Origin of the sequence: Pseudomonas sp. A-1 (assembly GCF_004801855.1) — a bacterium.
Taxonomy (GTDB): Bacteria; Pseudomonadota; Gammaproteobacteria; order Pseudomonadales; family Pseudomonadaceae; genus Geopseudomonas.
Genome location: NZ_SSTC01000013.1, coordinates 1 through 56,699, shown reverse-complemented (window position 1 = coordinate 56,699; position 56,699 = coordinate 1). Strand labels below are relative to the sequence as shown.

Annotated in this window: 50 protein-coding genes and 1 tRNA gene (1 of these 51 running past the window's edge); 25 read left to right on the top strand and 26 right to left on the bottom strand. The window is 69.5% G+C overall.

From position 1 onward, the window contains the following. From E5198_RS04495 to E5198_RS04480, 4 genes are all read right to left on the bottom strand, one after another. On the bottom strand, positions 1 to 850 hold the 5' portion of the coding sequence (locus E5198_RS04495; RefSeq protein WP_168772474.1) for an alpha/beta fold hydrolase. It extends 14 nt beyond the left edge of the window; 850 of the gene's 864 nt are visible here — the first part of the coding sequence; it begins with the start codon at positions 848 to 850; its stop codon lies off the left edge, out of view. A gap of 17 nt (positions 851 to 867) precedes the next feature. Beyond that, the gene (locus E5198_RS04490; protein ID WP_136488818.1) at positions 868 to 1,425 is read right to left on the bottom strand and encodes a flavin reductase family protein; all 558 of its coding nucleotides are present in this window, start codon (positions 1,423 to 1,425) and stop codon (positions 868 to 870) included. Between the two features lie 63 nt (positions 1,426 to 1,488). Continuing rightward, the gene (locus E5198_RS04485; protein ID WP_136488817.1) at positions 1,489 to 2,685 is read right to left on the bottom strand and encodes an acyl-CoA dehydrogenase family protein; all 1,197 of its coding nucleotides are present in this window, start codon (positions 2,683 to 2,685) and stop codon (positions 1,489 to 1,491) included. A gap of 77 nt (positions 2,686 to 2,762) precedes the next feature. Next, positions 2,763 to 3,701 (bottom strand): 3-carboxyethylcatechol 2,3-dioxygenase, encoded by a 939-nt coding sequence (locus tag E5198_RS04480; RefSeq protein ID WP_136488816.1) that lies wholly within the window; start codon positions 3,699 to 3,701, stop codon positions 2,763 to 2,765. 428 nt (positions 3,702 to 4,129) lie between these two features. Between E5198_RS04480 and E5198_RS04475 the strand changes: the two genes are divergently transcribed. Beyond that, complete coding sequence (locus E5198_RS04475; protein ID WP_136488815.1) at positions 4,130 to 4,945, top strand: DNA-binding transcriptional regulator; 816 nt, start codon at positions 4,130 to 4,132, stop codon at positions 4,943 to 4,945. 194 nt (positions 4,946 to 5,139) lie between these two features. On the opposite strand, the gene metE is transcribed toward E5198_RS04475, so the two are convergent. After that, entirely contained in the window at positions 5,140 to 7,443 is a 2,304-nt protein-coding gene (metE, locus tag E5198_RS04470) for a 5-methyltetrahydropteroyltriglutamate--homocysteine S-methyltransferase (protein ID WP_136488814.1), read from the bottom strand. Between the two features lie 197 nt (positions 7,444 to 7,640). On the opposite strand from metE, the gene metR reads away from it, so the two are divergent. Beyond that, complete coding sequence (gene metR, locus E5198_RS04465) at positions 7,641 to 8,561, top strand: transcriptional regulator MetR (RefSeq protein ID WP_136488836.1); 921 nt, start codon at positions 7,641 to 7,643, stop codon at positions 8,559 to 8,561. Positions 8,562 to 8,567: 6 nt separating this feature from the next. On the opposite strand, the gene E5198_RS04460 is transcribed toward metR, so the two are convergent. After that, the gene (locus tag E5198_RS04460) at positions 8,568 to 9,476 is read right to left on the bottom strand and encodes a prenyltransferase (protein WP_136488813.1); all 909 of its coding nucleotides are present in this window, start codon (positions 9,474 to 9,476) and stop codon (positions 8,568 to 8,570) included. A 165-nt stretch (positions 9,477 to 9,641) separates the two neighbouring features. Here E5198_RS04460 and E5198_RS04455 point away from each other — a divergent pair, with 165 nt between their 5' ends. Then, positions 9,642 to 12,779, top strand: a complete 3,138-nt coding sequence (locus E5198_RS04455; protein ID WP_136488812.1) for a transglycosylase domain-containing protein — start codon at positions 9,642 to 9,644, stop codon at positions 12,777 to 12,779. Positions 12,780 to 12,789: 10 nt separating this feature from the next. Next, positions 12,790 to 14,601 carry a gamma-glutamyltransferase family protein gene (locus E5198_RS04450; RefSeq protein WP_168772472.1) on the top strand — a complete coding sequence of 604 codons (1,812 nt, stop codon included), beginning with the start codon at positions 12,790 to 12,792 and terminating at the stop codon, positions 14,599 to 14,601. On the opposite strand, the gene E5198_RS04445 is transcribed toward E5198_RS04450, so the two are convergent. Both E5198_RS04445 and putP read right to left on the bottom strand, forming a co-directional pair. Next, positions 14,602 to 14,826 carry a VF530 family DNA-binding protein gene (locus E5198_RS04445; protein WP_136488810.1) on the bottom strand — a complete coding sequence of 75 codons (225 nt, stop codon included), beginning with the start codon at positions 14,824 to 14,826 and terminating at the stop codon, positions 14,602 to 14,604. 166 nt (positions 14,827 to 14,992) lie between these two features. Continuing rightward, positions 14,993 to 16,486, bottom strand: a complete 1,494-nt coding sequence (gene putP / locus E5198_RS04440; RefSeq protein WP_136488809.1) for a sodium/proline symporter PutP — start codon at positions 16,484 to 16,486, stop codon at positions 14,993 to 14,995. 361 nt (positions 16,487 to 16,847) lie between these two features. Between putP and putA the strand changes: the two genes are divergently transcribed. The 6 genes from putA to cmoB all read left to right on the top strand — a co-directional run bounded on the left by putA (position 16,848) and on the right by cmoB (position 26,309). Then, positions 16,848 to 20,783 carry a trifunctional transcriptional regulator/proline dehydrogenase/L-glutamate gamma-semialdehyde dehydrogenase gene (gene putA / locus E5198_RS04435; protein ID WP_136488808.1) on the top strand — a complete coding sequence of 1,312 codons (3,936 nt, stop codon included), beginning with the start codon at positions 16,848 to 16,850 and terminating at the stop codon, positions 20,781 to 20,783. 170 nt (positions 20,784 to 20,953) lie between these two features. Next, a complete protein-coding gene (gene lon, locus E5198_RS04430) occupies positions 20,954 to 23,356 on the top strand; it encodes an endopeptidase La (protein ID WP_136488807.1) in 2,403 nt (800 codons plus the stop codon). A gap of 107 nt (positions 23,357 to 23,463) precedes the next feature. Continuing rightward, a complete protein-coding gene (locus E5198_RS04425) occupies positions 23,464 to 23,871 on the top strand; it encodes a protease inhibitor I42 family protein (RefSeq protein WP_136488806.1) in 408 nt (135 codons plus the stop codon). Positions 23,872 to 23,957: 86 nt separating this feature from the next. Beyond that, on the top strand, positions 23,958 to 24,527 hold the full coding sequence (locus E5198_RS04420) for a hypothetical protein (RefSeq protein ID WP_136488805.1): 570 nt from the start codon (positions 23,958 to 23,960) through the stop codon (positions 24,525 to 24,527). 64 nt (positions 24,528 to 24,591) lie between these two features. Continuing rightward, on the top strand, positions 24,592 to 25,335 hold the full coding sequence (cmoA, locus tag E5198_RS04415) for a carboxy-S-adenosyl-L-methionine synthase CmoA (protein ID WP_136488804.1): 744 nt from the start codon (positions 24,592 to 24,594) through the stop codon (positions 25,333 to 25,335). Continuing rightward, complete coding sequence (gene cmoB / locus E5198_RS04410) at positions 25,332 to 26,309, top strand: tRNA 5-methoxyuridine(34)/uridine 5-oxyacetic acid(34) synthase CmoB (RefSeq protein ID WP_136488803.1); 978 nt, start codon at positions 25,332 to 25,334, stop codon at positions 26,307 to 26,309. The genes cmoA and cmoB overlap by 4 nt, the downstream gene beginning before the upstream one ends. 123 nt (positions 26,310 to 26,432) lie before the next feature. On the opposite strand, the gene pdxJ is transcribed toward cmoB, so the two are convergent. From pdxJ to rpoE, 11 genes are all read right to left on the bottom strand, one after another. Further along, a complete protein-coding gene (pdxJ, locus tag E5198_RS04405) occupies positions 26,433 to 27,179 on the bottom strand; it encodes a pyridoxine 5'-phosphate synthase (protein ID WP_136488802.1) in 747 nt (248 codons plus the stop codon). Then, a complete protein-coding gene (recO, locus tag E5198_RS04400; RefSeq protein WP_136488835.1) occupies positions 27,172 to 27,870 on the bottom strand; it encodes a DNA repair protein RecO in 699 nt (232 codons plus the stop codon). Before recO ends, pdxJ begins: the two co-directional genes overlap by 8 nt. Positions 27,871 to 27,964: 94 nt before the next feature. Then, positions 27,965 to 28,867: a GTPase Era gene (gene era, locus E5198_RS04395; protein WP_136488801.1), complete on the bottom strand. Its 903-nt coding sequence runs from the start codon at positions 28,865 to 28,867 to the stop codon at positions 27,965 to 27,967. Continuing rightward, on the bottom strand, positions 28,860 to 29,549 hold the full coding sequence (rnc, locus tag E5198_RS04390) for a ribonuclease III (RefSeq protein WP_136488800.1): 690 nt from the start codon (positions 29,547 to 29,549) through the stop codon (positions 28,860 to 28,862). The genes era and rnc overlap by 8 nt, the downstream gene beginning before the upstream one ends. Continuing rightward, positions 29,546 to 29,923: a DUF4845 domain-containing protein gene (locus tag E5198_RS04385; RefSeq protein WP_136488799.1), complete on the bottom strand. Its 378-nt coding sequence runs from the start codon at positions 29,921 to 29,923 to the stop codon at positions 29,546 to 29,548. The genes rnc and E5198_RS04385 overlap by 4 nt, the downstream gene beginning before the upstream one ends. A gap of 33 nt (positions 29,924 to 29,956) precedes the next feature. After that, positions 29,957 to 30,811 (bottom strand): signal peptidase I, encoded by an 855-nt coding sequence (lepB, locus tag E5198_RS04380; protein ID WP_136488798.1) that lies wholly within the window; start codon positions 30,809 to 30,811, stop codon positions 29,957 to 29,959. 4 nt (positions 30,812 to 30,815) lie between these two features. Then, positions 30,816 to 32,615 carry a translation elongation factor 4 gene (lepA, locus tag E5198_RS04375; RefSeq protein ID WP_136488797.1) on the bottom strand — a complete coding sequence of 600 codons (1,800 nt, stop codon included), beginning with the start codon at positions 32,613 to 32,615 and terminating at the stop codon, positions 30,816 to 30,818. 156 nt (positions 32,616 to 32,771) lie between these two features. Further along, on the bottom strand, positions 32,772 to 34,196 hold the full coding sequence (locus E5198_RS04370) for a DegQ family serine endoprotease (protein WP_136488796.1): 1,425 nt from the start codon (positions 34,194 to 34,196) through the stop codon (positions 32,772 to 32,774). 45 nt (positions 34,197 to 34,241) lie between these two features. Continuing rightward, positions 34,242 to 34,709, bottom strand: coding sequence for a SoxR reducing system RseC family protein (locus tag E5198_RS04365; RefSeq protein ID WP_136488795.1), 468 nt, complete (start codon positions 34,707 to 34,709; stop codon positions 34,242 to 34,244). 7 nt (positions 34,710 to 34,716) lie between these two features. Continuing rightward, positions 34,717 to 35,271, bottom strand: a complete 555-nt coding sequence (locus E5198_RS04360; protein WP_136488794.1) for a sigma-E factor negative regulatory protein — start codon at positions 35,269 to 35,271, stop codon at positions 34,717 to 34,719. Between the two features lie 29 nt (positions 35,272 to 35,300). Next, a complete protein-coding gene (rpoE, locus tag E5198_RS04355) occupies positions 35,301 to 35,882 on the bottom strand; it encodes an RNA polymerase sigma factor RpoE (protein WP_136488793.1) in 582 nt (193 codons plus the stop codon). 330 nt (positions 35,883 to 36,212) lie between these two features. Here rpoE and nadB point away from each other — a divergent pair, with 330 nt between their 5' ends. Beyond that, complete coding sequence (gene nadB, locus E5198_RS04350; RefSeq protein WP_136488792.1) at positions 36,213 to 37,832, top strand: L-aspartate oxidase; 1,620 nt, start codon at positions 36,213 to 36,215, stop codon at positions 37,830 to 37,832. Here nadB and E5198_RS04345 read toward each other — a convergent pair. Beyond that, complete coding sequence (locus tag E5198_RS04345; protein ID WP_136488791.1) at positions 37,817 to 38,287, bottom strand: protein YgfX; 471 nt, start codon at positions 38,285 to 38,287, stop codon at positions 37,817 to 37,819. The two genes, nadB and E5198_RS04345, sit on opposite strands and share 16 nt — an antisense overlap. Continuing rightward, positions 38,271 to 38,528, bottom strand: a complete 258-nt coding sequence (locus E5198_RS04340) for a succinate dehydrogenase assembly factor 2 (RefSeq protein ID WP_136488790.1) — start codon at positions 38,526 to 38,528, stop codon at positions 38,271 to 38,273. Before E5198_RS04340 ends, E5198_RS04345 begins: the two co-directional genes overlap by 17 nt. A 121-nt stretch (positions 38,529 to 38,649) precedes the next feature. Between E5198_RS04340 and E5198_RS04335 the strand changes: the two genes are divergently transcribed. Next, the gene (locus tag E5198_RS04335; RefSeq protein ID WP_136488789.1) at positions 38,650 to 39,585 is read left to right on the top strand and encodes a folate-binding protein YgfZ; all 936 of its coding nucleotides are present in this window, start codon (positions 38,650 to 38,652) and stop codon (positions 39,583 to 39,585) included. 6 nt (positions 39,586 to 39,591) lie between these two features. On the opposite strand, the gene E5198_RS04330 is transcribed toward E5198_RS04335, so the two are convergent. After that, positions 39,592 to 40,986: a sensor histidine kinase gene (locus E5198_RS04330; protein WP_136488788.1), complete on the bottom strand. Its 1,395-nt coding sequence runs from the start codon at positions 40,984 to 40,986 to the stop codon at positions 39,592 to 39,594. Then, entirely contained in the window at positions 40,979 to 41,650 is a 672-nt protein-coding gene (locus tag E5198_RS04325; RefSeq protein WP_136488787.1) for a response regulator, read from the bottom strand. Before E5198_RS04325 ends, E5198_RS04330 begins: the two co-directional genes overlap by 8 nt. Before the next feature lie 191 nt (positions 41,651 to 41,841). On the opposite strand from E5198_RS04325, the gene E5198_RS04320 reads away from it, so the two are divergent. The 6 genes from E5198_RS04320 (at position 41,842) to E5198_RS04295 (ending at position 48,100) form a co-directional block, all read left to right on the top strand. Then, on the top strand, positions 41,842 to 43,107 hold the full coding sequence (locus E5198_RS04320; protein WP_136488786.1) for an OprD family porin: 1,266 nt from the start codon (positions 41,842 to 41,844) through the stop codon (positions 43,105 to 43,107). A gap of 39 nt (positions 43,108 to 43,146) precedes the next feature. After that, the gene (locus E5198_RS04315; protein ID WP_136488785.1) at positions 43,147 to 44,124 is read left to right on the top strand and encodes a tripartite tricarboxylate transporter substrate binding protein; all 978 of its coding nucleotides are present in this window, start codon (positions 43,147 to 43,149) and stop codon (positions 44,122 to 44,124) included. 89 nt (positions 44,125 to 44,213) lie between these two features. Beyond that, positions 44,214 to 44,654, top strand: a complete 441-nt coding sequence (locus tag E5198_RS04310; protein ID WP_136488784.1) for a tripartite tricarboxylate transporter TctB family protein — start codon at positions 44,214 to 44,216, stop codon at positions 44,652 to 44,654. 4 nt (positions 44,655 to 44,658) lie between these two features. Further along, positions 44,659 to 46,176: a tripartite tricarboxylate transporter permease gene (locus tag E5198_RS04305; protein WP_136488783.1), complete on the top strand. Its 1,518-nt coding sequence runs from the start codon at positions 44,659 to 44,661 to the stop codon at positions 46,174 to 46,176. Then, a complete protein-coding gene (locus E5198_RS04300) occupies positions 46,160 to 47,203 on the top strand; it encodes an AbrB family transcriptional regulator (RefSeq protein WP_136488782.1) in 1,044 nt (347 codons plus the stop codon). The genes E5198_RS04305 and E5198_RS04300 overlap by 17 nt, the downstream gene beginning before the upstream one ends. A gap of 51 nt (positions 47,204 to 47,254) precedes the next feature. Next, the gene (locus E5198_RS04295) at positions 47,255 to 48,100 is read left to right on the top strand and encodes a DUF6279 family lipoprotein (RefSeq protein ID WP_136488781.1); all 846 of its coding nucleotides are present in this window, start codon (positions 47,255 to 47,257) and stop codon (positions 48,098 to 48,100) included. A gap of 2 nt (positions 48,101 to 48,102) precedes the next feature. On the opposite strand, the gene ung is transcribed toward E5198_RS04295, so the two are convergent. Continuing rightward, on the bottom strand, positions 48,103 to 48,798 hold the full coding sequence (gene ung / locus E5198_RS04290) for a uracil-DNA glycosylase (RefSeq protein ID WP_136488780.1): 696 nt from the start codon (positions 48,796 to 48,798) through the stop codon (positions 48,103 to 48,105). Between the two features lie 186 nt (positions 48,799 to 48,984). Here ung and E5198_RS04285 point away from each other — a divergent pair, with 186 nt between their 5' ends. The 4 genes from E5198_RS04285 (at position 48,985) to E5198_RS04270 (ending at position 53,825) form a co-directional block, all read left to right on the top strand. Beyond that, the gene (locus tag E5198_RS04285; RefSeq protein ID WP_136488779.1) at positions 48,985 to 50,223 is read left to right on the top strand and encodes an ABC transporter substrate-binding protein; all 1,239 of its coding nucleotides are present in this window, start codon (positions 48,985 to 48,987) and stop codon (positions 50,221 to 50,223) included. A gap of 200 nt (positions 50,224 to 50,423) precedes the next feature. Beyond that, entirely contained in the window at positions 50,424 to 51,671 is a 1,248-nt protein-coding gene (locus E5198_RS04280; protein ID WP_136488778.1) for an ABC transporter substrate-binding protein, read from the top strand. Between the two features lie 199 nt (positions 51,672 to 51,870). Further along, positions 51,871 to 52,689 carry an enoyl-CoA hydratase gene (locus E5198_RS04275; protein ID WP_136488777.1) on the top strand — a complete coding sequence of 273 codons (819 nt, stop codon included), beginning with the start codon at positions 51,871 to 51,873 and terminating at the stop codon, positions 52,687 to 52,689. A gap of 23 nt (positions 52,690 to 52,712) precedes the next feature. Beyond that, on the top strand, positions 52,713 to 53,825 hold the full coding sequence (locus E5198_RS04270; RefSeq protein WP_136488776.1) for an enoyl-CoA hydratase/isomerase family protein: 1,113 nt from the start codon (positions 52,713 to 52,715) through the stop codon (positions 53,823 to 53,825). A 39-nt stretch (positions 53,826 to 53,864) separates the two neighbouring features. Here E5198_RS04270 and E5198_RS04265 read toward each other — a convergent pair whose 3' ends face one another. Further along, positions 53,865 to 54,095 carry a hypothetical protein gene (locus E5198_RS04265; RefSeq protein ID WP_136488775.1) on the bottom strand — a complete coding sequence of 77 codons (231 nt, stop codon included), beginning with the start codon at positions 54,093 to 54,095 and terminating at the stop codon, positions 53,865 to 53,867. 188 nt (positions 54,096 to 54,283) lie between these two features. Here E5198_RS04265 and E5198_RS04260 point away from each other — a divergent pair, with 188 nt between their 5' ends. Both E5198_RS04260 and E5198_RS04255 read left to right on the top strand, forming a co-directional pair. After that, positions 54,284 to 55,009, top strand: coding sequence for a pseudouridine synthase (locus E5198_RS04260; RefSeq protein ID WP_136488774.1), 726 nt, complete (start codon positions 54,284 to 54,286; stop codon positions 55,007 to 55,009). Between the two features lie 49 nt (positions 55,010 to 55,058). After that, a tRNA-Gly gene (locus E5198_RS04255) sits at positions 55,059 to 55,132 on the top strand. A gap of 134 nt (positions 55,133 to 55,266) precedes the next feature. Here the strand turns inward: E5198_RS04255 and E5198_RS04250 are convergent. Beyond that, positions 55,267 to 56,004: an HPP family protein gene (locus E5198_RS04250; protein WP_136488773.1), complete on the bottom strand. Its 738-nt coding sequence runs from the start codon at positions 56,002 to 56,004 to the stop codon at positions 55,267 to 55,269. A 263-nt stretch (positions 56,005 to 56,267) separates the two neighbouring features. Here E5198_RS04250 and E5198_RS04245 point away from each other — a divergent pair. Then, positions 56,268 to 56,699, top strand: a 432-nt coding sequence (locus E5198_RS04245; protein ID WP_168772473.1) for a copper ion binding protein, incomplete at its 3' end; no start/stop codon positions are given.

Sequence of the window (56,699 nt, the reverse complement as noted above, 5' to 3'; positions counted from 1 at the left end):
AGTCCAGCACCATGCGGTTGAACTTGTCGGCGTGCTCCCACTGCGCCCAGTGGCCGCAGCCGTTGAACACGTGCAGCTGCGAGTTGGGGATGCCGGCGATCAGGCGCAGGCCGGTGTCCATCGGCACGAAGCGGTCATTGCGACCCCAGATGACCAGGGTCGGCGCCTTGATCTCGGCCAGGCGCGGACTGAAGTCGGGGAACTGCTTCGGGTTGGCGTCGAGGCTCTTGACGAAGTTTTCCAGGTGGTCGCGACGCGCCAGCATGTTGTCCAGGCGCGCCTGGAACAGCTCCTCGGTGAGGTCGCTGGGGTCGTAGACGAAGATGTTCATCATCTTCTTCAGGTTGTCGATGGTCGGCTCGCGGTACAGGCCCTGCAGCAGCTTGATGCCTTCGGTCGGCATCGGCACGAACGGGCTCATGCCGCCGGTACCACCACCCATCAGCACCAGCTTGCCGACGCGCTGCGGGTTGGCCAGGGCGAAGGCCACGGCGCTGTGACCGCCCATCGAGTTGCCGAGGATGTGCACGCGGTCCAGATCCAGCGCATCGACCAGGCCCTTGAGCACGCGGGCGTTGAGGTCGGAGCGCGAACCGGTGCAGACGATCGAGTCGCTCTTGCTCCAGCCCGGGCAGTCCATGAGGATCACCCGGTAGCCGGCGCTCACCAGCGGCTCGATGTTGCGGTTGAAGTTGGCCCAGCCGCTGGCGCCGGGACCGGAGCCGTGCAGCATGACCACGGTTTCGGCACCTGCGCCGCAGTCGTTGTAGTGGATGTTGAGGTCGAGCTCGCCGTCCTGGATACGCACGAACTTGCTGGTGGAGGCTTCGCTCAGGGTGGTGCTGGTCATCAACTGACTCCTCGAATTCAGGCTTGGGGGGCGAGACGGCGGAAGGCGCCGTTCAGGTACAGGAGCGGCTCGCCGCCCTGCTGGCCTCGGGTGGCCAGGACCTCGCAGAGGAAGGCGTGGTGGGTGCTCTCGTCGAACACCTTGACCACCCGGCAATCGAAGTTGGCCAGGGCGCCGTCGAGCACCGGCACGCCGCTGGCCAGGTCGCGCCACTGGCCGTGCTCGAAGCGCGCCTCGCCGTGGACGCCCTCGACCATGCCGGCGAACACCCTGGCCTCGTGCTCCTGCTCGGCGGACAGCACGTTCACGCACAGCGCGCCGCTGTTGAGGATGGCCTCGCTGGCGGCGACCTTCTTGTTGACGAACACCACCAGGCGCGGCGGTTCGGCGGTCACCGAACACACCGCGGTGGCGGTCAGGCCCAGCTGGGTGTCGCCGTCGCGGGCGGTGATGATGGTCACCGCGGCGGCCAGGTTGCGCATGCCGACGCGATGGTCGTCGGGGCTGACCACCGGCAGGCCGGCCAGCTCGGCGTTGGGCACCCAGTCGAGCAGTTGGTTGATCTGTTGGCTCATGATCGGTTTCTCACGCAGCAGGCAGAAGTGGGCGGGGTCGCTGCCCCGCCCTTCTTTGACAAATCAGACCTTGACGCCGAACGGGTTGGCCGCCGGCATCGGGTTGCCGAGCAGCTGGCCGCCGAGCAGGTCGCCGATGTTGTCCTGGTTCTGGGTGATGTGGTTGGCGCCGACCAGGATGTCGCGCATCTGGCGCTGCATCGGGCTGCTCAGCCACACGCCACGGGTGGCGGTCTTCTTGAAGATCATGTGGGCCGCATCGAAGCACTCGCCACCGGTGAACTGATTGGTGGCGAAGTGGCGCACGCGCACGTCCAGCGGCACCAGCTCGCCGCGCGAGGCATACTGCCAGGCCTCGTCGGTGTTCTGCAGCACGCGCGCCTGGCAGGCGACGATCTTGGCGTAGGCCTCGCCCAGGCGGTTCTTGATGAACGGGTCGTTGACCGCGGCGCCGACCGCCTGGTTGAGGTTCTGCCGCGGCATCATGTGTTCGATGTACAGGTCGACCATGCCGCGCGCCATGCCGATGATCACCGAGGACACCGCGGCGTAGAACACGAAGAAGAACGGCATCTTGAACAGGTTGTCGACGTGACCGTGCGACTCCTGGTCGTAGGCCGCGATCACGTGGCTGCGGTACTCGGGAACGAAGACTTCCTTGATGATCAGCTTCTTGCTGCCGGTGCCGGCCAGGCCGACCACGTGCCAGTCGTCGACGATCTCGAAGTCGCTGCGCTGCACCCAGAACGAGCGGAACTCCATTTCGCCCTGGTCGTTGGCCACCCGGCCGCCGAGGAAGGCACCGCCGGCGGCGTGGTCGCAGCCGCTGGAGGTCAGCCACTCGCCGTTGAGCACGTAGCCACCCTCGGCGCGCTTGACGGTGCCGAACGGCGCGTAGGAGGAGGACACCAGGCGGGTGTTGTCGTCACCCCACAGCTCGTCGCCGCAGCGCGGGTCGAGCAGGCCCACCTCGAAGGGATGCACGCCGAGCACCATCACGTTCCAGGCGCTGGACGGGCAGCCGCGGGCCAGTTCCATCAGCACCCTGTTCAGCACGTTGGGGCTCATCTCGTAGCCGCCCCAGCGCTTGGGCTGCAGGATCTTGAAGAAGCCGGCTTCCTGGAAATCGGCAATGGTTTCCTTGGGCACCATGCGCGCCTTCTCGCAGGCCTCGGCACGCTCGCGCAGGCGCGGGATCAGCGCTTCGGCGCGGGCGACGATTTCGGCTTCGCTGGGGATCTGGGTTTCGATGTGGCTCATGTCTCTGACCTCTTTCGCGCCGCGACACACGCAGCGGCTGACGCACTCTTGTTGTGGATGGCGTTGACCCGGCGGGGTCAGGCCTGCTCGGCGCTCACCACGCCATAACCGGCAATCCATTCGTTGATCGCCCGGTAGTAGTCCAGGCGGGCGGTGTAGGCACCGGTGGCGGCCAGGGCGCAGAAGGCGGCGACCCAGGTGCGCACCTCGTGGGCCGAGCGGCCGGCGGCCTTGGAGATCTCCTCGATCTTGAACTCGTCGATCGCCTCGAGGCGGCCGCTGAGCAGCAGGTCGACGAAGCCCAGGTCCCACTCGGCGTTCAGCGGGGTCTGCGCCGACAGTTCGGTGCCGTAGATCTTGCCGGCGGCGATGGTGCGCTCCTGACGGGCGGCGCGCGCCTCCGGAGTCGGGTTGCGCCCGGCGATGAGGAATTCGGCGATGGCCTCGGGAGCGTCGGCCAGCAGCGGGACCGGCGGCTCGTGGGACAGGCCGCCGGTGCCGAGGATCAGCACGCGCTTGTCCAGCCTGGCGATGAAGCGGCCGACCGCCTCGCCGAGCTTGCGGATGCGGCGGTAGGGGGCGAACGGCGGCGCCACCGAGTTGACGATGATCGGGATCACCGGGTAGCGGTCGATGCTGCCGGTCAGCTCTTCGAGGGTCTGGGTGCAGCCGTGGTCCACCTGCAGGCGGTGCGACAGGGCGATGTCGACGTCGCTGTCGAGCACGTGGCGGGTCAGCTCGAGGGCCAGCTCGCGGTCCACCGACAGCGGGCCGGGCTGGGTCAGGTAGTCGCCCACCGACTCGGCGGCGGTGGCGATCACGAACGGAGGCATCAGATCGTAGAACAGGCCGTTGTAGTGATCGGGGGCGAAGATCACGATCAGCTCGGGATCGAAGGCCTCGACCTCGGCGCGCGCCTTGGCCAGTGCGGCATCGACTTCGGCGACCACCTCTGCACCCGGGTCGTTGAGACCGCGCAGGGGGGTGTGCGACAGGCATTTGAGTTTTACAGTCATGAAACCTCCGTGATCGCGGGAGACCAGGGCGTCTCCGCAGACCAAAGCGCAACGAGTCAGGTGGGTTGCCGTGGCTGGCCGCGGTTGCCCGCCGGGCAGCGCCGCTGCCACTCGCCGGCTGGCAGGCAGCTCACCTGGTTGTTTTTTGTTCAGAACCTACGGTGGCCATTCTAGGGGCGTGCCCCGGGAAGGAAAAAAACTATCTGTCCTTGCGTGCACTATGTGCACGTGATTGTTTTGAAAGGATTTTTCATCGAAAGGCGGGGATCTTCGCGGCCTGCAGCCCCGGGCGCGGCACCTGCCGGCGGCGCAAAGCCCCTTTTCCGGCTGGGGAAATCCGCCGGCGCGGCGCGCCCGGACGCTGGGCCGGCACGCGGCCGGCGTGGTTGAATATCGGCAAACCGGACCGGCCTCCTGGTAACCGCAAGATGAGCAGCACGCGCGAAACCGAATACAAGACCGTCCGCGGCCTGACCCGCGGCCTGCAGATCCTCAATGCCCTCAACCGGGTGGACGGCGGCGCCAGCCCGGCCAGGCTGGCCGAGCTGACCGGCCTGCACCGCACCACCGTGCGCCGCCTGCTGGAGACCCTGCAGGACGAAGGCTACGTGCGGCGCAGCGAGTCGGACGACAGCTTCCGCCTCAACCTCAAGGTGCGCGAACTGAGCGAGGGCTTCCGCGACGAGCAGTGGATTTCCGAGCTGGGCGCGCCGCTCTTGGCCGAGCTGCTGCAGGAGGTGCACTGGCCGACCGACCTGTGCACCCTGGACGTCGACGCCATGGTGGTGCGCGAGACCACCCACCGTTTCAGCCGCCTGTCGTTCCACCGCTCGATGGTCGGCCGCCGCCTGCCGATGCTGATCACCGCCACCGGCCTGGCCTACCTGGCGTTCTGCCCGGAGGCCGAGCGCGAGCGCATCGTCGAACTGCTGGCCAGGCGCGACGACGAGGAGAGCCGCCTGGCGCGCAACCCGGTGGCGCTGGACAACCTGCTGCGCCGCACCCGCCACCGCGGCTACGGCGAGAACTACGGCAGCTGGAACACCGAGGAGCGCATCGCCTCCATCGCCGTGCCGATCTGCGGCGAACAGCGGGTCTACGGCTGCCTCAACCTGGTCTACGTGCTCAAGGCGATGACCATCGAGCAGGCCGCCCAGCGCTACCTGCCGGCGCTGCAGCGGGTCGCCGCCACCATCGAACAGGGCATCCGCGAACGCGAGCAGGCCGGGCCGGTGCTGTCCTGAGCCCAGCGCTGGAGACTGGTAGAAGATCGCTGCGCGAGTCTTCTACCCTACGAATCGGGGCCAGGCGCAGGCTGGACAACCGCGCAGCGTTGTCCACCTTCAGCCGGCGCGTGGGACTGTCGTGATCGACCGGGGCGCAGGAGCGCCCGGCATGTCGTTCCCACGCCGGAGCCTGGGAACGATCGAGCTGTGCTCTACGCCGCCGCCTGCGCCTTGCCGCGCAGCTGGCGCGCCGCACTGACCATGTGCTCCAGCGCTGCAAAGGTTTCCCCCCAGCCGCGGGTCTTCAGGCCGCAGTCGGGGTTGACCCACAGCCGCTCGGCGGGGATGCGCTCCGCCGCCTTCTCCAGCAGCGCGACCATCTCCGCCACCGTCGGCACTCGCGGCGAGTGGATGTCGTAGACGCCCGGGCCGATCTCGTTGGGATACTCGAACGCCTCGAAGGCCTCCAGCAGCTCCATCTGCGAGCGCGAGGTCTCGATGGTGATGACGTCGGCGTCCATCGCCGCGATGGCCTCGATCACGTCGTTGAACTCGCTGTAGCACATGTGGGTGTGGATCTGCGTGGCGTCATCCACCCCGCTGGCGCACAGGCGGAAGGCCTCCACCGCCCAGTCCAGGTAGTGCTGCCAGGCGCCGCGGCGCAGCGGCAGGCCCTCGCGGAACGCTGCCTCGTCGATCTGGATGATCCGGATGCCGGCCGCCTCCAGATCCTGCACCTCGTCGCGGATCGCCAGCGCCAGCTGGCGCGCCTGCACCTCGCGGCTGACGTCCTCGCGCGGGAACGACCACATCAGCATGGTCACCGGGCCGGTCAGCATGCCCTTCATCGGCTTGGCGGTCAGGCTCTGCGCGTAGCGGATCCACTCCACGGTCATCGGCCGCGGCCGGCTCAGGTCGCCATAGATGATCGCCGGCTTGACGCAGCGCGAGCCGTAGCTCTGCACCCAGCCGAAGCGGGTGAAGGCGTAGCCGTCGAGCTGCTCGGCGAAGTACTCGACCATGTCGTTGCGCTCGGCCTCGCCGTGCACCAGCACGTCCAGCCCCAGCTTCTCCTGCACGCTCACCGCATGGCGGATCTCGGCCTGCATGGCCTCGGTGTAGTCGGCCTCGCCGAGCTTGCCCAGCTTGTACGACTGCCGTGCCAGACGGATCGCCGCGGTCTGCGGGAAGGAGCCGATGGTGGTGGTCGGGAACGCCGGCAGATCGAGGCGCGCACGCTGCCGCACGATGCGTTCGGCGAACGGGCTGGCGCGGCGGCTGTCGGCCGGCACCACCTGCGCCAGACGGGCCTGCACCGCCGGATTGTGGATGCGTGGCGACTGGGCACGCGCCTGCTGCACCGCGCGGCTGTCGCCCAGCGCGGCCTGCACCAGGGCATCCTCGGGATGATTGAGGGCGCGGGCCAGCAGCGCCACCTCCTCGCACTTCTGTACGGCGAAGGCCAGCCAGCCTTTCAGCTCGGCGTCCAGGCGGTCCTCGCGGTTCAGATCCACCGGGCTGTGCAGCAGCGAGCAGGACGGCGCCACCCACAGGCGCTCGCCCACCCGCGCCTGCGCCTCGCGCAGCACCTCAAGAGCTTGCTCCAGGTCGCAGCGCCAGACGTTGCGGCCGTTGACCACGCCGAGCGACAGCACCTTGTAGGCCGGCAGGCGGTCGAGGATCGCCGGGAACTGCTCGGGCGCGCGCACCAGGTCGAGGTGCAGGCCGGCCACCGGCAGGTTGGCGGCCAGGCCGAGGTTGTCCTCCAGGCCGGCGAAGTAGGTGGTCAGCAGCTTCTGCGGAGTCGGCGCCTGCAGCAGGTTGTAGGCGCGCTCGAAGGCGCTCTTCCAGTCCTGCGGCAGGTCGAGGCCGAGGATCGGCTCGTCGATCTGCACCCACTCCACACCGAGGCCGGCCAGGCGGCCGAGCACCTCGCCGTACACCGGCAGCAGGCGCTCGAGCAGTTCCAGCTTGTCGAACTCGTCGCCGCGCACCTTGCCCAGCCACAGGTAGGTCAGCGGGCCGATCAGCACCGGCTTGACCGCATGGCCCAGTTCACGGGCCTCGGCGACCTCCTCGAACAGCTGCTCCCAGCTCAGGCGGAACTGCTGGTCGCGGCTGAACTCGGGGACCAGGTAGTGGTAGTTGGTGTCGAACCACTTGGTCATCTCCAGCGCCTGCGCACCGCCACCGCCGCAGCAGCCGCCGCTGGCGCCGCGGGCCATGGCGAACAGGGTGTCGAGGGTGACGCGGCCGTCGGCGCCACGGAAGCGCTCGGGCACCACGCCGAACATCAAGGAGTGGTTGAGCACCTGGTCGTACCAGGCGAAGTCGCCGACCGGCAGCAGCTCGATGCCGGCCTCCTGCTGCAGCTGCCAGTGCGCGGCGCGCAGCTGGCGGCCCACCGCGCGCAGCCCGGCCTCGTCCAGCTCGCCCTTCCAGTAGGCCTCGAGGGCCTTCTTCAGCTCGCGGTCGCGGCCGATACGCGGGAAGCCGAGGGTGTGCGCCAATGCCATTTGTCTGTCTCCGTGTTGGTGATGGCGGTCATTGTCGACAGTCGCCACCACATGAGACAAACTCAATATATTCGTGATGATCTACAATTTTACTCACGACACCAACAGGTCAGACTGGTGCGCATGGCGCACCCTACGCCCAACGCCGCCACTCTGTAGGGTGCGCCGTGCGCACCTCCCACCCCGCCGAGGCCGCCATGATCGAACTGCGCCACCTGAAGACCCTGCACGCCCTGCGCGAATCCGACAGCCTGGTGGAGGCCGCCGAGCGCCTGCACCTGACCCAGTCCGCCCTCTCCCACCAGTTCAAGGAGCTGGAGGAGCGCCTTGGCCTGCCGCTGTTCGTGCGCAAGACCAAGCCGGTGCGCTTCACCAGCGCCGGCCTGCGCCTGCTGCAACTGGCCGACGCGGTGCTGCCGCAGCTGCGCAGCGCCGAGCGCGACCTGGCGCGTCTCGCCGGCGGCACCGCCGGAAGGCTGCACATGGCCATCGAGTGCCACAGCTGCTTCCAGTGGCTGATGCCGACCATCGACCAGTTCCGCGACGCCTGGCCGGAGGTGGAGCTCGACCTCGCTTCGGGCTTCTCCTTCGCCCCGCTGCCGGCGCTGGCGCGCGGCGACCTCGACCTGGTGGTGACCTCCGACCCGGTGGAGCTGGCCGGCATCACCTACGTGCCGCTGTTCACCTACGAGGCGCAGCTGGCGGTGGCCAACCAGCACCCGCTGGCGGGCAAGCCGTATGTCACCGCGGAGGACCTGGCCGGCGAGACGCTGATCCACTACCCGGTGGAGCGCGACCGCCTGGACATCTTCACCCGCTTCCTCGACCCCGCCGACGTCGAGCCGGCCGGACTGCGCACCGCCGAGCTGACGGTGATGATGCTGCAGCTGGTGGCCAGCGGCCGCGGCGTGTGCTGCCTGCCCAACTGGGCGCTGCACGAGTACAGCTCGCGCGGCTACGTGACGGCGAAGAAGCTCGGCGAAAAGGGCCTGTACGCCACCCTCTACGCCGGCATCCGCGCCGACATGCTGGATGCGCCGTTCATGCGCGACTTCCTCCTCACCGCCAAGGACACCTCGTTCGCCACCCTCGAGGGGGTGAGTGCGGCGCGGGGCTGAGGCGGATCAGAAGGCCAGCATCCCCACCGCCATCAGCAGCGGCGTCGCCACGCTGACCGCCACGTTCTGCCCCATCGCCGGCAGCAGGCTGTCCGGGGACTCGCCATCGCGGCGCAACAGGCGCCAGGCGCGCAGCGCCGGCAGGGCGCCGAGCAGACCGAGGGCGGCGCCGGCCGGCACCCAGCCGGCCAGCACGCAACCCAGCAGGCCGGCGAAGGCCAGCAGCCACTGCGCGCCGAGCACCGTCACCGCGCGCTGGCGGCCGAGCAGCATCGGCAGGGTCAGGCGGCCGACGCTGCGGTCGGCGTCGATGTCGGGGAACTGGTTGAGCAGCAGCAGGTTGTTGCACAGGCAGAACGGCACCAGCGCGAGCAGCGCGGCGCTCGCGCCGAGCTGTCCGGCGAGGACGCTCTGGGTGCCGAGCACCATCAGCGGGCCGAAGCCCAGGCCCGGCGCCAGCAGGCACAGCCAGGGCCGGCGGGTCAGCCAGGGGGTGTAGGCGAGCACCAGCGCCAGGCCCACCGCGCCGAGCGGCGCCAGCTGCCAGAGCAGCGCCGGCTGGCGCAGCAGGAAGTACAGGCCGATGGCGGCGCTCAGCGCCACGCCGCCGAGGCCGAGGCCCAGCGCCCGGCCCAGATGCTGCGGAGCGGCAACCAGGGTGCCGCTGCCACCGCTGAACGGGGTGCGCTCAGTGCGCAGGTCGAGGCCGCTGCGGTAGTCGCCGTACTCGTTGAGCGCGTTGACCGCGGCATGGGCGGCCAGGGCGCCGAGCAGCACCAGCAGGGCGTCGACCACGAAGGCGCCATCCAGCATGCGCGACTGCAGCGCCACGGCAATGCCGAGGGCCACGCAGGTCAGCGCCAGGACTAGGAAGCGCCCGCGAATCACCCCCAGCCAGTCCCACCTGCCTGCCATCCCTGCCCTCCTCTCGGTCGATAGGCTCCCGGCCCGGCGAGGCAGCCCGGGATGCCCGAAGGCCGGCATCATAGCGTGCTGTGCCGCACCTCGCAGGCGCATGGTGGCGAATGCGACTAAGCTTTTGCTCGTACGCGATATAACCTCTTCACGGACAGTACCGCCATGGGTGCCCCCGAGCAGTCCTCATCCGCAGTTGCTGAAGTTGCAGACGCGGTGGCGTCGCCTCAGCGTTACCGGGCCCCGGCGGCGAGCAGACGCCGCATCTGGCGCGTACGCGCAGGCTTTTCCGTGCTGCTGCTGGCCGCGGCTGTGGGTATCGGCTGGCTGGCGGCGCGCGAGGCGCGCACATCCGAATGGCAGGCGCGCCTGCTCGGCGACTGGTCGGCGCGACTCAAGTATCAGGTCGAGCCCGGCCCCAGCGACGCCATCCGCTTTCCCTCGCAAGGCCCCTTCGACCAGCGCCTGGGCTACGTCGGCCTGCCCGAGTTCATCCGCCGCCTGAGCGCCCAGGGCTTCGTGGTGGAGCGCCAGGCACGCTTCTCGCCGGCGCTGCTGGACTACACCGACCGCGGCCTGTACCCGCCCTACCGCGAGAAGACCCACGCCGGGCTGGACATCACCGACTGCCGCGGCCAGCCGATGTTCGGCTTCCGCCACCCGCAGCGCCACTATGACCGCTTCCGCGACATCCCGCCGCTGGCGGTGGCCAGCCTGCTGTTCATCGAGAACCGCCACCTGCTCGATACCGACCAGCCACAGCAGAACCCGGCGGTGGACTGGCCGCGCTTCGCCATGGCGGCCTGGACCCAGCTGGCCAGCCGGCTGCACGCCGACACCGACAGCGCCGGCGGCAGCACCCTGGCCACGCAGATCGAGAAATTCCGCCACTCGCCGGAGGGGCGCACGCCCAATGCACCGGAGAAACTGCGCCAGATGCTCTCGGCGAGCATCCGCGCCTACCGCGACGGCAGCTCGACCCTGCCGCTGCGCCGGCAGATCGTCCACGACTACATCAACAGCGTGCCGCTGTCGGCCGCCGCCGGCTACGGCGAGGTGCACGGGCTGGGCGACGGGCTGTGGGTATGGTTCGGCGCCGACTTCGCCCAGGCCAACCGCGCGCTGGCCGGCGGCGAGGACGTCACCCTCGCCGAACAGGGCCTGGCCCTGCGCCAGGTGCTGGCCCTGATGATCGCCCAGCGCCGGCCGTCCTGGTACCTCACCGACGGCCGCGCCGAACTGGCCGAGCTGACCGACAGCCATCTGCGCGTGCTGGCCGGCGCCGGGGTGATCACCCCGGCGCTGCGCGATGCCGCGCTGGGCCAGCAGCTGAGCTTCCGCAATCCGGCCACCGACCCGGCGCTGCCGCCGGTGGCCTCCGACAAGGGCATCAACGCCATCCGCACCCGCCTGGTGCGCAGCCTCGGTCTGCCGCTGTACGACCTCGACCGCCTCGACCTGTCGGTCGACGCCACGCTGAATCAGCCGCTGCAGCAGGCGGTCAGCGACTACCTCGAGAAACTCGCCGACCCGGCCGTCGCCGAGCAGGTCGGACTGTTCGGCGAGCGCCTGCTCAGCCCCGAACTGACCGCCGACGTGCGCTACAGCTTCACCCTGTTCGAGCGCGGCGCCAACGGCAACCGCGTGCGCGTGCAGACCGACACCACCGGCCAGCCGTTCGACATCAACGAGGGCAGCAAGCTGGAGCTGGGCTCCACCGCCAAGCTGCGGGTGCTCGCCACCTACCTGGAGATGGTCTCCGAACTGCACCAGAAGCACTCCGGCAAGACGCCAGCCGAGCTGCGCCGGCTGTACCAGGAAGCCAACGAGCGCGACAACCTCAGCCGCTGGGCACTGGACTGGCTGCGGGCCAATCCGCAGGCCAGCCTGACGCAGATGCTCGACGCCGCGCTGGATCGCAAGTACTCGGCCAGCCCCGGCGAGACCTTCTTCACCGGCGGCGGCGCCCACGTGTTCAGCAACTTCCGCCGCGAGGACAATGGCCGCATGGCCACGGTGCGCGAATCGCTGCGCGAGTCGCTCAACCTGCCGTTCGTGCGCATCCTGCGCGACGTGGTGCGCTACAGCACTTACCAGATGCCCAACAGCGTGCAGATGCTCACCGACGACCAGTACCCGCCGCGCCAGGAATACCTGACCCGCTTCGCCGACAAGGAGGGCACGGTGTTCCTGCTGCGCTTCTGGCGCAAGTATCGCGACAAGGCGCCCCAGGAGATGTTCGACACCCTGATCGAGGGCCTCAGCCTGTACCCGTCGCGCCTGGCCGCGATCCACCGCTACCTCTATCCCGATGCCAGCCTGGAGGAGTTCCGCCAGGTGATGAAGACCCACCTCGGCAAGCAGATGCCGCCGCCGAAGAAGCTCGAGGAACAGTACTACCGCTACGGTCCGGACGCCTTCAACCTGCCGGACCAGGGCTACATCGCCCGGGTGCACCCGCTGGAGCTGTGGCTGATCAGCTATCGCATGCAGAACCCGCAGGCCAAGTTCGACGAGGTGGTCGCCGCCAGCCGCGACGAGCGCCAGGAGGTCTATGGCTGGCTGTTCAAGAGCCGCCACCGCAGCGCCCGCGACAGCCGCATGCGCACCATGATCGAGGTCGAGGCATTCACCGACCTGCACCAGCGCTGGGCCAGGCTCGGCTTCCCGTTCGACCACATGGTGCCGTCGCTGGCCAGCGCGCTGGGCAGCTCGGGCGACCGCCCGGCGGCGCTGGCCGAACTGATGGGCATCATCCAGAACGACGGCATGCGCCTGCCGACCGTGCGCATCGACAACCTCGACTTCGCCATCGCCACGCCCTACGAGACCCGCCTGGAGCGCCAGCAGACCAGCGGCGAACGGGTGATGCGTCCGGAAGTGGCCGCCGCCCTGCGCAGCGCACTCGCCGACGTGGTGGAGAACGGCACCGCTCGCCGGCTCAAGGGCGTGCTGCAACAGCAGGATGGCCAGCCGATGGTGGTCGGCGGCAAGACCGGCACCGGCGACAACCGCATCGAGACGGTGACGCGCAGCGGCTGGGTGACCAGTTCGACGGCACGCAACCGCACCGCCACCTTCGTGTTCTTCCTCGGCCCGCGCCACTTCGGTACCCTCACCGCCTATGTCGCCGGCGAGAAGTCCGCGCGCTTCCGCTTCACCTCGGCGCTGCCGGTGCAGGCCCTCAAGGGCATGCTGCCGCTGCTGCAGCCCTACCTGCTGGCCGAGGCCACCGCCTGCCACGCACCGGAGCGAGAGGCCAGCGTCGAACCGCGCCTGCACGCCCTGCAGAACCACCGATAAGGAAGCCTCCGTGATCCCCAGCCGTCCCGGGCTGCGCCGCGCGCTCGGCCTGAGCCTCGGCCTGCTCGTCGCAGCCTGCACCCACCAGCCGAGCCCCGAACCCTTGCCCCGCCCGTCCCAGCCGGAGGCGGCCAGCGGCTGGCAGGCCAAGCCGGGCTGGCAGCTGCAGCGCCAGGCGGTGGCCGCCGCCAACCCGCTGGCTGCCGAGGCCGGCCGGCAGATCCTCGCCGCCGGCGGCAGTGCGCTGGACGCCGCGATCGCCGTGCAGATGGTGCTCGGCCTGGTCGAGCCGCAGTCCAGTGGCCTGGGCGGCGGCGCCTTCCTGCTGCACTGGGACGGCCAGCGGCTGGACGCCTGGGACGGCCGCGAGACCGCGCCGCAGGCCGCCGACGAGGCGCTGTTCCTCACCGCCGAGGGCCGGCCGATGGCCTTCATGGAGGCGGTGGTCGGCGGCCGCGCGGTGGGCGTGCCCGGCGTACTGAGGATGCTCGAGACGGCGCACCGCGCCCATGGCCGCCTGCCCTGGGCAACCCTGTTCGCGCCGGCCATCGAGCTGGCCGAGCAGGGCTTCGCGGTCAGCCCGCGCCTGCACCAGTTGCTCGCCGCCGACGCGCACCTGCGCCGCGATCCGGCCGCGGCTGCCTTCTACTACCGGGCCGACGGCTCGCCGCTGCCGGTCGGTCACGTCCTGCGCAATCCGGCACTGGCCGCGGTGCTGCGCGACATCGCCCGCGACGGCAGCGCGGCCTTCTACCAGGGGGCGGTCGCCCGCGACATCGTCCGGCGGGTGCGCCAGCATCCCGGCAACCCCGGCCGCCTGCAACTGGCCGACCTGCAGGCCTACCGGCCGCTGCGCCGCGAGGCGCTGTGCCAGCTGTGGCTGGCGCAGTACCGGGTGTGCGGCTTTCCGCCGCCCTCCTCCGGGCTGATCACCCAGATGCAGATCCTCGGCCTGCTCGAACAGTTGCCGAAGCCTGTTCCGCCGCTGGAAGACGGCCGCCCCTCGGCCGAATTCCTGCACCGCTACAGCGAGGCGGCCAAGCTGGCCTTCGCCGACCGCGCCCAGTACCTCGCCGACCCCGCCTTCGTGCAGCCGCCGGCCGGCGACTGGCGCAGCCTGCTGGCCCCCGCCTACCTCAAGCAGCGCGCCAGCCTGATCGGCGAGCGCAGCATGGCCAGCGCCAGCCACGGCGTGCCCGGCGGCGCGCCGCTGGCCTGGGCGCCGCAGGCGGATCAGGAGGAGTACGGCACCAGCCACATCAGCATCGTCGACGCCCGCGGCAACGCGCTGGCGATGACCAGCAGCATCGAACAGGCCTTCGGCGCCCGCCTGCTCAGCGACGGCGGCAGCGGCCTGCCCGGCGGCTTCCTGCTCAACAACCAGCTCACCGACTTCGCCCTGGCCCCGCGCGACGGCGAAGGCCGGCCGGTGGCCAACCGGGTCGAGCCGGGCAAGCGCCCGCGCTCGAGCATGAGCCCGACCCTGGTGTTCGACGCGAAAGGCGGCCGACTGCTGGCCAGCCTGGGCGCACCTGGTGGCGCGGGGATCATCCACTTCAATGCCAAGACCCTGCTCGGCCTCTACCAGTGGCGGCTGGACGCCCAGCGCGCCATCGACCTGCCCAACTTCACCAACTTCAACGGCCCGACCGTGCTGGAGGCCGGGCGTTTCCCCCCGGCCACCCTCGACGCCCTGCGCGCCAGGGGCCACCAGGTCAGCGAAGGCGAGCTGCCCAGCGGCCTGCAGGCCATCCAGCGCAATGCCCGCGGCTGGTTCGGCGGCGCCGATCCACGCCGCGAGGGCGTGGTGCTGGGCGAGTGATCAGCCCTTCTGCCGGCGCAGGCGCACGTAGAGCGTCTCGACCTTCTCTCGCGCCCAGGGCGTGCGGCGCAGGAAGGTCAGGCTCGACTTGATGCTGGGATTGGCCTTGAAGCAGCGGATGTCGATGCGCTGGGCGAGACCGTCCCAGCCGTAGTGCGCCACCAGTTCGGTGAGCAGGGCTTCGAGGGTGACGCCGTGCAGCGGATTATTCGGGGTGTCGGTCATGGTCGGCCCGTGCAGAGGAGAGGAGCCGCGCAGCATAGCGCAGGGGCCTGGCGGCGAATAAAAAAAGCCCGCGTCTGCCATAACGCGGGCTGAAAACACGGACAGGGTCCGTGCCTGGTTGACGGTTCCGGCCGCACTGAGGGGAGCGACCGGGTCCGCTAGCTAATCAGATGTGGGCGTCGCGGTATTCCTTCTCGGCCTCGTCGAAGCGCTTGAGCATGGCGGCCGACGGCGCGCTGCCGATGCGGCTGAAGATCAGGATGCCCAGGGTGCAGAGGATGAAGCCCGGGATGATCTCGTACAGGCCGGTCCAGCCGAAGAAGTTCTTCCACAGCACCACGGTCACCGCGCCGAGCAGCATGCCGGCCAGCGCGCCGTTGCGGGTCATGCCCTTCCACAGCAGGGAGAAGATCACCACCGGACCGAAGGCGGCGCCGAAGCCGGCCCAGGCGTAGGACACCAGGCCGAGCACCTTGCTCTCCGGGTTGGAGGCGATGGCGATGGCGATCACCGCGACCAGCAGCACCATGGCGCGGCCGACCCAGACCAGCTCGGTCTGGCTGGCGCCCTTGCGGAAGAAGGCCTTGTAGAAGTCCTCGGTCAGGGCACTGGAGCAGACCAGCAGCTGGCAGCTGAGGGTCGACATCACCGCGGCGAGGATGGCGGAGAGCAGCACGCCGGCGACCCACGGGTTGAACAGGATCTTCGCCAGTTCGATGAACACGCGCTCGGGGTTCTCGTTGACCGCCACGCCCAGCTCCGGATGAGCGGAGAAGTAGGCGATGCCGAAGAAGCCCACGGCCACCGCGCCGGCCAGACAGAAGATCATCCAGGCCATGGAGATGCGACGGGCGTTGGGGATCGACTTGACCGAGTCGGCAGCCATGAAGCGCGCGAGGATGTGCGGCTGGCCGAAGTAGCCCAGGCCCCAGGCCATCAGCGAGATCACGCCGATGAAGCTGGCGCCCTTGAGCATGTCGAAGCTGGTGGCGTCCTTCAGCTCGATGGCGGCGAAGGTCGGATCGATGCCGCCGGTGGCGACCATCACGATGATCGGGGTGAGGATCAGCGCGAAGATCATCAGGCTGGCCTGCACGGTGTCGGTCCAGCTCACCGCGAGGAAGCCGCCGACGAAGGTGTAGGCGATGGTGGCGGCGGCGCCGGCCCACAGCGCGGTCTCGTAGGAGATGCCGAAGGTGCTCTCGAACAGGCGCGCACCGGCGACCACGCCGGAGGCGCAGTAGATGGTGAAGAACACCAGGATCACCACCGCGGAGAAGATGCGCAGCACGCGGCTGTTGTCCTCGAAGCGGTTGGTGAAGTAGTCCGGCAGGGTCAGGGCGTTGCCGTTGTGCTCGGTCTGCACGCGCAGGCGGCCGGCGACGAACAGCCAGTTGAGGTAGGCGCCGATGATCAGGCCGATGGCGATCCAGCTCTCCGACAGGCCGGACAGGTAGACCGCGCCGGGCAGGCCCATCAGCAGCCAGCCGCTCATGTCGGAGGCGCCGGCGGACAGCGCGGTGACGAAGCTGCCAAGGCTGCGCCCGCCGAGGATGTAGTCGGAAAGGTTGTTGGTGGAGCGATAGGCGATGAAACCGATCAGCACCATCGCCGCGATGTAGATCACGAAGGTGATCAGGGTCGGGTTGGTCATGCTCATGAGGGGGATCCCATGCGGTTGTTATTGGTCTGGAACTCGTTCGACTGCCACCCCGGATAACCGGGTTGCACCCTCGATGGCGATAATCTAGGCAAAGCCCAGTGAAAGGTGCAACCAATTTCCGGCAGAAGGTTTTACTTTTTTGCCGATTCGAGGAAGAAAAGCCTCAATTGCTCCTTTTTGTAGCATTTTCATCCCGACCCACCCCACCGCAGTGCAGAAAAGTAACACTCCACACCCCACCGACCACTACGCTCGTCGCCTTGAAAGGCCTGCAGGTTGCACCGGGTTGCACCTTGCATTTTTTCGTGTTTAATCTTCCATGTGCTTTGCAGCGCTTCACCCAAATATAGGACAAGCCATGGCCACCACCACTCTCGGCGTCAAACTCGACGAAGCCACCCGCGAACGCCTCAAGCAGGCCGCCCAGCGCATCGACCGTACCCCGCACTGGCTGATCAAGCAGGCGATCTTCAGCTACCTCGAGCAGATCGAGAGCGGCATGACCCCGGCCGAGCACAACGGCCTGGCGGTGGCCGCCGGCGAGGAGCCGCTGGAGGCGCTGACCGAACAGGGCCTGCAGGTGTTCCTCGACTTCGCCGAGAGCATCCTGCCGCAGTCGGTGCTGCGCGCCTCGATCACCGCCGCCTACCGCCGCCCGGAAACCGAGGCGGTGCCGATGCTCCTCGAGCAGGCGCGCATGCCCCGCGAGCTGTCCGAGGCCAGCCAGAAGCTGGCGCTGAACCTCGCCGAGAAGCTGCGCAACCAGAAGAGCGCCGGCGGTCGTCAGGGCCTGGTGCAGGGCCTTCTGCAGGAGTTCTCGCTGTCCTCGCAGGAGGGCGTGGCGCTGATGTGCCTGGCCGAGGCGCTGCTGCGCATCCCCGACAAGGCCACCCGCGACGCGCTGATCCGCGACAAGATCAGCAACGGCAACTGGAGCCAGCACCTGGGCCAGAGCCCGTCGATGTTCGTCAACGCGGCGAGCTGGGGCCTGCTGATCACCGGCAAGCTGGTGTCCACCCATACCGAGAGCGGCATGACCGCCGCCCTGAACCGCATCATCGGCAAGAGCGGCGAGCCGGTGATCCGCAAGGGCGTGGACATGGCCATGCGCCTGATGGGCGAGCAGTTCGTCACCGGCGAGACCATCGCCGAGGCGCTGGCCAACGCCGCCAGCCTGGAGGCCAAGGGCTTCCGCTACTCCTACGACATGCTCGGCGAGGCGGCGCTGACCGAGGAGGACGCCAAGCGCTACCTGGCGTCCTACGAGCAGGCCATCCACGCCATCGGCAAGGCCTCCCACGGCCGCGGCATCTACGAGGGCCCGGGCATCTCCATCAAGCTGTCCGCGCTGCACCCGCGCTACAGCCGCGCCCAGTACGAGCGGGTGATGGAGGAGCTGTACCCGACCCTGCTCGGTCTGACCCAACTGGCCAGGCAGTACGACATCGGCATCAACATCGACGCCGAGGAGGCCGACCGCCTGGAGCTGTCGCTGGACCTGCTCGAGCGCCTGTGCTTCGAGCCGTCGCTGGCCGGCTGGAACGGCATCGGCTTCGTCATCCAGGCCTACCAGAAGCGCTGCCCCTACGTGATCGACTACGTCATCGACCTGGCCAAGCGCAGCCGCCACCGCCTGATGATCCGCCTGGTCAAGGGCGCCTACTGGGACAGCGAGATCAAGCGCGCCCAGGTCGAGGGCCTGGAGGGCTTCCCGGTGTACACCCGCAAGCCGTACACCGACCTGTCCTACATCGCCTGCGCGCGCAAGCTGCTGGCTGTGCCGGAGGCGATCTACCCGCAGTTCGCCACCCACAACGCCCACTCGCTGGCGGCCATCTACAACCTCGCCGGGCAGAACTACTACCCCGGCCAGTACGAGTTCCAGTGCCTGCACGGCATGGGCGAGCCGCTCTACGAGCAGGTGGTCGGCAAGGTCGCCGACGGCAAGCTGAACCGCCCGTGCCGCATCTACGCGCCGGTGGGCAGCCACGAGACGCTGCTGGCCTACCTGGTACGCCGCCTGCTGGAGAACGGCGCCAACACCTCGTTCGTCAACCGCATCGCCGACCACAGCATCTCGCTGAAGGACCTGGTCGAGGATCCGGTGGTGCAGGTCGAGCAGATGGCCGCCCAGGAAGGCACCCTCGGCCTGCCGCATCCGCGCATCCCGCTGCCGCGCACCCTGTACGGCGAGGCGCGGGTCAACTCCAGCGGCATCGACCTGGCCAACGAGCACCGCCTCGGCTCGCTGTCCTCGGCGCTGCTGGCCAGCGTCAACAACGAGTACCGCGCCCAGCCGCTGCTCGGCTGCGACGCCGCGGCGCCCGGCGAGGCGCAGCCGGTGAGGAACCCCGCCGACCACCGCGACGTGGTCGGCCAGGTGTTCGAGGCCAGCGTGGCGGACGTGCACAGCGCCGTGCTGTGCGCGGTGTCCAGCGGGCAGATCTGGCAGTCCACCCTGCCGGCCGAACGCGCCGCCGTGCTGGAGCGCGCCGCCGACCAGATGGAGGCCGAGATCCAGCAGCTGATGGGCCTCTTGGTCCGCGAGTCCGGCAAGACCTTCGCCAACGCCATCGCCGAGGTGCGCGAGGCGGTCGACTTCCTGCGCTACTACGCCGCGCAGGCGCGCAACCACTTCTCCAACGACAGCCACCGCCCGCTGGGCCCGGTGGTGTGCATCAGCCCGTGGAACTTCCCGCTGGCGATCTTCAGCGGCCAGGTGGCCGCGGCGCTGGCCGCCGGCAATACCGTGCTGGCCAAGCCGGCCGAGCAGACCCCGCTGATCGCGGCCCAGGCGGTGCGCATCCTCCTCGAGGCCGGCGTGCCGGCCGGCGCCGTGCAGCTGCTGCCGGGCCGCGGCGAGACCGTGGGCGCCGCACTGATCGCCGACGAGCGCATCCGCGGGGTGATGTTCACCGGCTCCACCGAGGTCGCCGGGATCATCCAGCGCAACCTCGCCGGCCGCCTCGACGCCCAGGGCCGCACTATCCCGCTGATCGCCGAGACCGGCGGGCAGAACGCCATGATCGTCGACTCCTCGGCGCTCACCGAGCAGGTGGTGGTCGACGTGATCGCCTCCGCCTTCGACAGCGCCGGCCAGCGCTGCTCCGCCCTGCGCGTGCTGTGCGTGCAGGAGGACGTCGCCGACCGCGTGCTGGCGATGCTCAAGGGCGCCATGGCCGAGTACAGCCTGGGCAACCCGGAGCGCCTCGACACCGACATCGGCCCGGTGATCGACGAGGAGGCCAAGGCCAACATCGAGCGGCACATCCAGGCCATGCGCGACAAGGGCCGCAAGGTGCACCAGCTGTCGCGCGCCAACGGCGCGGACATCCGGCGCGGTACCTTCGTGATGCCGACCCTGATCGAGCTGGAGAGCTTCGACGAGCTCAAGCGCGAGATCTTCGGCCCGGTGCTGCACGTGGTGCGCTACCCGCGTGCCGAGCTGGCCACCCTGCTCGATTCGATCAACGCCAGCGGCTACGGCCTGACCCTGGGCGTGCACACCCGCATCGACGAGACCATCGCCCAGGTGGTCGACTCGGCCCGCGTCGGCAACCTCTACGTCAACCGCAACATGGTCGGCGCAGTGGTCGGCGTGCAGCCGTTCGGCGGCGAGGGCCTGTCCGGCACCGGCCCGAAGGCCGGCGGCCCGCTGTACCTGTACCGCCTGCTCGCCACCCGTCCGCAGGACGCGGTCAGCCGCCAGCTGCAGGACGGCGAGGGGCAGCGCGCGGACGCCCGCGGCCCGGCCTTCCCGGCCCTGCTGGAGTGGGCGCACAAGCAGCAGCCCGAACTCGCCGCGCTGGCCGAGCGCTACGCCAGCCTGGCGCAGAGCGGCCTGACCCAGGTGCTGAGCGGCCCGACCGGCGAGCGCAACACCTACAGCCTGCTGCCGCGCGAGCGGGTGCTGTGCCTGGCCGACGACGAGCGCGACCTGCTCGCCCAGCTGGCCGCCGTGCTCGCGGTGGGCTGTCGCGTGCTGTGGGCGGACAACGCCGCCAGCCGCAAGCTGCTCGCCCAGCTGCCCCTGGCGGTCCAGCAGCGCATCCAGCTGGTCGGCGACTGGGCCTCCTGCGAGCTGGGCTTCGACGCCATCATCCACCACGGCGACTCCGACCAGCTGCGCGAGGTCTGCCAGCTGGCCGCCAAGCGCCCCGGCGCGATCGTCGGCGTCAACGGCCTGGGCCGGGGCGATACCGACATCCCGCTGGAGCGCCTGCTGATCGAGCACGCCCTGAGCGTCAACACCGCCGCCGCCGGCGGCAACGCCAGCCTGATGACCATCGGCTGATCCCTCCCTGCCCTGCTGACGACCGCCGGCCTTGCGCCGGCGGTCGCACTTCCGGCCCGACCCGGCGCCCTCCACCCCTCCCCGACGCCCCGCGCCGCCCGCCGGCACGGTTGAAATGCCCTCCCGCGGCCCCATGTAGGCACAAATCCCGACTGTGCAGGAACCCCTTCATGAGCGAGCAGGATATCCCTCACGAGATCGTCGATGCCGACGAGGGCGCGAGCAACACCGGTGTGGTGCTGCAGGGCCAGACGCTGCCGGACAAGCTGTACATCATGCCGGTGCACAACCGGCCGTTCTTCCCCGCCCAGGTGCTGCCGATCATGGTCAACCCCGAGCACTGGGCGGAAACCCTCAAGCGCGTGACGAAGACCGACCACCACTGCGTGGCGCTGTTCTACATGGACAATCCCCCGGAGAGCGCCGAGGACTTCGACCCCGACAGCCTGCCCGAGCACGGCACCGTGGTGCGCGTGCACCATGCCAGCAAGCAGGACGACAGCCTGCAGTTCGTCGCCCAGGGCCTGGCGCGGGTGCGCATCCGCGGCTGGCTGAGCCGCAAGCCGCCCTACCTGGTGGAGGTCGACTACCCGCGCACGCCGGCCGATCCCAGCGACGAGGTGAAGGCCTACGGCATGGCGCTGATCAACGCGATCAAGGAGCTGCTGCCGCTCAATCCGCTGTACAGCGAGGAGCTGAAGAACTACCTGAACCGCTTCAGCCCCAACGACCCGTCGCCCTTGACCGACTTCGCCGCGGCGCTGACCACAGCGCCGGGCAGCGACCTGCAGGCGGTGCTGGACACCGTGCCGGTGCTCAAGCGCATGGAGAAGGTGCTGCCGCTGCTGCGCCGCGAAGTGGAGGTGGCGCGCCTGCAGAACGAGATCAGCGCCGAGGTCAACAGCACCATCGGCAAGCGCCAGCGCGAGTTCTTCCTGCGCGAGCAGCTCAAGGTGATCCAGAAGGAGCTGGGCATCACCAAGGACGACAGGAGCGCCGATGCCGAGGAGTTCCGCAAGCGCCTGGAGGGCAAGACCCTGCCGGCGCAAGCGCAGAAACGCATCGACGAGGAGCTGAACAAGCTGTCGGTGCTGGAGACCGGCTCGCCGGAGTATGCGGTGACGCGCAACTACCTGGACTGGGCCACCAGCGTGCCCTGGGGCGTGCTGGGCAAGGACAGGCTCGATCTGGCGCGCGCGCGCAAGGTGCTGGACAGGCACCACGCCGGCATGGAGGACATCAAGCAGCGGATCATCGAGTTCCTCGCCGTCGGCGCCTTCAAGGGCGAGATCGCCGGCTCCATCGTCCTGCTGGTCGGCCCGCCCGGGGTAGGCAAGACCAGCATCGGCAAGTCGATCGCCGAATCCCTCGGCCGGCCGTTCTATCGCTTCTCGGTCGGCGGCATGCGCGACGAGGCGGAGATCAAGGGCCACCGCCGCACCTACATCGGCGCGCTGCCCGGCAAGCTGGTGCAGGCGCTCAAGGAAGTCGAGGTGATGAACCCGGTGATCATGCTCGACGAGATCGACAAGATGGGCGCCAGCTACCAGGGCGACCCGGCCTCGGCGCTGCTGGAGACCCTCGATCCGGAGCAGAACGTCGAGTTCCTCGACCACTACCTGGACCTGCGCCTGGACCTGTCCAAGGTGCTGTTCGTCTGCACCGCCAACACCCTCGACTCGATCCCGGGCCCCCTGCTCGACCGCATGGAGGTGATCCGCCTGTCCGGCTACATCGCCGAGGAGAAGCTGGCCATCGCCAAGCGCCACCTGTGGCCGCGCCAGCTGGACAAGGCCGGCGTGCCGAAGCAGCGCCTGGCGATCAGCGATGCCGCACTCAAGGCGGTGATCGAGGGCTACGCCCGCGAAGCCGGGGTGCGCCAGCTGGAGAAGCAGCTCGGCAAGGTCGTGCGCAAGGCGGTGGTGAAGCTGCTGGAGGATCCGGCGGCCAGGGTCAGGGTCGGCCCGAAGGATCTCGAGGACTACCTGGGCATGCCGCTGTTCCGCCGGGAGAAGCACCTGGAAGGCGTCGGGGTGATCACCGGGCTGGCCTGGACCAGCCTGGGCGGCGCCACCCTGCCGATCGAGGCGACGCGCATCCATACCCTCAACCGCGGCTTCAAGCTGACCGGCAAGCTCGGCGAGGTGATGAAGGAGTCGGCGGAGATCGCCTACAGCTACGTCAGCTCGCACCTGAAGAAGTTCAAGGGCGACCCGACCTTCTTCGATCAGGCCTTCGTCCACCTGCACGTGCCGGAGGGCGCCACGCCCAAGGACGGCCCCAGCGCCGGCATCAGCATGGCCAGCGCCCTGCTCTCCCTGGCGCGCCACCAGCCGCCGAAGAAGAACGTGGCGATGACCGGCGAGCTGACCCTCACCGGCCAGGTGCTGGCCATCGGCGGGGTGCGCGAGAAGGTGATCGCCGCGCGGCGGCAGAAGATCTGGGAGCTGATCCTGCCCGAAGCCAACCGCGGCGATTTCGAGGAATTGCCGGACTACCTCAGGGAAGGCCTGACCGTGCACTTCGCCGAGCGCTTCGCCGACGTCGCCAGGGTGCTGTTCCCCGCCGAGTGAGCCGTGCCGCGGCGCGGTTGCACGCCACCGCGCCGCGATGCCCGCAAGCGGAAGTGCATATCCATCGGCTAGGCTATGCCCAAGCACACTGCCACGGGAACCTGCCCATGCCGCCCCGCTTCTCCCTGCACCTGCTGCCGCTGGCGGCGACCACCCTGCTCGCCGCCTGCGCGCACCAGGCGCCGGGCACCCTGGAACTGGACGACCAGCAGCGCCACTGCGATCCGCTCGAACTGCGCGCCGGCCAGACGTTCGACCTGCGCCTGCCGAGCAACCCCACCACCGGCTTTCGCTGGGTGCTGCGCGACAGCGGCGCGCCGGCGCTCCGCCTGCTCGGCCCGGAGGTCTACACCACCCCCGAGGACGCCGGCCTGGTGGGCAGCGCCGGGGTGTCGACCTGGCGCTTCCGCGCCGTCAGCCGCGGCGAGGGCCAGTTGACCCTGGACTACCGGCGGCCCTGGGAAGAAGGCGTGGCCGCGGAGCGGACCTTCGCCTGCCGGATCAGCATCCGCTGACCTTCGCCGCTCGTCCCGCCAGGCAGCGCCCCCCTGCCAGATCGCCTATAGGAATAGGGACAGGCTTCATCATGTGGGGGTGCAATATGAACCTGTACGGGCGACCGCGTGCACTGGCCCTGCTGGTGCTGCTTTCCGGTTGCAGCGGCCTGCTTCCCAGCGAGCGCGCCGAGATCGTCTCACCGTTTCGCGACTATCTGGATGCCGAGGGGCGCTACCAGCAGGCGCAGCCCGGAGTCACCAGGCGTCCCGAACTGTTCTCCCTCGGCTTCGACCCGGTGATCAACGGCAACGGTCGCACCCTGTCGTTCCTCGATGTGCGCATGATGTTCGTGCAGCCGAACGTGCCCATCGACTACCTGCCGGACAGCCTGGTGACCTGCCTGCAGGCCAAGGAGCGCTGCAGCGGCTACGCCTTCGAGTTCAACCAGACCGACACCCAGCGCACCGGCAGCTTCTGGGCCGACGTGCTCAACTTCCGCAAGAACCGCGAGGTGCGGGGCTGGGCGTTCCGCGCGGTGTTCGTGCTGGTGGACGACACCCTGGTGCACAAGGTCAGCAACGGCGAGCCGCAGATCCGCCGCCTGCAGGTCGAGCGCAACCCGCTGGGACCGCTGCAGGGCGCCGGCGAGTACTTTTCCGACCAGCTGAGGTGACGGGGCTGCGAGCGACCCGGCCGCTCCGCTAGAATGGCCGGCTTTCCCATGCCGGAAGCCTGCCGTGAAGCAGACCCCAGACCGCATCTACGCCACCCCCCAGGAACAGGTCGCCGACTTCGTGTTCAACGAGGCGGTGGTGCGCGTGTTCCCCGACATGATCAAGCGCTCGGTGCCGGGTTATCCGACCATCGTCGAGAACCTCGGGGTGATCGCCGGGCAGTTCGCCCAGCCGCACAGCGCCCTCTACGATCTGGGCTGCTCGCTCGGCGCAGTCAGCCAGGCGCTGCGCCGCCACGTGCAGGCCGAGGGTTGCCGGGTGGTCGCGGTGGACAACTCCAGCGCCATGGTCGAGCGCTGCCGCGAGTACCTGCACGCCCAGGACTCGATGTTCCAGGAACTGCTGCCGGTCGAGGTGCTCGAGGCCGACATCTGCCGGCTCGAGTTCCAGAGCGCCTCGGTGGTGGCGCTGAACTTCACTCTGCAGTTCATCCCGCGCGAGCAGCGCCTCGACCTGCTCACCCGCATCCGCCAGGCGCTGCTGCCCGGCGGCGCGCTGCTCCTCTCGGAGAAGCTGCGCTTCGAGGATGCCGAGGAACACGCCCTGCTCGGCGATCTGCACATCGCCTTCAAGCGCGCCAATGGCTACAGCGAGCTGGAGATCGCCCAGAAACGCAGCGCCATCGAGAACGTGATGAAGCCGGACAGCCTCGCCGAGCACCGCGAGCGCCTCGCCGCTGCCGGCTTCTCGACAGTCATTCCCTGGTTCCAATGTCTCAACTTCGCCTCGCTGATCGCCCTGCCATGACCGACCTCGCCACCCGCGCCGACCTTCCCGCCCTGCTCGACCGCCTGCGCGGCACGCCGCTGGCCGCCTGGGCCGCCACCCTGCCCGACCTGCTGGCCGCCAAGCTGGCCGCCGGCCATGGCGACCTGCCGCGCTGGCAGGCGGCGGTGGATGCCCTGCCGCCGCTGGCGGTCGAGCGCCGCGAACTGGCCGAGGCGTTCTTCCTCGACGGCACCTGCAGCGCCGGGCAACGCGCCATGCTGGAACAGGCGCTCAGGGGCCTGATCCCCTGGCGCAAGGGGCCATTCGAGCTGTTCGGCGTGCACGTCGACACCGAGTGGCATTCGGACTGGAAGTGGACGCGCGTGGCCCCGCACCTGGACCTGGCCGGCAAGCGCGTGCTGGATGTCGGCTGCGGCAACGGCTACTACCAGTGGCGCATGCTCGGCGCCGGCGCCGACTGCGTGGTGGGCGTCGACCCCAACTGGCTGTTCTTCTGCCAGTTCCTGGCGATGAAGAACTACCTGCCCGAGCTGCCCGCCTGGCATCTGCCGCTGGCCCTGGAGGAGCTGCCGGAAAAGCTGGAAGGCTTCGACACGGTGTTCTCCATGGGCGTGCTCTACCACCGCCGCTCGCCCATCGACCACCTGCTGGCGCTCAAGGACTGCCTGGTGCGCGGCGGCGAGCTGGTGCTGGAGACCCTGGTGGTGGACGGCGACGTGAACACCGTGCTGGTCCCCGAGGACCGCTACGCGCAGATGCGCAACGTCTGGTTCCTGCCCTCGGTGCCGGCGCTGGAGCTGTGGCTGCGCCGCGCCGGCTTCAGTGAAGTGCGCTGCGTCGACGTCAGCGTCACCAGCGTCGAGGAACAGCGCTCCACCGAGTGGATGAAGTTCCAGTCGCTGCCCGAGTTCCTCGATGCGCAGGACCGCAGCCGCACCGTGGAAGGCCTGCCGGCGCCGACGCGCGCCGTGCTGCTGGCGCGCAAGCCGTAGAAGAGGTTGATGGTTCCCACGCTCCCGCATGGGAACCCGGGCCTGGGCGCTCCGCGCCCATGAGACGCAGAGCGTCCCCGGATGCGTGCCCACGCCGGAGCGTGGGCACGATCAACCCAGGTCTCAGCGACGCTCAGCCGCCGCGACGATCAGCGCCTTCATCTCCGCCACCGCCTGCTTGAAGCCGACGAACAGCGCATGGGCGACGATGGCGTGGCCGATGTTCAGCTCGTTGATGCCACGGATGGCGGCGACCGCCTCGGCGTTGTGGTAGTGCAGCCCGTGGCCGGCATTGACGATCAGGCCGTGACTCAGGCCGCACTCGACGCCGTCGCGGATGCGCGCCAGCTCGGCGGCCATCTCCGCCTGCGTGTGGGCATCGGCGTAGCGGCCGGTGTGCAGCTCGATGGCCGGCGCGCCGATGCGTGCGGCCGCCTCGATCTGCCGCGGGTCGGCGTCGATGAACAGCGACACCTCGCAGCTGACCGCCGCCAGGCGCTCCACCGCCGCCCTGATGCGCGCCTCCTGGCCGAGCACGTCGAGACCGCCCTCGGTGGTCAGCTCCTGGCGGGTTTCCGGCACGAAGCAGGCGTGCGCCGGGCGGATCTGCTCGGCGAAGGCGAGCATCTCCTCGGTGACGCCCATCTCGAAGTTCATCCGCGTCTGCAGCACCTCGGCCAGCACGCGCACGTCGCGGTCCTGGATGTGCCGGCGGTCCTCGCGCAGGTGCACGGTGATGCCGTCGGCGCCGGCTTCCTCGGCGTCCAGCGCGGCCTTCACCGGGTCCGGATAGCGGGTGCCGCGCGCCTGGCGCAGGGTGGCGATGTGATCGATGTTGACACCCAGCAGGATGCGGTTGGCTTCAGTCACGACGGGACTCCTTGCGATTGATGAACAGCTCGCGGCTGGCCAGCGGCCGACCGCCCAGATGCGGCGCCAGCGCCTGGCGCATCAGCCGCTTGGCCGCGGCCAGGGCGCCCGGCGTCTGCCAGTCGGCCGCCGCCAGCGCCAGCAGCTCGCGGCCGTGGAACAGGCCGGGCTGCCACTGCGCGATGACCTGGAAACCGACCTCCGGCAGCCACTGGTACAGCGCCGCGGCCTCGACCGGCTGCCCCCGGCAGTCGCGGTCGAGGGCGAAACCATAGCCCAGATCGTCCAGCAGACGCCATTCGAAGGCGCGCAGCAACGGCTCCAGCGGCCGCCCGGCAGCCAGCGCGGCCAGGGTCGCGGCATAGTGCTCGAACAGCGCGGGATGCGGATCTTCCGCCGGCAGCAGGCGCACCAGCAGTTCGTTGAGGTAGAGGCCACTGAACAGCGCGTCGCCGCTCAGCAGATGGGGAATGCCGCCCGCCTCCAGGCGCGCCACCGTCTTCAGCTCGCCCAGCCCGCGCAGCTCCAGCTCCAGCGCCAGGAACGGCCGCGCCAGGCTGCCGCTCTTGCCGCGCGCACCGCGCAGCACCGCGCGCAGGCGGCCCTCGGCGGTGAGGAAGTCCACCAGGGCACTGGTTTCCTTGTAGGGGCGGGAGTGCAGGACGAAGGCGGGACGAGAGGCGGCGATCATGTCGACCGTAGGGTGCGCCATGCGCACCGGCGAAAGCGAGGACAACGGCACGGGTGCGCAGGGCGCACCCTACCGGAACGGTGGCAATCGTCGGTCAGAGATCGCCGTAACCGAGAGAACGCAGGGCGCGCTCGTCGTCGGACCAGCCGCTCTTCACCTTGACCCACAGGTTGAGCATGACCTTGCTGCCGAACAGCTCTTCCATGTCGCGGCGGGCGTCCTGGCCGATGCGCTTGATGCGCTCGCCCTTGTCGCCGATGATGATCTTCTTCTGCCCGTCGCGCTCGACCAGGATCAGCGCGTGGATGTGCAGCACGCGGCCCTGCTGCTGGAACTGCTCGATCTCCACGGTGACCTGGTAGGGCACCTCGGCGCCGAGCTGGCGCATGACCTTCTCGCGTACCAGTTCGGCGGCGAGGAAGCGCGAGCTGCGATCGGTCAGCTGATCTTCCTCGAAGAAGTGCTCACCTTCGGGCAGGTGCTTGGCCACCAGTTGCTCAAGGGTGTCGAGGTTCTGCCCGTGCTGCGCGGAGATCGGCACGATCTCCGCGTTGGGCAGCTGCTCTTCCAGCCACTTGAGGTGCGGCAGCAACTCGGCCTTGTCCTCGAGGCGGTCGATCTTGTTGACCACCAGCAGCAGCGGGCCTTCGACGAACTTGACCCGGTCGAGCACCATCTGGTCCTCGTCGGTCCAGCGCGTACGGTCGACGACGAAGATCACCACGTCCACGTCCTTGAGCGCCGCGCTGGCGCTGCGGTTCATGTAGCGGTTGAGCGCCTTGTCGTTGTCCTTGTGCATGCCGGGGGTGTCGACGTAGATCGCCTGCACCGCCCCCTCGGTCTTGATGCCGAGCAGGGTGTGGCGGGTGGTCTGCGGCTTGCGCGAGGTGATCGCCAGCTTCTGGCCAAGGATGTGATTGAGCAGGGTCGACTTGCCGACGTTCGGCCGGCCGACGATGGCCACGTAGCCGCAGCGGCTGGCCTGGGATTCAGTCATTGCCATTCTCCACGCCCAGGGCCACCAGTGCTGCCGCGGCCGCCACCTGTTCGGCGATGCGGCGGCTGGCACCCTGGCCACGGGTCTTTTCATTGAGCAGGGCAATTTCGCATTCGACGAAGAAGGTACGACAATGCGGTTCGCCCTGGATATCCACCACATCGTAGCGCGGCAGTTCGCAGCCACGCGATTGCAGGAATTCCTGCAGGCGGGTTTTCGGATCCTTGTTGGTGTCGACCAGGGTCAGCTCGTCGAAGTAGGGCTCCAGCCAGGCCAGCACGCGGTCGCGCGCCGAATCCATGCCGGTGTCCAGGTAGATGGCGCCGATCAGCGCCTCGGTGGCGTCGGCGAGGATCGACTCGCGACGGAAACCGCCGCTCTTCAGCTCGCCGGAGCCCAGGCGCAGGTACTCGCCCAGGTCGAAGGCCCGGGCCAGCCGGGCCAGGGTCTCGCCCTTGACCAGCCGCGCGCGCAGGCGCGACAGCTGGCCCTCGCGAGCCTGCGGGAAACGCTTGAACAGCGCCTCGCCGACCACGAAGTTGAGGATGGCATCGCCGAGGAATTCCAGCCGCTCGTTGTTGCGGCCGGCGAAACTGCGGTGGGTCAGGGCCACGACCATCAGGTTCTGGTCCTGGAATTGATAGCCGAGCTGGCGCTCGAGTCGTTGCAGAGGGTTACTCACTGGGCACGGACACGGTATTCGCGGTCGAAGTGGACGACCAGGTCAAGGTTCTCGATCAGCGGTTCGCGCTTCTCGTATTTGAGATGGACATAGAACTCGTTGTTCTCCATGCGCACGTCCATCACCTCGCGCAGGTCGAGATCGCGGATGTTGTTGACCTGGGTGCCGCGGCTCACGTGTGCATAGAAGTCACCGGGCGAGCGGATATCCAGAGCCGTTTCGCTCTCCACCCCGGTGACGATCTTCTGCAGGGAAAGGAAGTCGAAGTAGTGCGGCAGGACCTTGAACGCCACGCTGGCGAAGAACGCCGCCACGCAGAAGACCACCAGCCAGCTCACCATCGACAGACCTTTCTGCGAACGCGCAAATCCCATGATCAACCTCGTATCCGTGAACTGTTCAGTGCATCAGTGGATCAGCCCGACACGCTCGAAGGTCGGCAGATGGCCGACCTTGGGAGCTGGCCAGCTCATCCACACGGCGAACGCCTTGCCGACGATGTTGCGGTCGGGAACCATGCCGTGCAGCTCGGGCGCGATGGCCGGATCATCCCAGTAACGGCTGTCGTTGGAGTTGTCGCGGTTGTCGCCCATCATGAAGTAGTGCCCCGCGGGCACCACCCACTCGCGGTCCGGTTCGATACGGTAGCGGCGCATTTCCTTGCGGATCAGGTGCTCCGCCGTACCCAGCTTCTCGCTGAACAGGCGGGCGCTGCCGAGGCTGCCCGGCTCGTCGCCGATCAGCTGCTCGGCCACCGGCTGACCGTTGACGAACAGACGCTTGTCGCTGCTGTAGCGCACATGATCGCCGGGCAGGCCGACCACGCGCTTGATGTAGTTCACGTTGGGATCGCTGGGGAAGCGGAACACCATCACATCGCCGCGCTGCGGCTCGCCGATCTCGATCACCTTGGTGTCCACCACCGGCAGGCGGATGCCGTAGGAGAACTTGTTGACCAGGATGAAGTCGCCGACCTCGAGGGTCGGCTTCATCGAGCCGGAAGGGATCTGGAACGGCTCGACCAGGAACGAGCGCAGCACCAGCACCAGCGCCAGCACCGGGAAGAACGACTTGCCGTATTCCACCAGCACCGGCTCGCGGGCCAGCTTCTGCAGCACCTGCGGGTCGGTCTGGCTCACGCTGCCCTGGTAGGCGGCGATGGCGGCACGGCGACGCGGGGCGAGGAACAGCAGGTCGAGCAACGCCAGCACGCCGCACACGGCGACGGCCAGCACCAGCAGCAACGGAAAGTTCAGAGTCATGTCCTCAGCTGTCCACCTTGAGCACGGCAAGGAAGGCTTCCTGCGGAATTTCCACACTGCCCACCTGCTTCATCCTTTTCTTGCCGGCCTTCTGCTTCTCCAGCAGCTTCTTCTTGCGGCTTACGTCACCGCCATAGCACTTGGCCAGCACGTTCTTCCTGAGCGCTTTGACCGTCGAGCGGGCCACCACCTGACCGCCGATGGCCGCCTGGATCGCCACGTCGAACATCTGCCGCGGGATCAGTTCCTTCATCTTCTCCACCAGCTGGCGGCCCTTGTAGGCCGCGTTGTCGCGGTGGACGATCAGCGCCAGGGCATCGACCCGCTCGCCGTTGATCAGCACGTCCAGGCGCACCAGGTTGGCTGCCTGGAAGCGGTCGAAGCCGTAGTCCAGCGAGGCATAGCCGCGGCTGGCCGACTTCAGGCGGTCGAAGAAGTCGAGCACCACCTCGTTCATCGGCAGATCGTAGCTGACCTGCACCTGGCTGCCGAGGAAGTGCATGTCGCGCTGCACGCCGCGCTTCTCGATGCACAGGGTGATCACGCTGCCCAGGTGATCCTGCGGCACCAGGATGTTGGCGCGGCAGATCGGCTCGCGCATCTCGGCGATCGACGCCAGGTCCGGCAGCTTGGACGGGTTGTCGACGTAGACGATGTCGCCGTTCTTCAGCACCACCTCGAACACCACGGTCGGCGCGGTGGTGATCAGGTCCAGGTCGTACTCACGCTCGAGGCGCTCCTGGATGATCTCCATGTGCAGCATGCCGAGGAAGCCGATGCGGAAGCCGAAGCCCAGCGCGTCAGAGCTTTCCGGCTCGTACTGCAGCGCGGCGTCGTTGAGGGTCAGCTTCTCCAGGGCGTCGCGGAAGTCCTCGAAGTCGTCCGAGCTGACCGGGAACAGGCCGGCGTAGACCTGCGGCTTGACCCGCTTGAAGCCCGGCAGGACGTCGACGTCCGGGGTGTTGGACAGGGTCAGGGTGTCGCCTACCGGCGCGCCCTGGATGTCCTTGATGCCGGCGACGATGAAGCCCACTTCGCCGGCCTTGAGGTCGGCGGTGGCGGTGTGCTTGGGGGTGTACACGCCGACGCTGTCGACCTGGTGGACCTTGCCGGTCGACTTGACCAGGATCTTGTCGCCCTTCTTGACCCGGCCGTGGCGCACGCGCACCAGCGACACCACGCCCAGGTAGTTGTCGAACCAGGAGTCGATGATCAGCGCCTGCAGCGGCGCATCGATCTCGCCCTCGGGCGGCGGAATGACCTCGACCAGGCGCTCGAGCACGTCGACCACGCCCATGCCGCTCTTGGCGCTGCAGGCCACGGCGTCGGTGGCGTCGATGCCGATGATGTGCTCGATCTCTTCCTTGACCCGCTCCGGCTCGGCCTGCGGCAGGTCCATCTTGTTCAGTACCGGCATCACCTCGAGACCCTGCTCGATGGCGGTGTAGCAGTTGGCCACCGACTGCGCCTCGACGCCCTGGCCGGCGTCCACCACCAGCAGCGCGCCCTCGCAGGCGGCCAGCGAGCGGCTAACCTCGTAGGTGAAGTCGACGTGGCCGGGGGTGTCGATGAAGTTCAGCTGGTAGGTCTTGCCGTCCTGCGCCGGGTAGTGCAGGGTCACGCTGTGCGCCTTGATGGTGATGCCGCGCTCGCGCTCGAGATCCATGGAGTCGAGCACCTGGGCTTCCATCTCGCGATCGGACAGGCCGCCGCAGATCTGGATGAAGCGGTCGGCGAGGGTCGACTTGCCGTGGTCGATGTGGGCAATGATGGAGAAGTTGCGGATATGGCTCAGATCACTCACGGGCTCAACACTCAAAAGGAGAGCGCGGGCTGTGCCCGCCGAAAATAGCCGTGAATTCTAGCGTATCGCCTCGGCGGGCGTCACCCACGGCTTGACACCCGGCAGCACATACGCAACGGGGGCGCCGAAGCGCCCCCGCAGCCACTGCAGTGTCGATCACTCGGACAGCTTGAAGGTGATGAAGCTGGCGCGTCCCTGGCGCAGCACGCGCATCGACACGCTGCGATTCTTCGGCAGCGCCTCGGCGACCTTGGCGAAGGTCTTCGCCGAGTCGATCGACTCGTTGTTCAGATGGGTGATCACGTCGCCCGGTCGCAGCCCGATCAGCGCCGCCGGGCCGTTCTGCACCTCGCGGATCAGCGCACCGCCCTCCACTTCCAGGGCCTTCTTCTGCTCGGCGCTGAGGTCGACCACGGTCACCCCCAGGCGGTTGCTGCTGCGCGCCGCATCGTCCTTGCCCGTGGAGGCGATCGCCTCGCCCTCTTCCGGCAGCGCGCCGACGGCCAGCTTCAGGCGCTTGCGCTCGCCTTCGCGGACCACGTCCAGCTCCACCTCGGTGCCCGGCTTGAGGGTGCCGACCAGGTGCGGCAGGTCGGCGGACACCACGATCGGCTGGCCGTTCAGCGCCAGGATCACGTCGCCCACCTGCAGGCCGCCCTTGGCTCCCGGGCTGCCTTCCAGCACCTGGGCCACCAGCGCACCGGCCGGCTTGTCCAGACCGAAGGACTCGGCCAGGTCTTTGTTCACTTCCTGGATCACCACGCCCAGCCAGCCGCGACTGACCTTGCCCTCGGCCTTGAGCTGCTCGGCCACGTTCATCGCCACGTCGATCGGGATGGCGAACGACAGGCCCATGAAGCCGCCGGAGCGGGTGAAGATCTGCGAGTTGATGCCGACCACCTCGCCGTCCAGGTTGAACAGCGGACCACCGGAGTTGCCTGGATTGATCGCCACGTCGGTCTGGATGAACGGCACGTAGTTCTCGTCGGGCAGGCTGCGCCCCTTGGCGCTGACGATGCCGGCGGTCACCGAGTGGTCGAAGCCGAACGGCGAGCCGATGGCCACCACCCACTCGCCGACCTTGAGTTCGTCCGACTTGCCGAGCTTGACGGTCGGCAGGCTCTTGCCCTCGACCTTGAGCAGGGCCACGTCGGTGCGTGGATCGGCGCCGACCAGCTTGGCTTCCAGCTCGCTGCGGTCGGACAGGCGCACGATGATCTCGTCGGCGTCGGCCACCACGTGGTTGTTGGTCAGCACGTAGCCGTCACTGGAAATGATGAAGCCCGACCCCAGCGACTGCGCCTGACGCTTGCGCGGCGCCTGTCCCGGCGGCACCTGCGGGATGCTGCGCTCGAAGAATTCACGGAACATCGGCGGCAGGCCTTCCAGGTCCGGCATCATCTGCGGCGGCAGGCCGGCGGCCTGGGCCGGCATGCTCTGCCGGGTGCTGATGTTGACCACGGCCGGCGAGGCCTGCTCGACCAGCTCGGTGAATTCCGGCAACTGCGCATGGGCCACCAGTGCCTGGGCCATCGCCAGCAGCGCAGCCAGCGACAGCATGGCGCGTTTCAGGGTACGCATGAATCTTGGACTCCCTTTGAGATCAACCTTCAAGACCAACCGGGATCAGCCGTTCTCCGCCGGCGGCACCGCACAGACCGCCAGCTCGGCACGCAGCACGACCGGCTGTCGGGCCGGATCGTCCACGTCCTGCCGGCTGTGCCTGCGCACCAGCCACCAGACCGCGAGGAATCCGCCCAGAGCGGCGAGAATGACAAAAGACTCGGCCAGCGCCAACCACTGTGCCAGCATTGCACCGGCAAACAGCCCCAGCAACGGCAGCAGGTAGACCCGCAGGGAGCTCTGTACCAGCAGATCCTCGCGAATGCCGATCACCACCCCGTCACCCACCGCCAACCGCAGATCGGTCAGTGCGCGCACGTAGCCGCGCTTCTGGCCGACCCCCAGTTTTTCCATCAGGCCCTGCCCGCAGCCGGCGTTCGCCGAGCACGCGCTGCAGGTGCTGCGGCGCAGGGTCTCCACCCACACCGCTCCGTCCTCGACCGCGACGACCCGCCCCGGCTCCTCGAGCATGCCGACCTCAGCGCCCGGCGCCCGCAGCCTCGGCAGCCGGCTGCGGCGGCACGCTGCGAATCAGGTCGTCCGGCTGGGCCGGCTTGGCGGGCTCGGCCTGCACCGCGCCGGCCGGGTAGCTCACCAACTGCGCGTCCGTCGGCGCTGCGGCGATCGGCGCCAGCTTCTGCTGGGACGATTGTACCGGCACGCTCTGCTCGGCCATCTGCGGCGCCATGCCGGTTTCGTCCTGGTTGTTGTAGAAGCGCACGCCGGCCAGCACCGCCAGGGTCACCGAGGCAGCCACGGCGAAGCGGCCCAGATGGCGCCAGGAGCGCGCCGGCCTGGCGACCGGTGCCGCGGCGTCCTCGGCGTCGATGGCCGCCGACACCGCGGCTGCCAGATCCAGCTTCGGCAGCACGGCCTGCCTGTGCATCACGTCACGGGCCAGCTGGTAGCGCGCCCAGCGCTCGCGCAGGGCCGCATCCTCGCCGGCTGCCGCGAGCACGCGCCGCAGTTCCAGCTCATCAGCCTCGCCATCCATGACGGCGGACACCGACTCATCCAGGACTTCACGACTCATGGTATTACCCTCTTGGCTTTCGCCGGCTTTCAGCCCTCGTGCAGCAGCGGCTGCAGGGCCTTGTCGATCGCTTCACGCGCGCGGAAGATCCGCGAGCGCACCGTACCCACCGGACATTGCATGGCGGTGGCAATGTCCTCGTAGCTCAGCCCCTCGAACTCGCGCAGGGTCAGCGCCGTGCGCAGGTCCTCGGGCAGCTGCTGGATGGTCCGGTGCACAGTGGCCTCGATCTCATCGCGCAGCAGGGCGCGCTCCGGCGTCTCGAGATCCTTGAGGGCGTGATCGCCTTCGAAGAACTCGGCATCCTCGGCGCTGACGTCAGTGTCCGGCGGGCGCCGCCCGCGCGCCACCAGGTGATTCTTCGCCGTGTTCACGGCGATGCGGTACAGCCAGGTGTAGAAGGCGCTGTCGCCGCGGAAGTTGCCCAGCGCGCGATACGCCTTGATGAAGGCCTCCTGCGCCACGTCCTGGGCTTCCTGGGGATCGTGCACGAAGCGCACGATCAGCCCGAGAATCTTGTGCTGGTACTTGAGCACCAGCAGATCGAACGCGCGCTTGTCACCACGCTGGACCCGCTCGACCAGTTGCTGATCCGGTTCCTGGGTTTGCATTCAAGCTCCTTCAAACGTCCGCGGAGAGCTGTGCGGCCCAGTACATCCGGTCTGGTTGAATAGACCCGGGCCCTGCACAAAAGTTCGCCTTCGCGGACACCTTTCCCGCGACCGCTCGGCCCGGGGACGAAAAAAACGGACGCGGCGCCGATGGCGCCGCGCACGGCTGACTCTGCCACGCGAGGAACGCAGGCCCAGGCAGCGACAGCCAGTGGCGCGCGCGGGCAGGGCAACCTCGGTAAGAACGCAGATAATTGCTCAAGTTCACTTATATTGTGCCGCCGGGGGCTTCTATATACTAGGGAGCGATCTACCAGCGGAACGGCGCACATGAGCCAACACTTTCAGCACGACGTACTGGTCATCGGCAGCGGCGGCGCCGGCCTGTCCCTCGCCCTCAACCTGCCGGACCACCTGCGCATCGCCGTACTGAGCAAGGGCGACCTCGCCGGCGGCTCCACCTACTGGGCCCAGGGCGGCGTGGCGGCGGTACTGGACGACAGCGACGACATCGAGTCGCACGTGCAGGACACCCTGACCGCCGGCGCCGGCCTGTGCCGCGAGGACGCGGTGCGCTTCACCGTCGAGCACAGCCGCGAGGCGATCCAGTGGCTGATCGACCAGGGCGTGCCCTTCACCCGCGACGAGGAGCACCACGACGGCGAGCGCGGCTTCGCCTTCCACCTGACCCGCGAGGGCGGCCACAGCCACCGGCGCATCATCCATGCCGCCGACGCCACCGGCACGGCGATCTTCAACACCCTGCTGGCCCGCGCCCGCCAGTGCCCGAACATCGAACTGCTCGAGCAGCGCGTGGCGGTCGACCTGATCACCGAACGCAAGCTCGGCGGCAAGGGCCGCCGCTGCCTCGGCGCCTACGTGCTCAACCGCAACAGCGGCGAGGTCGACACCTACCGCGCACGCTTCGTGGTGCTGGCCACCGGCGGCGCGGCCAAGGTCTACCTGTACACCAGCAACCCGGACGGCACCTGCGGCGACGGCATCGCCATGGCCTGGCGCGCCGGCTGCCGGGTCGGCAACCTGGAGTTCAACCAGTTCCACCCCACCTGCCTGTACCACCCGCAGGCGAAGAACTTCCTGATCACCGAGGCGCTGCGCGGCGAGGGCGGCCTGCTGCGCCTGCCGGGCGGCGAGCGCTTCATGGACCGCTTCGACGCCCGCGGCGAACTGGCGCCGCGCGACATAGTCGCGCGCGCCATCGACCACGAGATGAAGCGCCTCGGCATCGACTGCGTGTACCTGGACATCAGCCACAAGCCGGCCGAGTTCATCAAGACGCACTTCCCCACCGTCTACGAGCGCTGCCTGGGCTACGGCATCGACATCACCCGCCAGCCGATCCCGGTGGTGCCGGCGGCGCACTACACCTGCGGCGGCGTGGTGGTCGACAGCCGCGGCCACACCGACGTGCCCGGCCTGTACGCCATCGGCGAAACCAGCTTCACCGGCCTGCACGGCGCCAACCGCCTGGCCAGCAACTCGCTGCTGGAGTGCTTCGTCTACGCCCGCGCGGCCGCCGCCGACATCGTCAGCCAGCTGGAACGGGTCGGCATGCCGCATGCGCTGCCGAGCTGGGACGCCAGCCAGGTCACCGACTCCGACGAGGACGTGATCATCGCGCACAACTGGGACGAACTGCGGCGCTTCATGTGGGACTACGTCGGCATCGTGCGCACCAACAAGCGCCTGCAGCGCGCCCAGCACCGCGTGCGCCTGCTGCAGAGCGAGATCCACGAGTTCTACAGCAACTACCGGGTCAGCCGCGACCTGATCGAGCTGCGCAACCTGGCGCTGGTCGCCGAGCTGATGATCCAGTCGGCCATGCTGCGCCGCGAGAGCCGCGGCCTGCACTACACCCTCGACTACCCCGGCCAGTTGCCCAAGGCCGGCGACACCATCCTGGTGCCGCCGGGCTACCTGCCCGACTGAGCCTCGCCCACCGGCGCCCAGCGCCGGCGGGCGAACTTCAGGCGCACGCGCAGACGGCGATGCCGGTCGCGGCACAGGCTGTCGGCCGGAATGCACAGACCGCGGGCGAACCACTGTCCCGGCCGGCGGAACTGCAGCACCACCGCCTGCGGCAGCGCCAGGCTGCCCGGGCGCAGCTGCACCGCCACCCAGCCCTCGGCGGCATTGCGCAGTTGCCAGCCACGCCCGTCATGGCGCAGGGCGGTGAAGGCACTCGGGTGGCTGAGCAGGATGGCGCGCGGCAGGATCCAGGCGGCGTGGACCAGGCAGAACAGCAGGCCGGCGGCCTGCGCCCAGCCCGGGATGGCGGCGAGCGCCAGGGCCAGCACGGCCAGCCCCAGGCTCAGCAGATAGAGCGCCAGCAGGCGCCGCGACGGGCGCCAGTGGCACTCGAAGGGCTCACTTCGGCTGGACACGGTCCAGGATCATGCGCACCATGCGCGCGTGGTCGGCGTCCTCGGGCTGGCTGTAGCCCATGAACCAGCTGAACAGGTCCGGGTCCTCGCACTTGAGCAGGTTGCGGAAACGCTCCTGGTCGACCGCCTCCAGCTGGGCGTAGGCCTCGTCGAGGAACGGCTTGAACAGCACGTCCAGCTCCAGCATGCCGCGGCGGCATTCCCACTGCAGTCGTTTCAGTTCGATGTTTTCTTCGGTCATCTCGGCCTCCTCGGCAATCGCGGCATTATAGCGAGGGCCTCCGATGCCGCCAGCCCGCTGACAAGAGTCGGCGGGGCGCTCTATGATGGCCGCCCCGACCTTCGCACCGGCAACCGACACGATGTCCGCATTCTTCTGCTCGCTCGACCACGAGGGGGTTCTCGCCGTCCACGGCGTGGATGCCGCCAAGTTCCTCCAGGGTCAGCTGACCTGCAACCTCAACTACCTGAACGCCGAGACCAGCAGCCTGGGCGCGCGCTGCACGCCCAAGGGCCGCATGCTGTCGAGCTTCCGCATCGTGCCGCTGGCCGACGGCTTCGCCCTGGCCATGGCCCGCGAGCTGATCGAGCCGCAGCTGGCCGACCTGAAGAAGTACGCGGTGTTCTTCAAGGCCCAGCTGGCCGACGAGAGCGCGGCCTGGGTGCGTTTCGGCCTCAGCCGGGGCGACGGCGCCCTGCTCGCCCTCGGCGTCGACCTGCCGAGCGCCGACGGCAGCGTCGCCCGCCACGGCGAGCTGCTCGCCGTGCGCCTGCCGGGCGAACGCGCCGAGCTGTGGGTGCCCGTCAGCGCGGCCGACGGCCTGCACCAGCGCCTCGCCGCCCACCTGCCCGAGGGCAGCCTCAACGACTGGCTGCTGAGCCAGGTGCGCGCCGGCGTCGCCCAGGTGTTCGGCGCGACCCGCGAGCTGTTCATCCCGCAGATGCTCAACCTGCAGAGCCTCGGCGGCGTCAGCTTCAAGAAGGGCTGCTACACCGGCCAGGAAATCGTCGCGCGCATGCAGTACCTCGGCCGCCTCAAGCGCCGCCTGTACCGCCTGCGGCTGGACGGCGGCGAACTGCCGGCGCCCGGCAGCGAGCTGTTCTCGCCGGTGCACGCCAGCTCGGTGGGCGAGGTGGCGCTGGCCGCACGCAGCGACGGCGGCATCGAGTTACTCGCCGTGCTGCAGGACAACGCCGTCGAGGACGGCCGCCTGCACCTGGGCAGCCTCGAAGGCCCGGCGCTGCAGCTGCTCGAGCTGCCCTACACGATCGACGCCGACCGCGACATCCAGCGCTGAGCCGCCCTACTCCACCGCCGCGAACTCCACCCGCACGCGCAGCCCGCCCGCCGCACCGTCCTCCAGGCTGATGCGTGCGCGGTGGGCGCGGCAGATCTCGCCGACGATCGCCAGGCCCAGCCCCGCCCCCGTGCCGCCGGCGCTGCGCCGGTAGAAGCGCTCGAACACCTTCTCGCGCTCCTCCGGCGGAATGCCCGGACCGTCGTCCTCCACCTCGAGGATCGCCGGTGCCAGCACGCGCAGGATCACGTTGCCGCCCGCAGGCGTGTGCGCCAGGGCGTTGTCCAGCAGGTTGCACAGCAGCTCGCTGAGCAGGGTCGGCTCGCCGTCGATCCACACCGCCTCCTCCGCCTCCAGCGCCAGCGCCACGCCGCGGCCATGGGCCAGCGACGCCAGCGCCAGGCCCAGCTCGCGGGCCAGCGCGCCCAGCTCCAGGCGCTGCGCGCCGCCCTCGGCGATGGCCCGCGCACCGCTCTCGATGCGCGCCAGCGACAGCAGCTGGTTGGCCAGCTGGGTCAGCCGCTCGGTGCTGCCGGCAGCCTCGTCGAGCGCCTGGCGCCACTGCGCGGCATCCTCGCTGCGCCGGCCCAGCTCCAGGCGCGCCTTGAGGGCGGCCAGTGGGGTGCGCAGCTCGTGGGCGGCCTCGGCGATGAACTGCGCCTGGCGCTCGAACAGCCCGCGCAGACGCGCGTTGAACTGGTTGAGGGCGTCCACCAGCGGGCGCAGCTCGCGCGGCAGGCCGGCCTCCGGCAGCGGCTGCAGGTCGTCGCTGTCCCGCGCCGCCACCGCCTGGCGCAGCTGCTCCAGCGGGCGCAGCGCCAGGCTCACCGCCAGCCACACCAGCCCCAGCGCGGTGAGCGCCAGCAGGCCCATGCGCCACAGGGTGCCGACCAGCAGCTCGCGGGCCATGCGCTCGCGGGCGCCGCGGGTCTCGGCCACGCGGATCTCGGCCATGCCTTCCAGCTCCGCCTCGCTGACCGGCTGCAGCAGGCTGACCACGCGCACCTCCTGCGCGCGGTAGACGCCGTCGTAGAAGCGCGCCAGCGCCGGGTAGTCGTCGGTGCGCTTCACCTCCGGTCCCGCCGCCGGCAGCGCCTCGTAGCCGGAGACCAGGCCGCCGTGCGGGTCGAGCACCTGGTAGTAGATGCGCCCGGCGCTGTCGTAGGCGAAGGTGTCCAGCGCCACGTAGGGCACGTTGGCGCGCAGCTTGCCGTCGCTGCTGTACAGGCCGTCGGCCACCGCCCTCGCCGAGGCCAGCAGGGTGCGGTCGTAGGCAGTGTCCGCCGCACGCCGCGCGCTCCAGTAGCCGCTCAGCCCGCCGAACGCCAGGATCAGCGCCAGCAGCAGGGCCAGGCGGCGCAGCAGCCGGCCGCGCAGGCTGCTGGCCGGCTGCTCAGCCATCGCAGGCCTCCAGCAGGTAGCCGAGGCCGCGGAAGGTGACGATGCGCACGCCGCGTCCTTCCAGCTTCTTGCGCAGGCGGTGGATGTAGATCTCGATGGCGTCCGGACTGGCTTCCTCGTCGAGGCCGAACACCTGGTCGGCCAGCTGTTCCTTGCTCATCACCCGCCCGGGGCGGGCGATCAGCGCCTGCAGCACCGCCTGCTCGCGCGAGGTCAGCGCCAGCGGCTCGTCGCCGAGGCTGAAGCGCCGGCTGCCGAGGTCGTAGACCAGTGCGCCGCAGCGCTGCTGCTGCTCGCCGCCCTGCACGCTGCGGCGCAGCAGCGCCTTGACCCGCGCCTCCAGCTCGGACAGCTCGAAGGGCTTGGCCAGGTAGTCGTCGGCGCCGAGGTTGAGGCCGTGCACGCGGTCGGCCACCTCGCCGCGCGCGGTGAGCATCAGCACCGGCAGGGTCTTGCCGCGCTCACGCAGGCGCGCCAGCACCTGGAAGCCGTCCAGGCGCGGCAGGCCGACATCGAGGATGGCCAGGGCGTAGTCCTCGCTGGCCAAAGCCAGGTCGGCGGCCACGCCGTCGGTGAGCAGGTCCACGGTCCAGCCGGCGCCACGCAGCGCCTGGGCCACGCTGGCGGCCAGCGGGGGATGGTCTTCGACCAGCAGGATTCGCACGGGGAAGTCTCCGAAGTCTTGTCGTTATGCGCCGAGTGTAACGGCAGCCGCCGCGCAGCCAATGCGCCGGGAACTTTCTTTCAGGCTGAAAGCCAGGCGAAAGCTTCGCCCCCTAGCATCGCACCTGGGCCATCCCAGCCCCCACGGCAGCCTGACTGCCGACGACAACAACAATGACTGGAGATACCGCGATGCCGACTGCCGCCTGGCAGGCCCTGCCGCCTGTCCGCCGCCTGGCCCTGGCCATCACCGCCTGCACCCTCGCCCCGCTGGCCCACGCCGAGTTCGTGGAAGGCAGCAGCGCCAGCCTGACCACCACCAACATCTATCTCAACCGCGACTTCCGCGAAGGCTCCGGGCAGAACAAGCGCGAGGAATGGGGCCAGGGCTTCCTGCTCGACATCCAGTCCGGCTACACCGAAGGCAGCGTCGGCGTCGGCCTCGACGCCCTCGGCTTGCTCGGCGTCAAGCTCGACTCCGGTGGTGGGCGCACCGGCACCGACCTGCTGCCGGTACAGGACGACGGCGGCACCCCGGACCAGTTCGGCCGCCTGGGCCTGACCGCCAAGGTCAAGGTGTCCGAAACCGAGCTGCGCTACGGCTCGCACATCCCCGAGCTGCCGGTGGTCAAGGCCAGCGACAGCCGCCTGCTGCCGCAGGTGTTCGAAGGCGGCCTGCTCACCTCCAAGGAGATCGCCGGCCTGACCTTCACCGGCGGGCGCCTGAACCAGGTGATCGACCGCGCCTCGACCAACTCCGAGGACCTGATCCTCAACAGCAAGAACCGGCGCTTCCCCGGCGGCGTCAGCAGCGAGCACCTCGATCTCGCCGGCCTCGACTACCAGTTCGGCAAGAGCCTGAGCGGCCGCTACTTCTTCGCTGACCTCGACGACGTCTACCGCCAGCACTACTTCGGCCTGCTCGCCAAGCAGCCGCTCGGCGCCGGCAGCCTCAGCGCCGACCTGCGTCTGATGCTCAGCGACGACAGCGGCGCCGCCCGCGCCGGCGAAATCGACAACCGCGCCCTGAACGGCATGCTCACCTATGGCCTGGGGGCCCACAAGTTCGGCCTCGGCTACCAGCAGATGAGCGGCGACACCGGCTACGCCTACATCGACGGCAGCGACCCGTTCCTGGTCAACTTCGTGCAGATCAACGACTTCGCCAACGCCGACGAGCGCTCCTGGCAGGCGCGCTACGACTACGACTTCGCCGGCCTCGGCGTGCCCGGCCTGAGCTTGCTCGCCCGCTACGTCAGCGGCGATGACGCCGAGATCGCCGGCAGCAGCGCCAAGGGCAGCGAATGGGAGCGCGACCTCGAGCTCAAGTACGTGGTGCAGAGCGGCCCGCTCAAGGACCTCTACGTGCGCCTGCGCAACGCCAGCTTCCGTTCCGACTTCGCCCGCGACGCGGACGAGAACCGAGTGATCGTCGGCTACAGCCTGCCGATCTGGTAACCCCTGCCGCACAATAAGAATCGACCGGAGAAACACGTCATGAACACTGCTATCACCCGCATCGCCCTCGCCGCCGCCGGTCTCGCCTTCGCCGGCCAGATGCTCGCCGCCGAGCCCAAGCGCCCGGAGTGCATCGCCCCGGCCAAGCCCGGCGGCGGCTTCGACCTGACCTGCAAGCTGGCGCAGAGCGGCCTCAAGGACGGCGGCCTGCTCAAGGCGCCGATGCGCGTCACCTACATGCCCGGTGGCGTCGGCGCGGTGGCCTACAACGCGGTGGTCGCCCAGCGGCCCAAGGACGCCGGCACCATCACCGCCTTTTCCTCGGGCTCCCTGCTCAACCTGGCGCAGGGCAAGTTCGGCCGCTACGACGAGAACGCGGTCAAGTGGCTGGCCGCCATCGGCACCGACTACGGCGCCATCTCGGTGCGCGCTGACGCCCCGTGGCAGACCCTCGGCGAACTGGTCGAGGCGGTGAAGAAGGACCCGGCCAGCGTGGTGTTCGGCGCCGGTGCCACCATCGGCGGCCAGGACTGGATGCAGACCGCGCTGATCGCCCGCGCCGCCGGCGTCGACCCGCAGAAACTGCGCTACGTGGCCTTCGAGGGCGGCGGCGAGACCCTCACCGCCATGCTCGGCGGCCACGTGCAGGTCACCTCCAGCGGTCTGGGCGAGATCACCCCGCAACTGGCCGCCGGCAAGATCCGCGTGCTCGCCGTGCTGTCCGACGAACGCCTGCCCGGCAAGCTGGCCGGCATCCCCACCGCCAAGGAGCAGGGCTTCGCCATCACCTGGCCGGTGATCCGCGGCTTCTACATGGGCCCGGAGGTCAGCGACGAGCAATTCGCCTGGTGGCAGGGTCAGTTCGACAAGATGCTGGCCGGCGAGGACTTCGCCCGGCTGCGCGAGCAGCGCGACCTGTTCCCGCTGGCCATGACCGGCGACGAGCTGCGCACCTTCGTGTTCCAGCAGGTCGAGCAGTACAAGCAGCTGGCCGGCGAGTTCGGACTGGTCCAGTAAGGCGTCAGGCCGGCGGGAATCCCCCGTCCCGCCGGCCGGCTCTTCTCCCGCGCGGGAGAGACTTCTTCCCCCCACCCAGGTACTTCGCCATGTATGACCGCCTGTTCGGCTCGGTCTGGTTGCTCCTGTGCGCCTGCCTTGCCGTGATCGCCTGGGGGTTCCAGGCCCCCTTCTCCTACGACCCGGTGGGGCCACGCGCCTACCCGCTGCTGCTGCTCGCCCTGCTCGGCGCCGGCGCGCTGTGGCTGGTGATCCGCCCGGCCCTGCACGCACACCTGCTGAGCCGCCCGCAGAGCCTGCGCGCCCTGCTGTGCGTCGCCGGCCTGCTGGCCTACGCCCTGCTGTTCGAGCCGCTCGGCTTCGTCCCCGCCACCGCCCTGGCCGGGGCTGGCCTCGGCCTGCTGTTCGGCGGCCGCCCGCTGCCCTGCGCGCTGTCCGGCGTGCTGATGGGCGTGCTGCTCTACGTGCTGTTCGACCTGCTGCTGGACGTGCCCCTGCCGCTGGGCGTGTTCGAATTCCTCGTGGAGTGACGCCATGGAAACCTTCAACTTCCTGATGCAGGGCTTCGACGTCGCCCTGCGCCCGATGAACCTGCTGATGGCGCTGTTCGGCGCCTTCGTCGGCACCATCGTCGGCATGCTGCCGGGCCTCGGCCCGATCAACGGCGTGGCGCTGCTGCTGCCACTGGCCTTCGCCCTCGGCCTGCCGCCGGAGACCGCGCTGATCCTGCTGGCCGCCGTGTACCTGGGCTGCGAGTACGGCGGGCGCATCTCCGCCATCCTGCTCAACGTGCCGGGCGACGCCGCGGCGATCATGACCACCATGGACGGCTACCCGCTGGCCAAGCAGGGTAAGGCCGGCATCGCCCTGTCGCTGTCGGCGATGAGCTCGTTCATCGGCAGCACCATCGCCACCCTCGGCGTGGTGCTGTTCGCCCCGCTGCTGGCGAAATGGGCGGTGGCCTTCGGCCCGGCCGAGTACTTCGTGCTGATGGTGTTCGCCATCACCTGCCTGGGCGGCATGGTCGGCGACAAGCCGGTGAAGACCCTGATGGCGGCGCTGATGGGCCTGGCCCTGGCCACCGTCGGCGTCGACGCCACCACCGGCGTGTACCGCTTCACCTTCGACAGCGTCAGCCTGTCCGACGGCATCCAGTTCGTCATCGTGGTGATCGGCCTGTTCAGCGTCAGCGAAATCCTGCTGATGCTCGAGCAGACCCACAGCGGCCAGCAGGCGGTCAAGGCCGGCGGGCGCATGCTGTTCAACTTCAGGGAGTTCTGCCTGGTCGGCTGGACCTCCGTGCGCAGCGCCCTGAGCGGCTTCGTCATCGGCACCCTGCCCGGCGCCGGCGCGACCATCGCCAGCGCCATGGCCTACATGAACGAGAAGCGCATCGCCGGACCGTCCGGTCGTTTCGGCCAGGGCGACCTGCGCGGCCTGGCCGCGCCGGAGGCAGCCAACAACGCCTCGGCCTGCGGCTCGATGATCCCCATGCTGACCCTCGGCGTGCCGGGCTCGGGCACCACCGCGGTGATGATCGGCGCGCTGACCCTGTACAACATCACCCCCGGTCCGCTGCTGTTCGAGCAGCAGCCCGACGTGGTGTGGGGCCTGATCGCCTCGCTGTTCATCGGCAACGTCATCCTGCTGGTGATGAACATCCCGCTGGTCGGCCTGTTCTCGCGCATGCTCAGCGTGCCGAACTGGATCCTGGTGCCGGCGATCATCATCGTCAGCCTGGTCGGCGTGTGGGCGGTGCACAGCACCACCTTCGACCTGGTGCTGATGATCGCCCTCGGCGTGTTCGGCTACATCCTGCGCAAGATGGATTTCCCGCTGTCGGCGCTGATCCTCGGCTTCGTCCTCGGCGAGCTGATGGAGGACAACCTGCGCCGCACCCTGTCGATCTCCAGCGGCGAGCTGGGCATCCTCTGGTCCAGCCCGATCACCCTGGTGCTGTGGGCGCTGGTGGCCGTGATGCTGGCGCTGCCCGGCATCCGCTGGTGGCGCGCGCGCCGCAAGGCGCCGGTCACCGATGCAACTGCCGCCTGATGCCCGCGGCATCCTGATCGGCATCCTGGCCGGGCTGGCGGGGGGCTACCTCGCCAGCCTGGCCGGCTGGCCGCTGCCGTGGATGATCGGCTCCCTGCTCGGCGTGGCGCTGACGCGCTGCGCCGGCCTCCCCGCCGCCCCCCTCACCGCCGGCCGCCAGGCCGGGCAATGGCTGGTGGCCAGCGCCGTCGGCCTGCACGTCTCCCGCGAGGCCGCCCTCGCCCTCCTCCAGCACCTGCCACTGCTGCTCGCCGGCGCCGTCGGCACCCTGCTGCTGACCCTGATCGGCATCGTGCTGCTGCGCCGCGGCGGCGTCGATCCGGCCACCGCCTTCTTCGCCAGCCTGCCGGGCGGCGCCAGCGAGATGGTCAACCTGGCGCGCCGCCACCGGGCCGAACCGGCCCAGGTGGCCGCGGCGCATAGCCTGCGTCTGCTGCTGGTCCTGCTGCTGGTGCCGGCCGCCTTCGCCTGGGGACTGCCACCCCCGCCCGTGCCGACTTCTGTGCCCACCGACTGGCCGCTGCTGGGCGTGCTGCTGGCCGGCGGCCTGCTCGCCGCGCGGCTGTGGCGCCGCCTCGGCCAGCCCAATCCGTGGATGCTCGGCCCGCTGCTGCTGTGCGCCGGCGCCAGCGCCGGCCTCGACCTGCAGCTCGCCGTGCCCGACGGCCTGGCGCGCTTCGGCCAGTGGCTGCTCGGCTGCGCCCTGGGCATGCATTTCGACCGCGCCTTCTTTCGCCGCGCGCCGGGCTTCCTCGCCCGCGTGCTGCTGTTCAGCCTGCTGGCCATGCTCGCCGCCGCACTGCTCGGCGCCGGCCTCGGCCTGCTCGCCGGCGGCGACGGCCGGGCGCTGATGCTCGGCAGCATGCCGGGCGGCATCACCGAACTGGGCCTGACCGCGCAGACCCTGCAGCTGTCGGTGGCGCTGGTCAGCGCCCAGCAGCTGCTGCGCCTCTTGCTGGTGATGCTGCTGGCCGAGCCGCTGTACCTGCGCTGGCGGCGCCTGGACGCAGACGGGCGCCGTTCCTGAGGCGCCGCGCTGGCCTATCCTCAAGCCAGTTCGCCCCGTAGCGGAATGCCCATGACCCGCCTCGCCCGTCTCTTCGCCCTGCTGCTCGCCCTGCTGGTGCTGGCGGCCTGCAGCCGCCTCGAGCTGGTCTACCGCAACCTCGACCGGCTGATTCCCTGGAAGCTGGACGACTACCTGAGCCTCGACGCCACGCAGAGCGCCTGGCTCGACGCGCGCCTCGACGAACACCTGGCCTGGCACTGCCGCCACGAATTGCCGCGCTACCTGGACTGGCTCGAGCGCCAGCGCCCGCTGCTCGCCGGCAGCCCCGGCGCCGACCGGCTCAAGGCGCCGCTGCTGGAGGCGCGCAGCCTGCTGCAGCCGACCCTCGAGCGCGTCGCTCCGGACGCCGCCCATCTGCTCGCCCGGCTCGACGCCGCGCAGGTCGACGAGCTGGACGAAAACCTCGCCGCCGAACGGGCCGAACTGCACGAGCGCTTTCTCGGCGGCACGCCGCAGGAGCGCCTGCAGCGCCGCGTGGAGCGCATGGAGCAGCGCCTGGAGAGCTGGCTGGGCCCGCTGCATCCGCAGCAGCGCGCCTATCTGCGCTTCTGGGCCGCGCGCCAGGAAGCCGGCGTGCGCCCCTGGCTGGAGTTTCGCCAGCGCTGGCAGGCGCAGTTGCTGACCGAGCTGCGCCGGCCGTCAGGCGACCGCGCCGCACGCCTCCTGCCGCTGCTGGGCGACCCCGAGCGCTACGGCGGCGAGGATTACCGCCAAGCGGCGGAGCGTGCCCGACAGGCGCTGGCCGATCTGCTCAGCGAACTGTGGGCCAGCGCCACCACGGACCAGCGCGCACACCTCACGCAACGGCTGGACCGCCTGCGCGACGACCTCGCCGGGCTGCCCTGCCGAAGCTGAACTCAGAGCGCCGGCAGGCGCCAGTCGATCGGCGCCAGGCCGTGCTGCTCGAGGAACTTGTTGGTGCGGCCGAAATGGCCGTTGCCGATGAAGCCGCGGTGCGCCGACAGCGGCGAGGGATGCGGCGAGCGCAGGATCAGGTGCTTGGTCGGATCGATCAGGCGCTCCTTGCTCTGCGCGTGGGCGCCCCACAGCAGGAACACCAGGTGCGGCCGCTGCTGGCTGACCACCTCGATCACCCGGTCGGTGAACGGCTGCCAGCCTGCCGCGGCGTGCGAGCCGGCCTTGCCCTGCTCGACGGTCAGCGAGGTGTTGAGCAGCAGCACGCCCTGCCCCGCCCAGTGCTGCAGGCAGCCGTGGTTGGGCGGATCGATGTTCAGGTCGCGCTTGAGTTCCTTGAAGATGTTCAGCAGCGACGGCGGCACCGGTACCCCCGGCTGCACCGAGAAGCACAGGCCATGGGCCTGGCCCGGGCCGTGGTAGGGATCCTGGCCGATGATCACCACCTTGACGCGCTCCAGCGGGGTGGAGTTCAGCGCGTTGAAGATCAGCCCGCCGGGCGGAAATATCTGCTTGCCGGCGGCCTTCTCGCGGCGCAGGAACTCGCCCAGCGCCTGCATGTAGGGCTTGTCGAACTCCTCGCCGAGGGCCGCCTTCCAGCCCGGTTCGAGTTTGATGCGATCCTGCGCGGCGCTCATGCCAGCCCCCTGTGTGCGAAACAAAGCGGCACCGTAGAGAGCGCTCCCCGGCAAGTCAAGGCGCGACCTTGGTGGCGGGCGGGGATGACGACCGAAGTCGCGCTCCTTCCCGCGCAAAGGTGCATGGGCGCCTGCTCCCTACGGGCGTACAAAGCCCGCTTCCCCCAGCCACAAGGAAAGGTGTCCATGCGTCGACTCGTCTGTCTCGGCCTGCTGCTCGCAGGCTTCGCCGTCCACGCCGCGCCGGCCGGCGATCCGCTGAAGATCGGCCTCAGCTATCCGCGCACCGGCAACGACAAGGCCGAGGGCCTCGAGCAGATGCGCGGCGCCCTGCTCGCCGTCGCCCAGGTCAATGCCGAAGGCGGCGTGCTCGGTCGGCCGCTGCAGCTGGAAACCGGCAACAGCGCCTCGCGCGCGGAAACCGCGGTGAACACCGTCGACCGCCTGCAGGCCAAGGGTGTGGCCATGGTCTTCGGCGGCGCCACCAGCGAAGAGGTGGTCGCCGCCAGCCGGCGCGCTCGCGAGCACGGCCTGCTGTACTTCGCCACCCTCGCCTATGCCAACGAGGTCACCGGCCAGCACGGCCACCGCTACCTGTTCCGCGAGTCCGGCAGCGCGCACATGAGCGCCCGGGTGCTCGGCGAGTACCTGGCGATCCACCAGCCGCGCCGCCGCTACTTCCACATCACTCGCGACGATGCCTGGGGCAACAGCATGGAGCGCGCCCTGCGCGACAGCACCGCCACCCAGGACAAGGCCCGCCACGGACGGCGCAGCCTGGCCGCCAGCGGCGCGCGCCTGGTCGACATGCGCGCCGCCCTCGAGGCGGCGGCGAAGAGCGAGGCGGACGTGCTGGTGCTCAACCTGCTCGGCAACGACCTGGTGCAGATCATGAGCCTGGTCGACCAGCAGGGCCTCAACCGCCGCCTGCAGATCATCGTCCCGCACCTGACCAAGCCGCTGGTCGAGCAGATCGGACCGTCGATCATGGCCGGGGTGATCGGCACCGAGACCTGGACCTGGCGCATTCCCCGCCTGGAGAACAGCCCGGCCGGCGCGGCCTTCGTCAGCGACTTCATCGCCCAGCACCAGGAGTACCCGGGCAGCACCGCGGCCTCCACCTACGCCATCGTCCGCGAGTGGGCCGACGCCGTGGCGCGCGCCGGCAGCAGCGACAGCGAGGCGGTGATCGCCGCACTGGAGGGGCACCGCTACCAGCTGCTCAAGGGCGAACAGGAGTGGCGCGCCTTCGACCACCAGAACGTGCAGGGCGTCTATGCCGTGCGGGTGCGCCCGCGCGAGGAGATCATGCAGGATGCGCTGAAGCAGGACTACTTCGAGATCATCCACCGCATGGGCGGCGAACAGGCCGCCGTGCCACAGGAGGACTGGGAGCAGGAGCGCGACAGCCTGACCCTCGAGTGATCCGCCGCCCGGTGCCGACGCTGCCCGCGGGAGCGGCGCCAGGGTCGCCGCCGGCACGGGGCGCGCATCAGCCGGCATTTCCCCGCGCTTGCGAACTGGATCACAAAATGATGACGCCGCTAGACCAAGAGCTAATGCCCGTCAAACACGCCGGCGCGTAAAACAAGCTCGGGCAAACATAACAATGACCAGGAGGCCCCATGAAGCGCACTCTCACGGCTCTGGCCCTGTGGGCCGGACTTTGCACTACTGCCAGTGCTGTCGATCCGATCACCCTCGGCCTGAACTACCCCCGCACCGGCAGCTACAAGGAAGAAGGGCTGGCACAGATGCGTGGCGCCCTGCTGGCCATCGACGAGATCAACGCCGAGGGCGGCGTGCTCGGCCGCCCCCTGCGTCTGATCAGCCGCGATACCGCCTCGCGTCCGGAGAAGGCGGTGAACAACGTCGACCGCCTGGTCGGTGACGGCGCGGTGATGCTGTTTGGCGGCGCCTCCAGCGCCGTGGCCATCGCCGCCAGCAAGCGCGCCAAGGAGCGCGGCGTGCTGTACTTCGGCACCCTCACCTACTCCAACGACACCACCGGCAAGAACGGCCACCGCTACATGTTCCGCGAGTGCAACAACGCGTGGATGAGCGCGCGCGTGCTCGGCGAGTACCTGGCCAAGGAGCTGCCGAACAAGCGCTACTTCTACGTCACCGCCGACTACACCTGGGGCCACACCAGCGAAAGCTCGCTGCGCCAGACCACCCACAGCACCGACGCCAGCAAGCATCCGGGCCTCAAGGTGCCCTTCCCCGGCGCGCGCCTGGCCGACTACCGCGATGCGCTGACCCAGGCCGCCGGCAGCGACGCCGAGGTGCTCGCCCTGGTGCTGTTCGGCGAGGACCTGGTGCGCGCCATGCGCATCGCCGAGGACCTCGGCCTGACCAAGCGCATGCAGATCGTCGCCCCCAACCTGACCCAGAGCATCGTCGAGCAGGCCGGCCCCGGCCTGATGGAAGGCGTGATCGGCACCGAGCCGTGGACCTGGCGCGTGCCGGAGCTGGAGAAGTCCGAAGCCGGCATGACCTTCGTGAAGAACTTCTCCGAGCGTTACGAACTGATGCCGTCGAGCTCGGCCGCCTCGGCCTACAGCATCGTCCACCAGTGGGCCGACGCCGCCGAGCGAGCGCGCAGCCTGGACAGCGAGAGCCTGATCAAGGCCCTGGAAGGCCACAAGTACCAGCTGCTCAAGGGCCCGCAGGAGTGGCGCACCTTCGATCACCAGAACGTGCAGACCGTCTACGCGGTGAAGGTGAAGTCGCGCGACGAGATCATGAAGGACCGTTCCAGGCAGGACTACTTCGAGATCGTCGGCCGCCTCGACGGCACCCTGGCCGCACCGACCCTCGACGAGTGGAAGCAGGAACGCCTGACCGCCGGCCAGCCGCCCCAGCTGCAGTAAACCCCTCCCACCTCCCGGCGGGGCTGGACAAGCCCCGGTCGGGACGGCTAAAAGAAGTTCATCCCGGCGGCCCGCGGGTCCGGTCAGACGACCGACGCGGGCCTCCACTGACGTACCAGACTGAGCATCCGCCTGCCGGGTGGGCGCGGCTGGAGACTCCGGCAGAGCGCGGCCACCCGCCCGAAGCCCGAGGACCGTCATGAGCAACGCCGTCGAACCCTACAAGTCCGCCCCCTTCGACCTCACCCACAAGCTGACCGTCGAGAAGCACGGCCACACCGCGCTGGTCACCATCAACAATCCGCCGGCCAACACCTGGGACCGCGACTCGCTGATCGGCCTGCGCCAGCTGGTCGAGCACCTCAACCACGACGACGATATCTACGCCCTGGTGATCACCGGCCAGGGCGCCAAGTTCTTCAGCGCCGGCGCCGACCTCAAGCTGTTCGCCGACGGCGACAAGGCCCGTGCGCGCAGCATGGCGCGGCTGTTCGGCGAAGCTTTCGAGGCGCTGCGCGACTTCCGCGGGGTGAGCATCGCCGCCATCAACGGCTACGCCATGGGCGGCGGCCTGGAGTGCGCGCTGGCCTGCGACATCCGCATCGCCGAACGCCAAGCGCAACTGGCCCTGCCCGAGGCCGGCGTCGGCCTGCTGCCCTGCGCCGGCGGCACCCAGCACCTGGCCTGGCTGGTCGGCGAGGGCTGGGCCAAGCGCATGATCCTCTGCGGCGAGCGGGTCGATGCCGAGACCGCGCTGCGCATCGGCCTGGTCGAGCAGGTGGTCGACAGCGGCGAGGCGCGCGGCCACGCCCTGCTGCTCGCCGCCCGCGTCGCCCGGCAGAGCCCGGTGGCGGTGCGTGCGATCAAGCCACTGATCCAGGGCGCCCGCCAGCGCGGCCCGAGCAGCTGGCTGGCCGAGGAGCGCGAGCGCTTCGTCGACCTGTTCGATGCCGACGATACCCGCGAGGGCGTCAACGCCTTCCTGGAGAAACGCGACCCGCACTGGCGCAACCGCTGAGGCGCGCTGCGCCGGAGGCCCGCATGAACCTGATCTTCGAAGAGCGGCCATGCCGCCACGGCTTTCGCCTCGGTCTCGCCAGCCTCGACGCCGGGGCGAGCCTCAACGCCCTGTCGCTGCCGATGATCGAGGCACTCGCCCACCGCCTCGCGATCTGGCAGGACGATCCGGAAATCGCCTGCGTGGTGCTGCGCGGCAACGGCGCCCGGGCCTTCTGCGCCGGCGGCGACGTACGCGCCCTGGCCGAGGCCTGCCGTGCCGACCCCGGCACGGTGCCGGCGCTGGCGCGGCGCTTCTTCGCCGACGAGTACCGCCTGTTCCACCGCCTGCACCACTACCGCAAGCCGCTGCTGGGCTGGGCCCACGGCTATGTGATGGGCGGTGGCATGGGCCTGCTGCAGAGCACCGGCCTGCGCATCGTCACACCCTCCAGCCGCCTGGCCATGCCGGAAATCGGCATCGGCCTGTACCCCGATGTCGGCGCCAGCTGGTTCCTCGGCCGCCTGCCCGGCCGGCTCGGCCTGTTCCTCGGCCTCGGCGCCAGCCAGCTCAACGCCCGCGATGCCCTCGACCTCGGCCTGGCCGACCGCTTCCTGCTCGACGAGCAGCAGGAAGCCCTGCTGCACGGCCTGGCGCAGCTCAACTGGAACGAGCAGAGCGCCAGCCAGCTGCACAGCCTGCTGCAGGCCCTGGAACGCGAGGCCCTGGCCCGGCTGCCCGGTGCCGAACTGCTGCCGCGCCGCGAGCGCATCGACCGCCTGCTCGACGTCGCCGACCTGCCGGCCGCCTGGCACGCTCTCACCGCCCTGCAGGACGACAGCGATCCGCTGCTGGCCCGCGCGGCCGCCACCCTGGCCAGCGGCTGCCCGCTCACCGCCCACCTGGTCTGGGAACAGCTGCGCCGCGCGCGCCGGCTGTCGCTGGCCGAGGCGCTGCGCATGGAATACGCGATGAGCCTGAACTGCTGCCGCCACCCCGAATTCGCCGAGGGGGTGCGCGCCCGGCTGATCGACAAGGACAACCGCCCGCGCTGGCACTGGCCGCAGGTCGCCGCCATCCCGCCGAGCGTGGTCGAGGCCCACTTCGCCCCGACCTGGGAAGGCGAGCACCCGCTGGCGCAGCTCGGCGACAGCTGAGTACCGCCGCCGGAGCGCTACGGGGTGCCGGCGACGGAATCAGTCGTCGTAGTAGCGATAGCCGTCTCGTCGATCCTCCCAGCGCTCACGGCGATGGCCGCGGTCATCCCAATGATGGTGGCGATGGCCGCGTCCCTCCCACTGGCGATGCCGATCGCCGCCATCCCAGTGACCATGCCCGCCGCGGTAGCCGTGGTCATGGTCGTCATCGTAGACCACGCACCCGGACAGCCCGAGCAGCATTCCCAACAGCAACACGGCAACACGCATGGATCGATTCCTCCGCGGCACGGGCCCGATTGGCCCATTGCTGAGACGCCGAAGCGCCTGCACAAGTTCAGCGCACCAGGCGAACGCGCACCGGCACCTGCGGCGCTGCCCCGCGCGCGCTAACATGCCACGCCCCCCCGCCCGAACGGGCTGGCAACGACCGCCCCGCCACATCGAGAGCCTTCCCCATGCGCCTGGACCGCTTCCTCAGCAAGCGCCCCGAACTCAATCGCCAGCAGGTCCGCCAGTTGCTGCTCGCCGGCCGGGTGCAGGTCGACCGCCTGGCCGAGTGCGACGGCCATCGCGAGATCAACGGCTTCAACCGCATCGAGCTGGACGGGCAACTGCTGCAGGCCGGCCAGACCGCCCGCTACCTGATGCTGCACAAGCCGGCCGGGGTGGTCAGCGCCACGAGCGATCCGCAGCACCGCACCGTGCTCGACCTGCTGCCGGCAGCCGAGCGCGCGGGGCTGCACATCGCCGGGCGCCTGGACGGCAACACCACCGGCCTGCTGCTGCTGACCAACGACGGTCAGTGGTCGCGGCGCCTGACCCTGCCGGGCAGCAAGCTGCCCAAGGTCTACCGGGTGGAGACCGCCGAGCCGATCGGCGCCGAGTACGTCGACACTTTCGCGCGCGGCATCTACTTCGCCTTCGAGGATCTCACCACCCTGCCCGCGCACCTGGAGATCCTCGACAGCCACAGCGCCCGTCTCACCCTGGTCGAGGGCCGCTACCATCAGGTCAAGCGCATGTTCGGCCACTTCCGCAACCGGGTGACCCGCCTGCACCGCGAGAGCATCGGGCCGATCCGCCTCGACCCGATGCTGCAACCCGGCCAGTACCGCCCGCTCGATGCCGCGGAAATCGCCTGCTCCGGCCCCTTGCCGGCGGCTCAGAGCGATTCGGCATAAAACGAGCTTCACCTCGTTCGCATCTTCTGGTAAAAAGACGGCCTGAAAAGCGGGCGTCGTATAATGGTAATACCCTAGCTTCCCAAGCTAGAGCCGTGGGTTCGATTCCCATCGCCCGCTCCAGATCTCGAAAGGCCCTCGGAAGAGGGCCTTTTTCTTTGCCGCCGAGCGTTGCGGCTTCCCCGCGCGGTGCTACGCCGCGCCCACGCGCGATCATCGACCCTCCCCGCCGCCCGGCAACACCCGGTTCCGCTCGCTCAGCCCGGTTCGCGCTCGGCGAACACCTCGGCCATGCTGCGCTGGCGGGCATGGCGCTCGCTGCGCCGGACGATCTCCTCGAGATCCTCCGCCGTCACGTCGACGAACTCACCGAACTCCTTCAGGGCCTGTTGCAGGTCGGCGGCAGTGATTCCGGCCTGGATCTCGGGCGGCGACACGGCGAGCGATACCGGCTCCGCGCTGGCTGCCTTGGGGTAGCGCACGCCGGTCAGGTTGTTGAACAGCAGCGCGCAGACGAGCAGGCCCACGGCCGCCAGCAGCACCGGCGCCAGTATGCCGAAGCCCAGCGCGGACACCTGCGGATGTCCCTGCACCAGGCACAGCGCCAGCGCCGCACCCGGCGGATGCAGGCAGCGCAGCGCGCACATCGTCAGCAGGGTGCCACCGAGGGCCAGCAACGCCGTGGCCAGGACCGGCAGGTGCAGCAGGCCGACCGCGGTCGCCACCAGCGCCGCGCACAGGTAGCTGCCGAGGATCGACCAGGGTTGCGACAGCGCCCCGGACGATACCGCGAACAGCAGCACCGCCGACGCGCCGAGCGGGCCGAGCATGCTCAGGGCCAGCTCGCGGCCGAACAGGGCGCCGCACAGCAGCAGGGGCAGCAGTACGCCGAGCCCGGCGCCGAGCGCGGCGCGCGTCCATTCGAGGGGGTGGGTGTGCAGGGCGGGCGGGAGAAGGCGGGCAACCCGCGCAACGAGTTGTCTGGCAGGAGTCATGGCAGTTCCGGAGGGACAAGGTTGTTCGCCCCGCCACCGTCCACCGCAGCGGCTTCCCTCTGGCGGGGCATGCGCGCTGCCTGCTTCGTCCGGCGCACAGGGCGGATACAGTCTGTCCGCCCCCTAGGGCCGGCACAAACGAATAATCCTGCAGCATCAGTGCAGTTTTATTGATCCATGGGCGCGGCCGGCGCCGGGGCTTGACCTTGCCACCATTGGAAGCTCTAAGGTGGCGGCATGCCTCAGCCGGATCAGGAGCTCCCATGAACACGCCCGCCCCCCTCCGCCAGGACGGTCCGCCGCCGCTCACCCTGAGCATCGACGGCATGACCTGCGCCTCCTGCGTCGGCCGCGTCGAGCGCGCCCTGCGCAAGCTGCCCGGGGTGACGGACGCCAGCGTCAACCTGGCCACCGCGCGCGCCGAGGTCAGCTTCGCCGGCGCCCCCGACGTCGCCGCCGCCATCGCCGCCGTGCAGCAGGCCGGCTACGCGGTGGCCGAGGAAACCGTCGAGCTGGACGTGCGCGGCATGACCTGCGCCTCCTGCGTGGCGCGGGTCGAGCGCGTGCTGGGCAGGGTGCCCGGGGTGACCGAGGCGCGCGTCAACCTGGCCAGCGAGCGCGCCCAGGTGCGCGTGCTGCGCGGCGTGCCGGTCGGCGCGCTGGTCGCCGCCATCGAGCGCGCCGGCTACGCCGCC

Bases quoted from the DNA above. Each gene is read 5' to 3' on its own strand.
- E5198_RS04490 (WP_136488818.1), bottom strand. From the start codon at position 1,425: ATGAGCCAACAGATCAACCAACTGCTCGACTGGGTGCCCAACGCCGAG.
- E5198_RS04485 (WP_136488817.1), bottom strand. From the start codon at position 2,685: ATGAGCCACATCGAAACCCAGATCCCCAGCGAAGCCGAAATCGTCGCC.
- E5198_RS04480 (WP_136488816.1), bottom strand. From the start codon at position 3,701: ATGACTGTAAAACTCAAATGCCTGTCGCACACCCCCCTGCGCGGTCTC.
- E5198_RS04475 (WP_136488815.1), top strand. From the start codon at position 4,130: ATGAGCAGCACGCGCGAAACCGAATACAAGACCGTCCGCGGCCTGACC.
- metE (WP_136488814.1), bottom strand. From the start codon at position 7,443: ATGGCATTGGCGCACACCCTCGGCTTCCCGCGTATCGGCCGCGACCGC.
- metR (WP_136488836.1), top strand. From the start codon at position 7,641: ATGATCGAACTGCGCCACCTGAAGACCCTGCACGCCCTGCGCGAATCC.
- E5198_RS04460 (WP_136488813.1), bottom strand. From the start codon at position 9,476: ATGGCAGGCAGGTGGGACTGGCTGGGGGTGATTCGCGGGCGCTTCCTA.
- E5198_RS04455 (WP_136488812.1), top strand. From the start codon at position 9,642: ATGGGTGCCCCCGAGCAGTCCTCATCCGCAGTTGCTGAAGTTGCAGAC.
- E5198_RS04445 (WP_136488810.1), bottom strand. From the start codon at position 14,826: ATGACCGACACCCCGAATAATCCGCTGCACGGCGTCACCCTCGAAGCC.
- putP (WP_136488809.1), bottom strand. From the start codon at position 16,486: ATGAGCATGACCAACCCGACCCTGATCACCTTCGTGATCTACATCGCG.
- putA (WP_136488808.1), top strand. From the start codon at position 16,848: ATGGCCACCACCACTCTCGGCGTCAAACTCGACGAAGCCACCCGCGAA.
- lon (WP_136488807.1), top strand. From the start codon at position 20,954: ATGAGCGAGCAGGATATCCCTCACGAGATCGTCGATGCCGACGAGGGC.
- E5198_RS04425 (WP_136488806.1), top strand. From the start codon at position 23,464: ATGCCGCCCCGCTTCTCCCTGCACCTGCTGCCGCTGGCGGCGACCACC.
- E5198_RS04420 (WP_136488805.1), top strand. From the start codon at position 23,958: ATGAACCTGTACGGGCGACCGCGTGCACTGGCCCTGCTGGTGCTGCTT.
- cmoB (WP_136488803.1), top strand. From the start codon at position 25,332: ATGACCGACCTCGCCACCCGCGCCGACCTTCCCGCCCTGCTCGACCGC.
- recO (WP_136488835.1), bottom strand. From the start codon at position 27,870: ATGATCGCCGCCTCTCGTCCCGCCTTCGTCCTGCACTCCCGCCCCTAC.
- era (WP_136488801.1), bottom strand. From the start codon at position 28,867: ATGACTGAATCCCAGGCCAGCCGCTGCGGCTACGTGGCCATCGTCGGC.
- E5198_RS04385 (WP_136488799.1), bottom strand. From the start codon at position 29,923: ATGGGATTTGCGCGTTCGCAGAAAGGTCTGTCGATGGTGAGCTGGCTG.
- lepB (WP_136488798.1), bottom strand. From the start codon at position 30,811: ATGACTCTGAACTTTCCGTTGCTGCTGGTGCTGGCCGTCGCCGTGTGC.
- E5198_RS04370 (WP_136488796.1), bottom strand. From the start codon at position 34,196: ATGCGTACCCTGAAACGCGCCATGCTGTCGCTGGCTGCGCTGCTGGCG.
- E5198_RS04365 (WP_136488795.1), bottom strand. From the start codon at position 34,709: ATGCTCGAGGAGCCGGGGCGGGTCGTCGCGGTCGAGGACGGAGCGGTG.
- E5198_RS04360 (WP_136488794.1), bottom strand. From the start codon at position 35,271: ATGAGTCGTGAAGTCCTGGATGAGTCGGTGTCCGCCGTCATGGATGGC.
- rpoE (WP_136488793.1), bottom strand. From the start codon at position 35,882: ATGCAAACCCAGGAACCGGATCAGCAACTGGTCGAGCGGGTCCAGCGT.
- nadB (WP_136488792.1), top strand. From the start codon at position 36,213: ATGAGCCAACACTTTCAGCACGACGTACTGGTCATCGGCAGCGGCGGC.
- E5198_RS04340 (WP_136488790.1), bottom strand. From the start codon at position 38,528: ATGACCGAAGAAAACATCGAACTGAAACGACTGCAGTGGGAATGCCGC.
- E5198_RS04335 (WP_136488789.1), top strand. From the start codon at position 38,650: ATGTCCGCATTCTTCTGCTCGCTCGACCACGAGGGGGTTCTCGCCGTC.
- E5198_RS04330 (WP_136488788.1), bottom strand. From the start codon at position 40,986: ATGGCTGAGCAGCCGGCCAGCAGCCTGCGCGGCCGGCTGCTGCGCCGC.
- E5198_RS04320 (WP_136488786.1), top strand. From the start codon at position 41,842: ATGCCGACTGCCGCCTGGCAGGCCCTGCCGCCTGTCCGCCGCCTGGCC.
- E5198_RS04315 (WP_136488785.1), top strand. From the start codon at position 43,147: ATGAACACTGCTATCACCCGCATCGCCCTCGCCGCCGCCGGTCTCGCC.
- E5198_RS04310 (WP_136488784.1), top strand. From the start codon at position 44,214: ATGTATGACCGCCTGTTCGGCTCGGTCTGGTTGCTCCTGTGCGCCTGC.
- E5198_RS04305 (WP_136488783.1), top strand. From the start codon at position 44,659: ATGGAAACCTTCAACTTCCTGATGCAGGGCTTCGACGTCGCCCTGCGC.
- E5198_RS04300 (WP_136488782.1), top strand. From the start codon at position 46,160: ATGCAACTGCCGCCTGATGCCCGCGGCATCCTGATCGGCATCCTGGCC.
- E5198_RS04295 (WP_136488781.1), top strand. From the start codon at position 47,255: ATGACCCGCCTCGCCCGTCTCTTCGCCCTGCTGCTCGCCCTGCTGGTG.
- ung (WP_136488780.1), bottom strand. From the start codon at position 48,798: ATGAGCGCCGCGCAGGATCGCATCAAACTCGAACCGGGCTGGAAGGCG.
- E5198_RS04285 (WP_136488779.1), top strand. From the start codon at position 48,985: ATGCGTCGACTCGTCTGTCTCGGCCTGCTGCTCGCAGGCTTCGCCGTC.
- E5198_RS04280 (WP_136488778.1), top strand. From the start codon at position 50,424: ATGAAGCGCACTCTCACGGCTCTGGCCCTGTGGGCCGGACTTTGCACT.
- E5198_RS04275 (WP_136488777.1), top strand. From the start codon at position 51,871: ATGAGCAACGCCGTCGAACCCTACAAGTCCGCCCCCTTCGACCTCACC.
- E5198_RS04270 (WP_136488776.1), top strand. From the start codon at position 52,713: ATGAACCTGATCTTCGAAGAGCGGCCATGCCGCCACGGCTTTCGCCTC.
- E5198_RS04265 (WP_136488775.1), bottom strand. From the start codon at position 54,095: ATGCGTGTTGCCGTGTTGCTGTTGGGAATGCTGCTCGGGCTGTCCGGG.
- E5198_RS04260 (WP_136488774.1), top strand. From the start codon at position 54,284: ATGCGCCTGGACCGCTTCCTCAGCAAGCGCCCCGAACTCAATCGCCAG.
- E5198_RS04250 (WP_136488773.1), bottom strand. From the start codon at position 56,004: ATGACTCCTGCCAGACAACTCGTTGCGCGGGTTGCCCGCCTTCTCCCG.